The organism is Mesorhizobium loti (assembly GCF_003148495.1).
Classification (GTDB): domain Bacteria; phylum Pseudomonadota; class Alphaproteobacteria; order Rhizobiales; family Rhizobiaceae; genus Mesorhizobium; species Mesorhizobium loti.
The window spans coordinates 1-54755 of record NZ_QGGH01000023.1; the positions used below are offsets into that span (position 1 = coordinate 1).

Annotated in this window: 63 protein-coding genes (1 of these 63 running past the window's edge); 54 read left to right on the forward strand and 9 right to left on the reverse strand. The window is 61.6% G+C overall.

Translation table 11 applies throughout. The features are described from left to right. From C8D77_RS35025 to C8D77_RS35225, 41 genes are all read left to right on the forward strand, one after another. Window positions 1-153: EF-Tu C-terminal domain-related protein (locus C8D77_RS35025; RefSeq protein ID WP_477278374.1), on the forward strand; the 153-nt coding region annotated here is incomplete at its 5' end. 69 nt (window positions 154-222) lie between these two features. After that, window positions 223-531 carry a 30S ribosomal protein S10 gene (gene rpsJ, locus C8D77_RS35030; RefSeq protein WP_010909272.1) on the forward strand — a complete coding sequence of 103 codons (309 nt, stop codon included), beginning with the start codon at window positions 223-225 and terminating at the stop codon, window positions 529-531. Window positions 532-592: 61 nt separating this feature from the next. Beyond that, entirely contained in the window at window positions 593-1321 is a 729-nt protein-coding gene (gene rplC, locus C8D77_RS35035) for a 50S ribosomal protein L3 (RefSeq protein ID WP_013531422.1), read from the forward strand. After that, entirely contained in the window at window positions 1321-1941 is a 621-nt protein-coding gene (rplD, locus tag C8D77_RS35040) for a 50S ribosomal protein L4 (RefSeq protein ID WP_056588603.1), read from the forward strand. Before rplC ends, rplD begins: the two co-directional genes overlap by 1 nt. Continuing rightward, window positions 1938-2231 (forward strand): 50S ribosomal protein L23, encoded by a 294-nt coding sequence (locus C8D77_RS35045; RefSeq protein WP_023757976.1) that lies wholly within the window; start codon window positions 1938-1940, stop codon window positions 2229-2231. The genes rplD and C8D77_RS35045 overlap by 4 nt, the downstream gene beginning before the upstream one ends. Before the next feature lie 22 nt (window positions 2232-2253). Continuing rightward, the gene (gene rplB, locus C8D77_RS35050; RefSeq protein WP_024505067.1) at window positions 2254-3087 is read left to right on the forward strand and encodes a 50S ribosomal protein L2; all 834 of its coding nucleotides are present in this window, start codon (window positions 2254-2256) and stop codon (window positions 3085-3087) included. Between the two features lie 16 nt (window positions 3088-3103). Beyond that, window positions 3104-3382, forward strand: a complete 279-nt coding sequence (gene rpsS, locus C8D77_RS35055; RefSeq protein ID WP_006205463.1) for a 30S ribosomal protein S19 — start codon at window positions 3104-3106, stop codon at window positions 3380-3382. A gap of 2 nt (window positions 3383-3384) precedes the next feature. After that, the gene (gene rplV / locus C8D77_RS35060; RefSeq protein WP_006205462.1) at window positions 3385-3774 is read left to right on the forward strand and encodes a 50S ribosomal protein L22; all 390 of its coding nucleotides are present in this window, start codon (window positions 3385-3387) and stop codon (window positions 3772-3774) included. Then, window positions 3774-4499: a 30S ribosomal protein S3 gene (rpsC, locus tag C8D77_RS35065; RefSeq protein WP_013531426.1), complete on the forward strand. Its 726-nt coding sequence runs from the start codon at window positions 3774-3776 to the stop codon at window positions 4497-4499. Before rplV ends, rpsC begins: the two co-directional genes overlap by 1 nt. Before the next feature lie 27 nt (window positions 4500-4526). Next, entirely contained in the window at window positions 4527-4940 is a 414-nt protein-coding gene (gene rplP / locus C8D77_RS35070) for a 50S ribosomal protein L16 (RefSeq protein ID WP_013531427.1), read from the forward strand. Window positions 4941-4952: 12 nt separating this feature from the next. Further along, window positions 4953-5153: a 50S ribosomal protein L29 gene (gene rpmC, locus C8D77_RS35075; protein ID WP_006205459.1), complete on the forward strand. Its 201-nt coding sequence runs from the start codon at window positions 4953-4955 to the stop codon at window positions 5151-5153. 11 nt (window positions 5154-5164) lie between these two features. Further along, a complete protein-coding gene (gene rpsQ, locus C8D77_RS35080; protein ID WP_010909280.1) occupies window positions 5165-5404 on the forward strand; it encodes a 30S ribosomal protein S17 in 240 nt (79 codons plus the stop codon). Window positions 5405-5475: 71 nt separating this feature from the next. After that, the gene (gene rplN, locus C8D77_RS35085) at window positions 5476-5844 is read left to right on the forward strand and encodes a 50S ribosomal protein L14 (RefSeq protein ID WP_006205457.1); all 369 of its coding nucleotides are present in this window, start codon (window positions 5476-5478) and stop codon (window positions 5842-5844) included. A 12-nt stretch (window positions 5845-5856) separates the two neighbouring features. Then, window positions 5857-6171: a 50S ribosomal protein L24 gene (rplX, locus tag C8D77_RS35090; protein WP_013531428.1), complete on the forward strand. Its 315-nt coding sequence runs from the start codon at window positions 5857-5859 to the stop codon at window positions 6169-6171. Continuing rightward, window positions 6164-6763 (forward strand): 50S ribosomal protein L5, encoded by a 600-nt coding sequence (rplE, locus tag C8D77_RS35095; RefSeq protein ID WP_013531429.1) that lies wholly within the window; start codon window positions 6164-6166, stop codon window positions 6761-6763. The genes rplX and rplE overlap by 8 nt, the downstream gene beginning before the upstream one ends. A gap of 27 nt (window positions 6764-6790) precedes the next feature. Further along, on the forward strand, window positions 6791-7096 hold the full coding sequence (rpsN, locus tag C8D77_RS35100; RefSeq protein ID WP_013895695.1) for a 30S ribosomal protein S14: 306 nt from the start codon (window positions 6791-6793) through the stop codon (window positions 7094-7096). A 12-nt stretch (window positions 7097-7108) separates the two neighbouring features. Then, a complete protein-coding gene (gene rpsH / locus C8D77_RS35105; protein ID WP_013531431.1) occupies window positions 7109-7507 on the forward strand; it encodes a 30S ribosomal protein S8 in 399 nt (132 codons plus the stop codon). Between the two features lie 89 nt (window positions 7508-7596). Then, window positions 7597-8130, forward strand: coding sequence for a 50S ribosomal protein L6 (rplF, locus tag C8D77_RS35110; protein ID WP_013531432.1), 534 nt, complete (start codon window positions 7597-7599; stop codon window positions 8128-8130). A 138-nt stretch (window positions 8131-8268) separates the two neighbouring features. Further along, window positions 8269-8628 carry a 50S ribosomal protein L18 gene (gene rplR, locus C8D77_RS35115; protein ID WP_032925343.1) on the forward strand — a complete coding sequence of 120 codons (360 nt, stop codon included), beginning with the start codon at window positions 8269-8271 and terminating at the stop codon, window positions 8626-8628. 131 nt (window positions 8629-8759) lie between these two features. Next, window positions 8760-9323: a 30S ribosomal protein S5 gene (rpsE, locus tag C8D77_RS35120; protein ID WP_006333394.1), complete on the forward strand. Its 564-nt coding sequence runs from the start codon at window positions 8760-8762 to the stop codon at window positions 9321-9323. 24 nt (window positions 9324-9347) lie between these two features. Beyond that, a complete protein-coding gene (gene rpmD, locus C8D77_RS35125; RefSeq protein WP_006205449.1) occupies window positions 9348-9545 on the forward strand; it encodes a 50S ribosomal protein L30 in 198 nt (65 codons plus the stop codon). Between the two features lie 22 nt (window positions 9546-9567). Continuing rightward, entirely contained in the window at window positions 9568-10044 is a 477-nt protein-coding gene (rplO, locus tag C8D77_RS35130) for a 50S ribosomal protein L15 (protein ID WP_013531434.1), read from the forward strand. A gap of 193 nt (window positions 10045-10237) precedes the next feature. Then, window positions 10238-11578, forward strand: coding sequence for a preprotein translocase subunit SecY (gene secY, locus C8D77_RS35135; RefSeq protein WP_109672237.1), 1341 nt, complete (start codon window positions 10238-10240; stop codon window positions 11576-11578). After that, entirely contained in the window at window positions 11575-12171 is a 597-nt protein-coding gene (locus tag C8D77_RS35140; protein WP_056588612.1) for an adenylate kinase, read from the forward strand. The genes secY and C8D77_RS35140 overlap by 4 nt, the downstream gene beginning before the upstream one ends. Before the next feature lie 210 nt (window positions 12172-12381). Next, window positions 12382-12750 carry a 30S ribosomal protein S13 gene (gene rpsM / locus C8D77_RS35145; RefSeq protein WP_006205445.1) on the forward strand — a complete coding sequence of 123 codons (369 nt, stop codon included), beginning with the start codon at window positions 12382-12384 and terminating at the stop codon, window positions 12748-12750. 139 nt (window positions 12751-12889) lie between these two features. Beyond that, entirely contained in the window at window positions 12890-13279 is a 390-nt protein-coding gene (gene rpsK / locus C8D77_RS35150; protein ID WP_006205444.1) for a 30S ribosomal protein S11, read from the forward strand. Window positions 13280-13383: 104 nt separating this feature from the next. Then, window positions 13384-14394, forward strand: a complete 1011-nt coding sequence (locus C8D77_RS35155; RefSeq protein ID WP_013531438.1) for a DNA-directed RNA polymerase subunit alpha — start codon at window positions 13384-13386, stop codon at window positions 14392-14394. A 104-nt stretch (window positions 14395-14498) separates the two neighbouring features. Then, window positions 14499-14930, forward strand: coding sequence for a 50S ribosomal protein L17 (gene rplQ, locus C8D77_RS35160; protein ID WP_027057011.1), 432 nt, complete (start codon window positions 14499-14501; stop codon window positions 14928-14930). 200 nt (window positions 14931-15130) lie between these two features. Next, window positions 15131-16618 (forward strand): DegQ family serine endoprotease, encoded by a 1488-nt coding sequence (locus C8D77_RS35165; RefSeq protein ID WP_109672240.1) that lies wholly within the window; start codon window positions 15131-15133, stop codon window positions 16616-16618. A 47-nt stretch (window positions 16619-16665) separates the two neighbouring features. Next, entirely contained in the window at window positions 16666-17973 is a 1308-nt protein-coding gene (locus C8D77_RS35170; RefSeq protein ID WP_109672243.1) for a replication-associated recombination protein A, read from the forward strand. Window positions 17974-17978: 5 nt separating this feature from the next. Next, window positions 17979-18656, forward strand: coding sequence for a DUF930 domain-containing protein (locus tag C8D77_RS38630; RefSeq protein WP_245462850.1), 678 nt, complete (start codon window positions 17979-17981; stop codon window positions 18654-18656). Window positions 18657-18816: 160 nt separating this feature from the next. After that, window positions 18817-19647, forward strand: a complete 831-nt coding sequence (locus tag C8D77_RS35180; RefSeq protein ID WP_109672246.1) for an aspartyl/asparaginyl beta-hydroxylase domain-containing protein — start codon at window positions 18817-18819, stop codon at window positions 19645-19647. A 169-nt stretch (window positions 19648-19816) separates the two neighbouring features. Beyond that, window positions 19817-21475: a hypothetical protein gene (locus C8D77_RS35185; RefSeq protein WP_109672249.1), complete on the forward strand. Its 1659-nt coding sequence runs from the start codon at window positions 19817-19819 to the stop codon at window positions 21473-21475. A 167-nt stretch (window positions 21476-21642) separates the two neighbouring features. Further along, window positions 21643-22614: a helix-turn-helix domain-containing protein gene (locus C8D77_RS35190; protein ID WP_109672252.1), complete on the forward strand. Its 972-nt coding sequence runs from the start codon at window positions 21643-21645 to the stop codon at window positions 22612-22614. Between the two features lie 142 nt (window positions 22615-22756). Next, complete coding sequence (gene adh / locus C8D77_RS35195; protein ID WP_109672255.1) at window positions 22757-24274, forward strand: aldehyde dehydrogenase; 1518 nt, start codon at window positions 22757-22759, stop codon at window positions 24272-24274. Window positions 24275-24396: 122 nt separating this feature from the next. Next, window positions 24397-24768 (forward strand): DUF779 domain-containing protein, encoded by a 372-nt coding sequence (locus C8D77_RS35200; RefSeq protein ID WP_109672355.1) that lies wholly within the window; start codon window positions 24397-24399, stop codon window positions 24766-24768. A gap of 31 nt (window positions 24769-24799) precedes the next feature. After that, complete coding sequence (crcB, locus tag C8D77_RS35205) at window positions 24800-25174, forward strand: fluoride efflux transporter CrcB (RefSeq protein ID WP_109672258.1); 375 nt, start codon at window positions 24800-24802, stop codon at window positions 25172-25174. A 60-nt stretch (window positions 25175-25234) separates the two neighbouring features. Next, entirely contained in the window at window positions 25235-26215 is a 981-nt protein-coding gene (locus C8D77_RS35210) for an RluA family pseudouridine synthase (RefSeq protein WP_109672261.1), read from the forward strand. 2 nt (window positions 26216-26217) lie between these two features. Next, window positions 26218-27135: a DMT family transporter gene (locus C8D77_RS35215; RefSeq protein WP_109672264.1), complete on the forward strand. Its 918-nt coding sequence runs from the start codon at window positions 26218-26220 to the stop codon at window positions 27133-27135. An 11-nt stretch (window positions 27136-27146) separates the two neighbouring features. Continuing rightward, window positions 27147-27938 (forward strand): ATP12 family chaperone protein, encoded by a 792-nt coding sequence (locus tag C8D77_RS35220; protein ID WP_109672266.1) that lies wholly within the window; start codon window positions 27147-27149, stop codon window positions 27936-27938. 194 nt (window positions 27939-28132) lie between these two features. Beyond that, the gene (locus tag C8D77_RS35225) at window positions 28133-30019 is read left to right on the forward strand and encodes an MFS transporter (protein WP_109672268.1); all 1887 of its coding nucleotides are present in this window, start codon (window positions 28133-28135) and stop codon (window positions 30017-30019) included. Between the two features lie 85 nt (window positions 30020-30104). Here C8D77_RS35225 and C8D77_RS35230 read toward each other — a convergent pair whose 3' ends face one another. Next, the gene (locus C8D77_RS35230; protein WP_109672270.1) at window positions 30105-30302 is read right to left on the reverse strand and encodes a DUF2735 domain-containing protein; all 198 of its coding nucleotides are present in this window, start codon (window positions 30300-30302) and stop codon (window positions 30105-30107) included. A 318-nt stretch (window positions 30303-30620) separates the two neighbouring features. Between C8D77_RS35230 and C8D77_RS35235 the strand changes: the two genes are divergently transcribed. Beyond that, window positions 30621-31661 (forward strand): glutamine synthetase beta-grasp domain-containing protein, encoded by a 1041-nt coding sequence (locus tag C8D77_RS35235; RefSeq protein WP_109672273.1) that lies wholly within the window; start codon window positions 30621-30623, stop codon window positions 31659-31661. Window positions 31662-31783: 122 nt separating this feature from the next. On the opposite strand, the gene C8D77_RS35240 is transcribed toward C8D77_RS35235, so the two are convergent. After that, window positions 31784-33289, reverse strand: coding sequence for a tetratricopeptide repeat protein (locus C8D77_RS35240; RefSeq protein ID WP_109672276.1), 1506 nt, complete (start codon window positions 33287-33289; stop codon window positions 31784-31786). 507 nt (window positions 33290-33796) lie between these two features. On the opposite strand from C8D77_RS35240, the gene C8D77_RS37930 reads away from it, so the two are divergent. Beyond that, entirely contained in the window at window positions 33797-34573 is a 777-nt protein-coding gene (locus C8D77_RS37930; RefSeq protein ID WP_170136913.1) for an APC family permease, read from the forward strand. 310 nt (window positions 34574-34883) lie between these two features. Here C8D77_RS37930 and glnA read toward each other — a convergent pair whose 3' ends face one another. Both glnA and C8D77_RS35255 read right to left on the reverse strand, forming a co-directional pair. Continuing rightward, window positions 34884-36293, reverse strand: coding sequence for a type I glutamate--ammonia ligase (glnA, locus tag C8D77_RS35250; protein ID WP_056588641.1), 1410 nt, complete (start codon window positions 36291-36293; stop codon window positions 34884-34886). 65 nt (window positions 36294-36358) lie between these two features. After that, window positions 36359-36697 carry a P-II family nitrogen regulator gene (locus C8D77_RS35255; RefSeq protein WP_006205430.1) on the reverse strand — a complete coding sequence of 113 codons (339 nt, stop codon included), beginning with the start codon at window positions 36695-36697 and terminating at the stop codon, window positions 36359-36361. A gap of 359 nt (window positions 36698-37056) precedes the next feature. Here C8D77_RS35255 and C8D77_RS35260 point away from each other — a divergent pair, with 359 nt between their 5' ends. Together C8D77_RS35260 and C8D77_RS35265 are read left to right on the forward strand one after the other, a co-directional pair. Then, a complete protein-coding gene (locus tag C8D77_RS35260) occupies window positions 37057-38601 on the forward strand; it encodes an NAD(P)H-hydrate dehydratase (protein WP_109672279.1) in 1545 nt (514 codons plus the stop codon). Further along, on the forward strand, window positions 38598-40601 hold the full coding sequence (locus tag C8D77_RS35265; RefSeq protein ID WP_109672282.1) for a hypothetical protein: 2004 nt from the start codon (window positions 38598-38600) through the stop codon (window positions 40599-40601). The genes C8D77_RS35260 and C8D77_RS35265 overlap by 4 nt, the downstream gene beginning before the upstream one ends. Window positions 40602-40613: 12 nt before the next feature. On the opposite strand, the gene C8D77_RS35270 is transcribed toward C8D77_RS35265, so the two are convergent. Beyond that, entirely contained in the window at window positions 40614-42146 is a 1533-nt protein-coding gene (locus C8D77_RS35270) for an acyl-CoA carboxylase subunit beta (RefSeq protein ID WP_109672285.1), read from the reverse strand. Window positions 42147-42556: 410 nt separating this feature from the next. On the opposite strand from C8D77_RS35270, the gene C8D77_RS35280 reads away from it, so the two are divergent. Next, window positions 42557-43981, forward strand: coding sequence for a DEAD/DEAH box helicase (locus tag C8D77_RS35280; protein ID WP_109672290.1), 1425 nt, complete (start codon window positions 42557-42559; stop codon window positions 43979-43981). Window positions 43982-44083: 102 nt separating this feature from the next. On the opposite strand, the gene C8D77_RS35285 is transcribed toward C8D77_RS35280, so the two are convergent. Both C8D77_RS35285 and C8D77_RS35290 read right to left on the reverse strand, forming a co-directional pair. Next, window positions 44084-45058 carry an alpha/beta hydrolase gene (locus tag C8D77_RS35285; protein ID WP_109672293.1) on the reverse strand — a complete coding sequence of 325 codons (975 nt, stop codon included), beginning with the start codon at window positions 45056-45058 and terminating at the stop codon, window positions 44084-44086. 96 nt (window positions 45059-45154) lie between these two features. Continuing rightward, on the reverse strand, window positions 45155-45976 hold the full coding sequence (locus C8D77_RS35290; RefSeq protein ID WP_109672296.1) for an SDR family oxidoreductase: 822 nt from the start codon (window positions 45974-45976) through the stop codon (window positions 45155-45157). Window positions 45977-46202: 226 nt separating this feature from the next. Here C8D77_RS35290 and C8D77_RS35295 point away from each other — a divergent pair, with 226 nt between their 5' ends. The 6 genes from C8D77_RS35295 to C8D77_RS35320 all read left to right on the forward strand — a co-directional run bounded on the left by C8D77_RS35295 (window position 46203) and on the right by C8D77_RS35320 (window position 50772). Continuing rightward, window positions 46203-47237, forward strand: a complete 1035-nt coding sequence (locus C8D77_RS35295) for a cysteine synthase A (protein ID WP_109672299.1) — start codon at window positions 46203-46205, stop codon at window positions 47235-47237. Beyond that, the gene (locus tag C8D77_RS35300) at window positions 47237-47980 is read left to right on the forward strand and encodes an alanyl-tRNA editing protein (RefSeq protein WP_109672302.1); all 744 of its coding nucleotides are present in this window, start codon (window positions 47237-47239) and stop codon (window positions 47978-47980) included. The genes C8D77_RS35295 and C8D77_RS35300 overlap by 1 nt, the downstream gene beginning before the upstream one ends. 39 nt (window positions 47981-48019) lie before the next feature. After that, window positions 48020-48871, forward strand: a complete 852-nt coding sequence (gene sseA / locus C8D77_RS35305) for a 3-mercaptopyruvate sulfurtransferase (RefSeq protein WP_109672304.1) — start codon at window positions 48020-48022, stop codon at window positions 48869-48871. A gap of 5 nt (window positions 48872-48876) precedes the next feature. After that, the gene (locus C8D77_RS35310; RefSeq protein ID WP_109672357.1) at window positions 48877-49440 is read left to right on the forward strand and encodes a GNAT family N-acetyltransferase; all 564 of its coding nucleotides are present in this window, start codon (window positions 48877-48879) and stop codon (window positions 49438-49440) included. A 117-nt stretch (window positions 49441-49557) separates the two neighbouring features. After that, window positions 49558-50115, forward strand: coding sequence for an OmpA family protein (locus tag C8D77_RS35315; RefSeq protein WP_109672308.1), 558 nt, complete (start codon window positions 49558-49560; stop codon window positions 50113-50115). A 189-nt stretch (window positions 50116-50304) separates the two neighbouring features. Next, a complete protein-coding gene (locus C8D77_RS35320) occupies window positions 50305-50772 on the forward strand; it encodes a DUF1203 domain-containing protein (RefSeq protein ID WP_109672311.1) in 468 nt (155 codons plus the stop codon). Between the two features lie 227 nt (window positions 50773-50999). Here C8D77_RS35320 and ald read toward each other — a convergent pair whose 3' ends face one another. Next, entirely contained in the window at window positions 51000-52115 is a 1116-nt protein-coding gene (gene ald / locus C8D77_RS35325; protein WP_109672313.1) for an alanine dehydrogenase, read from the reverse strand. Window positions 52116-52271: 156 nt separating this feature from the next. Between ald and C8D77_RS35330 the strand changes: the two genes are divergently transcribed. After that, the gene (locus tag C8D77_RS35330) at window positions 52272-52745 is read left to right on the forward strand and encodes an Lrp/AsnC family transcriptional regulator (RefSeq protein WP_010909317.1); all 474 of its coding nucleotides are present in this window, start codon (window positions 52272-52274) and stop codon (window positions 52743-52745) included. Here C8D77_RS35330 and C8D77_RS35335 read toward each other — a convergent pair. Further along, the gene (locus C8D77_RS35335) at window positions 52742-53392 is read right to left on the reverse strand and encodes a 5-formyltetrahydrofolate cyclo-ligase (RefSeq protein WP_109672316.1); all 651 of its coding nucleotides are present in this window, start codon (window positions 53390-53392) and stop codon (window positions 52742-52744) included. The genes C8D77_RS35330 and C8D77_RS35335 overlap by 4 nt on opposite strands. A gap of 166 nt (window positions 53393-53558) precedes the next feature. Here C8D77_RS35335 and C8D77_RS35340 point away from each other — a divergent pair, with 166 nt between their 5' ends. After that, window positions 53559-54755: the 5' portion of an NAD(P)/FAD-dependent oxidoreductase gene (locus C8D77_RS35340; RefSeq protein WP_109672319.1), read on the forward strand. It continues 69 nt past the right edge of the window; 1197 of the gene's 1266 nt are visible here — the first part of the coding sequence; its start codon is at window positions 53559-53561; its stop codon lies off the right edge, out of view.

The window sequence follows — 54755 nt, forward strand, 5'->3', positions numbered from 1 at the left end:
CCGGAAGGCACCGAGATGGTGATGCCGGGCGACAACATCACGGTCGATGTCGAGCTGATCGTGCCGATCGCCATGGAAGAGAAGCTGCGCTTCGCCATCCGTGAAGGCGGCCGCACCGTCGGTGCCGGCATCGTCGTCACTATCAAAGAGTAATTTGGACTTAAACCGATCTGTCGCGGGCGCGGGAGTTGCCCGCGCCGCGCCAGAACAAGGAAGTGACGCATGAACGGACAGAATATCCGCATCCGCCTGAAGGCGTTTGACCACCGCGTGCTCGACGCCTCGACGAAGGAAATCGTGTCGACGGCCAAGCGTACCGGCGCAAACGTCCGCGGCCCCATTCCGCTGCCGACGCGGATCGAAAAGTTCACGGTCAACCGGTCGCCTCACGTCGACAAGAAGAGCCGCGAGCAGTTCGAGATGCGCACGCACAAGCGTCTGCTCGACATCGTCGATCCGACCCCGCAGACGGTCGATGCTTTGATGAAGCTCGATCTGGCCGCCGGCGTCGACGTCGAGATCAAGCTCTAAGGGAATGAGAGCGCGGTAAGGGGCGGTGCCCCTGGCCCGGAACTCTAAAGGAATTGAACCGATGCGTTCAGGTGTGATTGCAAAGAAGGTGGGAATGACCCGCATCTACAACGATGCCGGGGAACATGTTCCCGTCACCGTTCTCCTGATGGAGAACTGCCAGGTCGTGGCCCAGCGCACGCAAGAGAAGAATGGCTACACCGCCGTTCAGCTCGGCGTTGGCCTTGCCAAGGTGAAGAACACGTCGAAGGCGATGCGCGGCCATTTCGCGACCGCTTCCGTCGAGCCGAAGGCGAAGGTCGCCGAGTTCCGCGTCTCCGCCGACAACATGATCGATGTCGGCGCCGAGATCACCGTCGAGCATTTCGTCGCCGGCCAGAAGGTCGATGTGACGGGCACGACGATCGGCAAGGGTTTTCAGGGCGTCATCAAGCGCCACCACATGGGCGGTGGCCGTGCAACGCACGGTAACTCGGTTTCGCACCGTACGCACGGTTCGACCGGTCAGCGCCAGGACCCGGGTAAGGTGTTCAAGGGCAAGCATATGGCTGGCCACATGGGCGACACCCGCGTCACCACGCAGAATGTCGAGATCGTATCGACCGACGCCGACCGCGGCCTGATCCTGATCCGCGGTGCGGTTCCCGGATCGAAGGGCGCCTGGATCCTGGTCCGCGATGCGGCCAAGGTGGCGCTGCCGGCCAATGCGCCGAAGCCTGCCGCGATCCGCGCCGTCGCTGCCGAAAGTGGCGCCAAGAACGAGGCTCCGGCCACAGAGGGAGCGGAATAATGGATCTCAAGATCACAACGCTGGGCGGCAAGGACGCCGGCAAGGTGGAACTCTCCGACGAGATTTTCGGCCTTGATCCGCGCGAAGACATCCTGCAGCGCGTCGTGCGCTGGCAGCTTGCCAAGAAGCAGCAGGGCACGCACAAGGCCAAGGGCCGCGCCGAGATCGCGCGCACCGGTGCCAAGATGTACAAGCAGAAGGGTACGGGCCGCGCCCGTCACCATTCGGCACGCGCTCCGCAGTTCCGCGGCGGCGGCAAGGCCCACGGCCCGGTCGTTCGCAGCCATGAGCACGAACTGCCGAAGAAGGTTCGCGCGCTCGGCCTCAAGCATGCTCTCTCGGCCAAGGCCAAGAGCGCGTCGATCATCATCATCGACGAGCTGAAGCTGACCGAGGCCAAGACGAAGGCGCTGATCGCGAATTTCGCGACGCTGGGCCTGACCAACGCTTTGCTGATCGGCGGCGCCGAGCTTGACAAGAACTTCAAGCTGGCGGCGACGAACATCCCCAACATCGACGTGCTGCCCATTCAGGGCATCAACGTCTACGACATTCTGCGCCGCGGCACGCTGGTCCTTTCGAAGGCCGCCGTCGAGGCTCTCGAGGAGCGCTTTAAATGACCGACCTTCGTCATTACGACGTGATCGTCTCGCCGGCGATCACCGAAAAGTCGACCATGGCCTCCGAGCAGAACCAGGTCGTCTTCAACGTCGCCAAGAAGGCGTCGAAGCCGGAAATCAAGGCCGCCGTCGAAGCGCTGTTCGGCGTCAAGGTGATGGCCGTGAACACGCTTGTCCGCAAGGGCAAGATCAAGCGCTTCCGTGGCACGGTTGGCCGCCAGAGCGACGTCAAGAAGGCGATTGTGACGCTGGCCGATGGCCAGTCGATCGACGTCGCGACGGGTCTCTGAGCAAGGCCGCGAGGACAGAAACATGGCACTGAAAAAATTCAACCCGGTAACGCCCAGCACCCGTCAGCTGGTCATCGTCGACCGCTCGGGCCTCTACAAGGGCAAGCCCGTCAAGGGTCTGACCGAAGGCCTGACCAAGTCGGGCGGCCGCAACAACCACGGCCGCATCACCGCCCGCTTCATCGGCGGTGGTCACAAGCGTTCGTACCGCATCATCGACTTCAAGCGCCGCAAGTTCGACGTCGTCGGCACGGTCGAGCGCATTGAATACGATCCGAACCGCACTGCCTTCATCGCGCTGATCAAGTACGACGATGGCGAGCTGTCCTACATCATCGCTCCGCAGCGTCTGGCTCCCGGCGACAAGATCGTGTCCGGTGAATCGGTCGACGTGAAGCCGGGCAATGCGATGCCGCTGGCTTCGATGCCGGTCGGCACCATCGTCCACAACATCGAGCTGAAGCCGGGCAAGGGCGCTCAGGTCGCCCGTTCGGCAGGTGGTTACGGTCAGCTGGTCGGTCGTGACCAGGGCATGGCGATCCTGCGCCTCAATTCGGGCGAGCAGCGTGTCGTTCACGGCTCCTGCATGGCCACTGTCGGCGCTGTGTCCAATCCGGACCACGGCAACATCAACGACGGCAAGGCCGGTCGCACGGTTTGGCGTGGCAAGCGCCCGCACAATCGCGGCGTGACCATGAACCCGGTCGACCATCCGCACGGCGGCGGCGAAGGCCGCACCTCGGGTGGCCGCCATCCGGTTTCGCCCTGGGGCAAGCCGACCAAGGGCAAGAAGACGCGGTCCAACAAGGCGACCGACAAGTTCATCCTGCGCTCGCGCCATCAGCGCAAGAGCTAAGAAGAGGTAACGCCAAGTGACTCGTTCGATTTGGAAAGGCCCCTTCATTGACGGCTACCTTCTCAAGAAGGTGGACAAGGTTCGTGAAGGTGGTCGCAATGAGGTGATCAAGATGTGGAGCCGTCGCTCCACGATCCTGCCGCAGTTCGTCGGCTTCACCTTCGGTGTCTACAACGGCCAGAAGCATGTTCCCGTCTCGGTGAACGAGGACATGGTCGGTCACAAGTTCGGTGAATTCGCTCCGACCCGGACCTATTACGGTCACGGCGCGGATAAGAAGGCGAAGAGGAAATAATCATGGGCAAGGCCAAAGCTCCGCGCAGGCTTGCTGATAACGAAGCGCGCGCCGTATTGCGCACGATCCGTATCAGCCCGCAGAAGCTGAACCTCGTTGCCGCGCTGATCCGCGGCAAGAAGGTCGCGACAGCGCTTTCCGATCTCGAATTCTCGGCCAAGCGGATTTCCGGCACGGTCAAGAAGACGCTGGAATCGGCAATCGCCAACGCGGAAAACAACCACGACCTGGATGTCGATGCACTGATCGTGGCGGAAGCCTATGTCGGCAAGTCGATCGTCATGAAGCGGTTCCATGCCCGTGGCCGTGGTCGCGCCAGCCGTATCGAGAAGCCGTTCTCGCACCTCACGATCGTCGTTCGTGAAGTCGAAGAAAAAGGGGAGGCCGCATAATGGGCCAGAAAGTCAATCCGATCGGTCTTCGCCTCGGCATCAACCGCACCTGGGATTCGCGCTGGTTCGCGAACACCGGCGAGTACGGCAAGCTGCTGCATGAGGACATCAAGATCCGCAAGTATCTCGAGAAGGAGCTCAAGCAGGCTGCCATCTCGAAGGTCGTGATCGAGCGTCCGCACAAGAAGTGCCGCGTCACCATTCACGCCGCGCGCCCAGGTCTGATCATCGGCAAGAAGGGCGCCGACATCGAGAAGCTTCGCAAGAAGCTGATGGAGATGACGAAGTCCGAGACGCACCTCAACATCGTTGAAGTGCGTAAGCCGGAAATCGACGCGACCCTGGTCGCTCAGTCGATTGCCCAGCAGCTCGAGCGTCGTATTGCGTTCCGCCGCGCCATGAAGCGTGCCGTTCAGTCGGCGATGCGCCTCGGTGCCGAAGGCATCCGCATCAACTGCGCCGGCCGTCTCGGCGGCGCCGAGATCGCGCGCATGGAATGGTATCGCGAAGGCCGCGTGCCGCTGCATACGCTGCGTGCGGACGTCGACTACGGCACGGCCGAAGCGCACACCGCTTACGGCATCTGCGGCGTCAAGGTCTGGGTGTTCAAGGGCGAGATCCTTGAGCATGACCCGATGGCTTCGGAGCGTCGGGCCAGCGAAAGCGATGCAGCGCATGGCGGTGGTGGTGATCGCGAACGCGGTCGTCGTCGCGAAAACGCCTGAGACATTTAGGAATTTGGAGTTAGAACGATGCTGCAGCCAAAGCGCACAAAGTTCCGCAAGCAGTTCAAGGGCCGTATCCATGGCACCGCAAAGGGCGGCACCAACCTGGATTTCGGTGGTTTCGGGCTGAAGGCGCTTGAGCCGAACCGCGTCACCGCACGTGAGATTGAGGCGGCCCGCCGCGCGATCACTCGTGAAATGAAGCGCGCTGGTCGCGTCTGGATCCGTATTTTCCCGGACGTGCCGGTCACTTCGAAGCCGACCGAAGTCCGCATGGGTAAGGGCAAGGGCGCGGTCGATTATTGGGCGGCGCGCGTCAAGCCGGGCCGCATCATGTTCGAGATCGACGGCGTCAACGAAGAAACCGCCCGTGAGGCACTGCGTCTCGGCGCGGCCAAGCTCTCGGTCAAGACGCGCTTCGTGCAGCGCATCGCAGAATAAGGACGGGCTGATATGAAAGCCGAAGACATCCGGACCAAGACCCAGGACCAGCTGACCGACGACTTGGCCAGCCTGAAGAAGGAGCAGTTCAATCTGCGCTTCCAGAAGGCCACCGGCCAGCTCGAGAAGACCGCGCGCGTGAGACAGGTCCGTAAGGACATTGCGCGTATCAAGACCATCGCTGCGGAAAAGTCCGCGGCTAAGAAGGCTTAAGGACGAAAACCATGCCAAAGCGCATTCTGCAGGGCACCGTCGTCAGCGACAAGAACGAGAAGACGGTTGTCGTCAAGGTCGAACGGCGCTTCACGCATCCCGTGATGAAGAAGACCGTGCGCATGACCAAGAAGTACAAGGCGCACGACGAGAACAACGCCCACAAGGTAGGCGATCAGGTGTTCATCCAGGAATCGAAGCCGATTTCCAAGGATAAGCGCTGGATCGTCGTGTCTTCGGACCAGGCGTAAACAACGAATTTTGGACAGACCGGGGAGGGGCTTTGAGCCCATCCCGTTAGAAAAGAAGAAGGCGGCCAGTCATGATTCAGATGCAAACAAACCTCGACGTCGCGGATAATTCCGGCGCCCGTCGTGTCATGTGCATCAAGGTGCTGGGCGGCTCGAAGCGGAAATACGCTTCTGTGGGCGACATCATCGTGGTGTCGATCAAGGAAGCCATTCCGCGCGGCCGCGTAAAGAAGGGCGATGTGATGAAGGCGGTCGTGGTTCGCACGGCCAAGGACATCCGCCGCCCGGACGGCAGCGTGATCCGTTTCGACAAGAACGCGGCCGTTCTCGTCGACAACAAGAAAGAGCCGATCGGCACGCGTATCTTCGGACCGGTTCCGCGCGAACTCCGCGCCAAGAACCACATGAAGATCATCTCGCTCGCGCCTGAAGTGCTGTAAGGAGCCGGACCAATGCAAAAGATTAGAAAAGGCGACAAGGTCGTCGTGCTGGCCGGCAAGGACAAGGGCCGTTCGGGCGAAGTCCTCTCGGTACAGCCGAAGGAAGACACCGCGCTGGTGCGCGGCGTCAACATGATCCGTCGTCACCAGAAGCAGTCCCAGTCCCAAGAGGGCGGGATCATCACCAAGGAAGCGCCGATCCAGCTGTCGAACATCGCGCTGGCCGACCCCAAGGATGGCAAGCCGACCCGCGTCGGTTTCATCTTCCAGAAGGACGGCAAGAAGGTGCGCGTCGCCAAGCGCTCGGGAGAAGTCATCAATGGCTAAGGCTCAAACCACGAAGCCCAAGGCTGAAAGCAAACAGTCCAAGGCTCAGAACACGCCGCGCCTCAAGCAGGTCTACAATGAGACCATCCGCAAGGCGCTGCAGGAACAGTTCGGCTACGACAACGAGATGCAGGTTCCACGCATCGACAAGATCGTGCTGAACATGGGCGTTGGCGAAGCGACCGCCGATTCGAAGAAGCCTTCGATCGCGGCCGAAGACCTGGCCATGATCGCCGGCCAGAAGGCCGTCGTCACCCGCGCCCGCAACTCGATCGCCGGCTTCAAGGTCCGCGAGAAGATGCCGATCGGCGCCAAGGTCACGCTGCGCAAGGAACGCATGTACGAGTTCCTCGATCGCCTCGTGAACATCGCACTGCCACGCGTCCGCGACTTCCGCGGACTGAATCCGAAGAGCTTCGATGGCCGTGGCAACTATGCCATGGGCATCAAGGAACACATCGTGTTCCCGGAGATCAACTACGACAAGGTTGATCAGATCTGGGGCATGGACGTCATCGTTTGTACGACTGCGAAGACGGACGACGAAGCCAGGGCATTGCTCAAGGCCTTCAACTTCCCCTTCCGCCAGTAACGGCAGCGAGAAAAGGAAAAATCTGAAATGGCAAAGACCAGCTCAGTCGAGAAGAACAACAGGCGCCGCAAGCTTGCCGACCAGTACGGTCCCAAGCGGGCTGCCCTGAAGGCGATCATCATGGATCAGTCCAAGCCGATGGAAGAGCGCTTCCGCGCTCAGCTCAAGCTTGCTGCCATGCCGCGCAACTCGGCCAAGATCCGCATCCGCAACCGCTGCGAAGTCACCGGCCGTCCGCGCGCCTACTATCGCAAGCTCAAAGTATCGCGCATCGCGCTTCGTGATCTCGGCAATAACGGCCAGATCCCGGGCCTGGTCAAGTCGAGCTGGTAAGGAGGACATAACATGTCATTGAGCGATCCTCTCGGCGATATGCTGACCCGCATCCGCAACGCGTATGGCCGCAAGAAGTCGAGCGTTTCGACGCCGGCTTCGCGTCTGCGCACCCGCGTCCTCGACGTGCTGAAGGCTGAAGGCTATATCCGTGATTACAGCCAGACCGACTTCGACAACGGCAAGTCCGAAATCGAGATCGAGTTGAAGTATTTCGACGGCGCGCCGGTCGTGCGCGAAATCGCCCGTGTCTCGAAGCCAGGCCGCCGCGTCTATGTTTCGGCCAAGTCGATTCCGCAGGTTGCCAACGGCCTCGGCATCGCCATCCTTTCGACACCGAAAGGCGTGATGGCCGACCACGAAGCACGTGAACAGAATGTCGGCGGTGAAATCCTCTGCCAGATCTTCTGATCTGGCAGTTGACCGCAAAGTGGAATCCGGTCTTCGGATCGTTCCCGAAGACAGAGACCTGAAACAAGAGAAGTGACGAGGACAACAAAATGTCTCGTATTGGAAAGAAACCCGTTTCGCTGCCGCAGGGCGTGACCGCGACCGTCAACGGCCAGACCGTGACGGCGAAGGGCCCCAAGGGTGAGCTGAAGTTCGTGGTGAACGACGAAGTCCTGGTCAAGATGGAAGGCAGCGAGATCGCTGTCCAGCCGCGCGACCAGACCAAGACCGCCCGCTCCAAGTGGGGCATGTCGCGCACGCAGATCGTCAACATCCTGCAGGGCGTCAAGGACGGTTTCGAAAAGAAGCTCGAGATCACCGGCGTCGGCTATCGCGCGGCACTTCAGGGCAAGAACCTGCAGCTGGCACTTGGCTTCAGCCATGACGTCGTCTACGAGACGCCGCAGGGCATCACCATCACGGTGCCGAAGCCGACTGAAATCACCGTGGCCGGCATCGACAAGCAGCAGGTCGGCCAGGTTGCGGCCGAGATCCGCGAGTATCGTGGTCCCGAGCCCTACAAGGGCAAGGGCGTCCGCTATGCTGGCGAGAAGATCGTCCGCAAGGAAGGCAAGAAGAAGTAGTGGGCTTGGCCCCGAAAGGTCGAAGACTTTTCGAAAAAGACCAAGCTAAGGAAGTGCAACGCCGCGGGGAGCGGTCGCGGGAGGCGCATTCGCCTACCGCACATGGCGGCCCCCGTTTTTTGAAGGCAAGGAACTATCATGGCTACCAAGGAATCCATCCAGCGCCGCGCGCAGCGCGTCCGCCGTCAGATCAAGAAGGTCGCTGGTGAGCGCCCGCGTCTGTCGGTCCACCGCACGTCGAAGAACATCTACGTGCAGGTCATCGACGACGCCAAGGGCCACACCATTGCCGCCGCTTCGACGCTCGAGAAGGACCTCAAGGGTTCGCTCAAGACCGGTGCCGACACCGCCGCTGCCGCCGCGATCGGCAAGCTGATCGCCGAGCGCGCCACCAAGGCCGGCGTCAAGGAAGTCGTCTTCGACCGTGGCGCCTACATCTATCACGGCCGCGTCAAGGCGCTCGCCGAGGCTGCCCGCGAAGGCGGTCTTAGCTTCTAAGCATGATCCCGAAAAGTTTCAGACTTTTCGGATAAAGATTATGCGAAGGAAATGATTTCGCCCCCGGTGACCCACAGAGGCGCCGGATCTTATCAGCAACCGTGCTTCCGGAAAAAAACAAGGAACAGGATATGGCACAGGAACGTAGGGATGGCGGCCGCGGCCGCGATCGTGAAGAACGCGATGACGGCATGGTGGACAAGCTCGTCCACATCAACCGCGTCGCCAAGGTCGTCAAGGGCGGCCGTCGCTTCGGTTTTGCAGCACTCGTCGTCGTCGGCGACCAGAAGGGCCGCGTCGGCTTTGGTCACGGCAAGGCGCGCGAAGTGCCGGAAGCTATCCGCAAGGCCACTGAATCGGCCAAGCGCGACATGATCTTCGTGCCGCTGCGCTCGGGTCGTACGCTGCATCATGACGTCGAAGGACGCTGGGGCGCGGGACGCGTGCTGCTGCGCGCTGCCAAGCAAGGTACCGGCATCATCGCCGGTGGCCCGATGCGCGCTGTCTTCGAGACGCTCGGCATGCATGACGTGGTCGCCAAGTCGATGGGTTCGTCGAACCCCTACAACATGGTTCGCGCCACCTTCGACGCGCTGAAGAGCCAGATGCATCCCAAGGATGTGGCTGCTGCTCGCGGCATCAAGTATTCGACCCTTCAGGCCCGCCGCGGCACCGCCGTTGCGGCTGAAGAATAGTCGATCTGACCAGGGATTTTGACCATGGCCAAGAAAGCAACCAAGACCATCACCGTTGAGCAGATCGGTTCGCCGATCCGCCGTCCGAAGGAACAGCGCGCGACGCTGGTCGGCCTCGGCCTCAACAAGATGCACAAGCAGCGCACACTGGAAGATACGCCCTCCGTGCGCGGCATGATCGCTGCCGTCCAGCATCTCGTCCGCGTCGTGGACGAGGGCTGAGCCAGAGCGCAGGAGAACTCAGATGAAACTCAACGATCTGCGTGACAAGGACGGCGCGACGCACTCCAAGAAGCGTCTCGGCCGTGGTATCGGCTCCGGCTCCGGCAAGACCGGCGGCCGCGGCGTCAAGGGCCAGAAGGCACGCTCCGGCGTCGCCATCAACGGCTTCGAGGGTGGCCAGATGCCGCTCTACCGGCGCCTGCCGAAGCGTGGCTTCAACAACATCTTCGCCAAGAGCTTCACTGTCGTGTCGCTGGCCCGCATCCAGGTGGCCATCGACGCCAAGAAGCTCGACGCCAAGGCAACCGTGACGGCTGAATCGCTGGTTGCCGCCGGCGTCATCCGCCGCGTCAAGGACGGTGTGCGCATCCTCTCGGACGGCGAGATCAAGGCGAAGCTGGCCTTTGACGTTGCCGGCGCCTCCAAGGCCGCGATCGAGAAGATCGAAAAGGCCGGCGGTTCGGTCAAGCTGCCGCAGGAAAAGGCAGCTGCTGAGTAACGGCAATTTGAAGCGCGATCGGCCGGAGCGGGATCCGTTCTTGCTCACGATTGCGCTTTGATCTGCTCGATTAGGCGGCCGCGTCAACGCGGCCGCTTGCATGTTTAGAGCCCGGAGCTTATCTCGTGAGCTTCGGTGAAACGCACCGCCTGACCTCAAGGGCCATCAAGCGTTACCAAGCGGAGAATCAGGCATGGCTTCGGCTGCTGAACAATTAGCCTCGAATCTGAATTTCTCGGCCTTCGCCAAAGCGGAGGACCTGAAGAAACGCATCTGGTTCACGATCGGCGCGCTGCTCGTCTACCGCCTCGGCACTTACATCCCGCTTCCCGGAATCAATCCCGACGCCTTCGCCCAAGCCTTCTCCTCGCAGAGCAAGGGCGTGCTTGGCATGTTCAACATGTTCGCCGGCGGCGCCGTGCAGCGCATGGCGATCTTTGCGCTCGGCATCATGCCTTACATCTCCGCCTCCATCATCATGCAGCTGATGACCTCGGTCATCCCGTCGCTGGAAGCGCTGAAGAAGGAAGGCGAACAGGGCCGCAAGGTCATCAACCAGTACACACGCTACGGCACCGTGCTTTTGGCGCTGGTTCAGGCCTATGGTATTTCGGTGGGCCTGGAAGGCGGTCACGGCATCGTCAACGATCCAGGCATGTTCTTCCGCCTCTCGACCGTCGTCACGCTGGTCGGCGGCACCATGTTCCTGATGTGGCTGGGCGAACAGATCACCGCACGCGGCATCGGCAACGGCATTTCGCTGATCATCTTCTCCGGCATCGTCGCCGGTTTGCCGCGCGCCATTTCCGGCACGCTGGAGCTTGGCCGCACGGGCGCCTTGTCGACCGGCCTGATCCTGGCGATCATCGTGCTCGCCATCGTCGTCATCGCCTTGATCGTGTTCTTCGAGCGCGCCCAGCGCCGCTTGCTGATCCAGTATCCGAAGCGTCAGGTCGGCAACCGCATGTTCCAGGGCGATACCTCGCATCTGCCGCTGAAGCTCAACACATCGGGCGTCATCCCGCCGATCTTCGCCTCGTCGCTGCTGTTGCTGCCGGCAACCGTCGCCGGCTTCTCGCAGACGACCAACATGCCGGCCTGGGCAAGCACCGTGCTCGCCTCGCTCGGCCACGGCCAGCCGCTCTACATGCTGTTTTATGCGGCGATGATCGTGTTCTTCGCCTTCTTCTACACTGCGATTGTCTTCAACCCGAAGGACACCGCCGACCAGCTCAAGAAGCATTCGGGCTTCATCCCCGGCTATCGTCCGGGCGAGCGCACTGCCGATTATATCGATTACGTTCTCACCCGCATCACCGTCGTCGGCGCCATCTATCTGGTGCTGGTGTGCTTGCTGCCGGAGTTCCTGATCTCGGCGACTGGCGTACCATTCTACCTTGGTGGCACATCGCTTCTGATCGTGGTCAGTGTCACGCTCGATACGGTTGCGCAGATTCAGGGTCACCTGATTGCGCACCAGTATGAAGGCCTGATCAAGAAATCGAAGCTGCGCGGGGGGAAGAAAGCCAGATGAGGTTGATATTGCTTGGGCCGCCAGGAGCGGGCAAGGGGACGCAAGCACAAAGACTGGTAGAAAAACACGGCATACCCCAGCTTTCGACGGGCGACATGCTGCGTGCTGCCGTCCAGGCAGGCACCGAAGTCGGCAAGCGCGCCAAGGCGGTGATGGATGCCGGTGAGCTGGTCTCCGACGCCATCGTCAACGCGATCGTCGCCGAGCGTATCGATCAGGCAGATTGTGCCAAGGGGTTCATCCTCGACGGATATCCGCGGACCCTGGTGCAGGCGGACGCGGTCGAGCAGATGCTTTCGGATCGCTCCCAGGGCCTCGACGCCGTCGTTGAACTCGTCGTCGACGACAAGGCGCTGGTTGGGCGTATAGTCAAGCGCGCCAACGAGGCACAGGCCGCCGGTCTGCCCGTTCGCAAGGACGACAATCCGACCGTGTTCGAAGAGCGTCTGAGGGAATACTACAAGAAGACGTCGCCGCTGATTGGCTACTACTACGCCAAGGGCAAGCTCCGGAGCGTCGACGGCATGGCCGATATCGATGCCGTGACGGAACAGATCGAAGCGGTGCTCAAGGACGCAACGCGGGGAAATTAACGATTGCACTTGACGGAAGCGGTTCGCTGCGGTATGGCGGCCCGTCTTCCTATCAGGCATGAGCTTTGCTTGTCCGCAAGGGCAAGGCAGCTGCTTTGAACTGGAAACTCCCGCATGGGCCGGCCTCCACCGGACGCGGGGCAACTTAAGATAGCGCCGGGCCTGCCTTGTTTTTGAGGATTGGCCGGCCCACATGGAGAAGGGAAGAACATGGCTCGTATAGCCGGCGTCAATATTCCGACCAACAAGCGCGTTGTCATTGCGCTTCAGTACATTCACGGCATTGGCAAGAAGTTCGCCCAGGAGATCGTCGACAAGGTCGGCATCCCGGCCGAGCGTCGCGTCAACCAGCTGACCGACGCGGAAGTGCTGCAGATCCGCGAAACCATCGACCGCGACTACCAGGTCGAAGGCGACCTGCGCCGCGAAGTCTCGATGAACATCAAGCGGCTCATGGACCTCGGCTGCTACCGCGGCCTGCGTCACCGCCGCTCGCTGCCGGTCCGCGGCCAGCGCACGCATACCAATGCGCGCACCCGCAAGGGCCCGGCCAAGTCGATCGCCGGCAAGAAGAAGTAATTTAGGGCAGTAAGGGAGTAGGGCGGTAAGGCAATAGGATCGGCAGACATACTGCCTACTGCCATATTCCCCTGCTGCCTTTCTCCTAGGTGGAGCCGCTGGCATTACGGCGGTGTAGAGATCAACTGAAAGGACTGTCATGGCCAAGGAAGCCGCTCGTGTTCGCCGTCGCGAACGCAAGAACATCTCGTCGGGCGTTGCCCACGTCAATTCGACCTTCAACAACACGATGATCACCATCACCGACGCGCAGGGCAATTCGATTGCCTGGTCGTCGGCCGGTGCCCAGGGCTTCAAGGGGTCGCGCAAGTCGACCCCGTTCGCTGCTCAGATGGCTGCCGAGGATGTTGCCAAGAAGGCCCAGGAACACGGCATGCGCATGCTCGAAGTCGAGGTCTGCGGACCTGGCTCCGGTCGTGAGTCGGCACTGCGCGCCCTGCAGGCGGCAGGCTTCACCATCACCTCGATCCGTGATGTGACGCCGATCCCGCACAATGGCTGCCGCCCGCGCAAGAAGCGTCGCGTCTAAGCAATTTACCGAACGTCGCGCGAGCGCCCCTTGGGCGCTCCTCCACGGCATTCCAGGTCGCCCGCCACGATTGGATGGTGGCGGGTCAACGGAAGGAAAGCATCATGATCCAGAAAAATTGGCAGGAACTGATCAAGCCGAACAAGATCGAGTTCTCGTCGAAGAAGAAGACGCTGACCACGCTGGTCGCCGAGCCGCTCGAGCGTGGCTTTGGCCTGACGCTGGGCAACGCGCTGCGCCGCGTGCTTCTGTCTTCGCTGCGCGGTGCGGCTGTCACCGCCGTGCAGATCGACGGCGTTCTGCATGAATTCTCGTCCATCGCCGGTGTGCGCGAGGACGTGACCGACATCGTCCTCAACATCAAGGAAATCGCCATCCGCATGGAAGGCGATGGCCCCAAGCGCATGGTCGTTCGCAAGCAGGGACCGGGTGCGGTTCTTGCCGGCGACATCCAGACGGTTGGCGACGTCGAGATCCTCAACCCCGACCACGTCATCTGCACGCTGGACGAAGGCGCTGAAATCCGCATGGAATTCACCGTCGACACCGGCAAGGGTTACGTGCCGGCCGACCGCAACCGCGCCGAAGACGCGCCGATCGGCCTGATCCCGGTCGACAGCCTCTATTCGCCGGTCAAGAAGGTCTCCTACAAGGTCGAGAACACCCGCGAGGGCCAGGTTCTCGACTATGACAAGCTGACCATGACCATCGAGACCGACGGTTCGATCACCGGCGAGGACGCGGTGGCTTTCGCCGCCCGCATCCTGCAGGACCAGCTCGGCCTGTTCGTCAACTTCGACGAGCCGCAGAAGGAAGTCGCCGCCGAGGCCGTCACCGAGCTCGCCTTCAACCCGGCGCTGCTCAAGAAGGTCGACGAACTCGAGCTTTCGGTGCGTTCGGCCAACTGCCTGAAGAACGACAACATCGTCTATATCGGCGACCTGATCCAGAAGACCGAAGCCGAGATGCTGCGCACCCCGAACTTCGGCCGCAAGTCGCTGAACGAGATCAAGGAAGTCCTGGCGGCGATGGGCCTGCACCTCGGCATGGAAGTGCCGGACTGGCCGCCGGAAAACATCGAAGACCTCGCCAAGCGTTACGAAGACCAATATTGAGCATGAATTCCAAGGATCGGCGGCGTGGGCCGCTCGATCCGACGGTCATGCGGAAAACCATCAGAGGCCTCGGCCTCTTGAACAACTGAAGAAGGAAAAGAGCCATGCGCCACGGTTTCAAAGGCCGTCGCTTCGCCCGAAGCATTAGCCATCGCAAGTCGATGTTCGCCAACCTCGCCGTGTCGCTGCTCGAGCATGAGCAGATCGTCACCACCCTGCCGAAGGCGAAGGATTTGCGTCCGATCGTCGAGAAGCTGGTGACGCTCGGTAAGCGCGGCGACCTGCACGCCCGCCGCCAGGTGATCGCGCAGATCGGTAACGAAGGCGTCGTCAAGCGCCTGTTCGACACCATCGCTCCGCGCTATGCCAACCGCAACGGCGGCTATCTGCGCATCATGAAGGCCGGCTTCCGCCACGGTGACAACGCCGCGATGGCCGTCATCGAGTTCGTCGATCGCGACACCTCGGCCAAGGGCGCCGGCGACCGCGCTCGTATCGAAGCCGAAGGCACCGACGCGGACGCCGCAGCCGCATAAGGCTCGGTTCTCCGGATTGAATTCAAAGGGGCCTGCGGGCCCCTTTTTTGTTTTCTGGAAGCAGTAGATTGCGGCCAAAGCCGATCTTTTGGCCAGAACCAAGGGTGTTTGCCCAAAATAATCGGATTTCAGCGGCTTAGCCTTTCATTTTGCACAATCGTCGGGACAATGCCCCCGAACTTGCCTTGGAGGATTCGCGAATGCGCGCCAACCGACTGTCCCTTGTTCTGCTCTTCGCCATGATGGCGTTTGCGGCCGCGCCGGTGGTCAGGCAGGCGTTGGCCGAGGAGACCAAGACCGATCCCGGTCTGTCCGATGTGCTGACCGATCTGCTGCATGGCGTCGAAGGCGAGAACGCCACGTCTGGTCCCGACAAGCGTGTGCCGTTCGGCCGCGAGGAGGTGCAGCTGTCGTTTGCGCCGCTGGTCAAGCAGACGGCGCCGGCCGTGGTCAATGTCTATGCCTCGCAGACCGCCAAGGTGACATCGCCTTTCGACGGCGATCCCTTCTTCGAGGAATTCTTCGGTCGTTCGCAGCCGCGGGCGCAGTCTTCCCTGGGTTCCGGCGTGCTGGTCGACCCGACCGGCGTCGTGGTCACCAATTACCACGTCATCAAGGATGCCGATCAGGTCAAGGTGGCGACCGCGGACGGGCGCGAGTTCGACAGCAAAGTGCTGCTCAAGGACGAGACGCTCGACCTTGCCGTGCTCAAGATCACCTCGGACAAGCCGTTTCCGGTCATTGCCATCGGCGATTCCGATGCGCTCGAGGTCGGCGATCTGCTGCTGGCCATCGGCAACCCCTTTGGCGTCGGTCAGACCACCACCAGCGGTATCGTCTCGGCACTTGCCCGCAGCCATATCGGTGTTTCCGACTCAAGCTTCTTCATCCAGACCGACGCCGCAATCAATCCGGGCAATTCCGGCGGTGCGCTGATCAACATGGGCGGCCAGCTGGTCGGCATCAACACGGCCATCTACAGCCGCAGCGGCGGCTCAATCGGCATTGGCTTTGCCATTCCCTCGAACATGGTTCGCGCCTTTGCCGACGCGGCCAAGGCCGGGCTCGACTTCTTCGAGCGGCCCTATATCGGCGCCGAGTTCGAAGCGGTGACGCCGCAGATCGCCGAATCGCTCGGCATGGAGAAGCCGACCGGTGCACTGGTCTCGTCCGTCGAGGCGACCGGACCGGCCGCCAAGGCAGGGCTCAAGCCCGGTGACGTCGTGCTGCAGCTCAACGGCAAGCCGGTCGAAAGCATCGAAGCTCTGGACTACCGGATGGCGACGCTGTCGATAGGCACCACCGCGAATTTCGCGGTTCTGACCAAAGGCCAGCAAGCGGCGATGGACATCGCGCTGGAGCGCGCTCCGGAAGGCATGAAGGCTGCCGAAGTGACGCTGCACGGCCGCAGCCCGTTCTCAGGTGCCAAGGTCGCGGAACTATCGCCTCGGCTCGCCCAGAAGCTTGGCCTGCGCACCGACATCAAGGGCGTCACCGTGGTCGACATCAACCGTGATTCGCCGGCCGCCGATTTCGGTTTCCAGCCGGGCGACATCGTGCGCGAAGTGAACGGCACCACCATCGATACCGCCGCGACCCTGGAGCAGGCGGCCAAGACGGATACGCGCTGGTGGCGCTTTACCGTAGAGCGTGGCGGGCAGATACTGCGTCAGGTGTTGCGTTATTAGAGCACGACCCATGAATTCGGGCTCATGCTCCAACGAAAAAGAAGTGCATGGCCGATCTGTTCAGCGTCGATGAACCGGAAAAGGTGCCGCTTGGGCGGCCGCTGGCCGACAGGCTGCGGCCGAAGAATCTTGGCGAGGTCGTCGGCCAGGAACATCTGACCGGCCCTGACGGCGCGCTGACCCGGCTGATCGGTTCGGGTTCGCTCGGTTCGATGATCTTCTGGGGGCCGCCCGGCACCGGCAAGACCACCGTGGCGCGCTTGCTTGCCGGTGAAACCAGCCTTGCCTTCGAGCAGATATCGGCTGTCTTTTCCGGCGTCGCCGATCTGAAGAAGGTGTTTGAGGCAGCCAAGCTGCGCCGCACCAATGGCCGCCAGACCTTGCTGTTCGTCGACGAGATCCATCGCTTCAACCGCGCCCAGCAGGACAGTTTCCTCCCTGTCATGGAAGACGGAACCGTCGTGCTGGTTGGCGCCACGACCGAAAACCCGTCCTTCGAACTGAATGCCGCTCTGCTGTCGCGCGCGCGCGTTCTGGTCTTCCATTCGCTGGGCGAGGAGAGCATCGCCAAGCTGATGACGCGGGCCGAGGAAACCGAGGGCAGGGCGCTGCCGCTCGACGACGAGGCGCGCGCCATGCTGATCCGCATGAGCGATGGCGACGGCCGTGCCTCCCTTACCCTGGCAGAGGAAGTCTGGCGGGCAGCAAAGCCTGGCGAGGTCTTCGATCCTGAGGGATTGCAGCGCATCGTGCAGCGCCGCGCGCCGATCTACGACAAGGGCCAGGACGGCCATTACAATCTGATCTCGGCGCTGCACAAATCGGTGCGTGGTTCGGATCCCGACGCGGCTCTCTACTATCTTGCGCGTATGTTCGATGCCGGCGAGGATCCGCTCTATCTTGGCCGCCGGCTGGTGCGCATGGCGATGGAGGACATCGGCCTTGCCGACCCGCAGGCGCTTGTCGTCGCCAACGCCGCTAAGGATGCCTACGACTATCTCGGCTCGCCCGAGGGCGAACTCGCCTTTGCCGAGGCCACCGTCTATCTCGCCACCGCACCCAAATCCAACGCCGTCTACAACGCTTTCAAAGCGGCCACGCGGGCCGCGAAGGAACATGGCTCGCTGCTGCCGCCCAAGCACATCCTCAACGCGCCGACCAAGCTGATGAAAGAGGAGGATTACGGCGCCGGCTATCGTTACGACCATGACGAGCCGGATGCCTTTTCGGGGCAGGATTACTTTCCCGAGAAGATGGGCCGCCAGACCTTCTATGATCCGCCCGAGCGCGGCTTCGAGCGCGACATCAGGAAGCGGCTCGATTATTGGGCGAAGCTGCGCAAAGAGCGGGAATAGCGGGTTTGCGTGACCCGGTCGTCGTCACGCTTCGAAACGAGGCTTCGCCTTGGGGCATTTCCGCCGCGGTCGCTCTCCACGCGCTTCTCGCTGCGATGCTGGCCGTGATGCCGTTGCCGAAGCCGCCGAAACGGCTGGAGGAAGAGCGGGTGTCGGTCGACATCCTGACGCCGCAGCAGTTCGAGGCCTCAACCAGGCCGCCGCCTGCTCCCGTCCCGCCGACAGTGCCCGAAGTGCGGGCAGCGGTGCCGCCGCCCGCTGCGAGCCCGCCCATACCCCAACCGCCCACCGCGCCGGCCATGATCCGGCCGACCGAAATGCTGTCGGCCAAGACGCTGGCCGATCCGCGCAGCCGGCAGGCGCGCGCCGATCTCGCCACCTTCGCGTCCGACGAGCGCATGGTGCAGTTGTGCAATCTCGAAGCCATGGATCAGATCCGCCGATGGCGCACGGATTATCAGCCGGAGCGGGTGGTGCCTTACGCAACGGCGGAGGAAAAAATCACTGGAACCACGATCGCCGCGAATGGTGCGGCTTTCCGCAGTCGCAGAAACTGGTATGGTCTGAAGTTCAGGTGCCAACTGGCTGGGGACGGTGAAAGCGTCGTCGGCTTCGAATTCCTGGTTGGCGATCTGGTTCCCAGGGAAAAATGGGACGAGCTTGGCCTGCCGGCGGTGCATTGACCTGATACCGGCAGGCTTCATCAGGCAGCCAGCCGGCCGCGATACCGCGGCCGTTGTGTGGTGACCCAAAAAACCTTATCAAGGCGCACGGCCGGGCGGTGGTCGTTGCCGTGATTTGGGCACCTCATTCGCAACAGGATCGCGCTTCGCGCGTGGAAAAATGACAAAAAACCTTCGCAAATCCCTTCGCAAATTCGCCATTGCCATCCCGCTTCTTGCCCTTGGCTTCTATTTCATCCCCATCCTGACGACGATCTTCATCGTTTGCGGCCTGATCGACGTGCTGCGCAACGACAGGAAGGATTTGTCACTGTTCAGCGGTTATTTCCTAGGCAACGGCCTGTTCACCTGGCTGCTTTCGCCTTTCAATCTGCTGGTCGACTTGCTGTGCTACAGAAATCCTGGCGTCTGGAAGCTGGAGCAGTTTCCCGCCGACTATCAGCGCGAGGTCAATGAGGTCCTGGACATCTTCAAGGCGCGCAAGGACGAGATCATCGCCGACATCGACGCCAATTTCGGCACCGGCCGGCGCGGCATGTATGTCTACCAGTGGTACGGTAAGCACAAGATCGACAACGTTGCCGAGTTCAACAAGGATTTCAAATACATCAAGACCATCGCCGTTTCCGTGTTCAGCAAGCGCGAATCAACGTCCTGGCACTTCGGCCCGCTGCGGCTGAGCCTGCGCATTCTCTACAATCTGATCCCGGTGAAATCGGAGATTTTCGTCGAGTGCGGCAACGTCAAGAACTACTGGTACGACAATCCGCTGTTCATCTTCGACGACACGCTGCTGCATCGCTCGGTCAACGAGTATGACGGCCGTCGTTACTGCGTGTTCATGGACATCATCCGTCCGTCCCCGGTTCCGGGGCTGATCGCGGGCATGCTCGCAATCGTCTCGGTAAGCGTCGAGCGCATCAATTCCATGTTCTACAAGAACTGGAAGATGATCGGTTCGACCAAGCCGAAGAAAGCCGGGACGACCTGAGCTTTAAACTCAGAGCAGTCGGTTCTGCCGGCAGCATTTGGGTGCTCTGAATGTATGAGACTTGGCCATCCTTGTCGGCCGCTCATGCGCCGGAACGGCTCCTGGCTGCATAAACGGTGTCTTGGGTTGGCTTTGACAGTCCTACTTCTTCTCCTTCTGGCGGCCGCAAGTGACGAAGAATAAATCTCTCGGATTTTGGACAGGAACGTATCTATGCACCGTCTTGCTGGGAGTTGCTCTTGCAGTCATTTACGTAAGCCTTGAAGAGCCTGTCTATTATTGGGACTTCGCTGCCTATTTCGACACGTTCAATCGGCAAGGCACGCTCTTGGTCCAGAGTCCTCTCGAGTGGCTCAGCCACTTGAGGGCCTCAATCGCAACGGATGACTACAGTGCGGCAATCCTGGTGCCGCTGATGCCGTTTCACATCGTCTTTGGCGATTCGAGGTTTTCATACATCGCCGGAATAGTCGCTATTTACCTGGTCCCGACCGCCCTTTTCATCGGCAGAATGAGCTATCTGGAGGCGGCGACCGAGACATCTTCATCCCGAAGCTGGCTCGCGGTATGGATTGCGGCCTTTCTCTACACGCCGTTCTGGGCGGCGACGCTTCGTGGATTGCCTGATGTTGCCGGCTGCCTCGCGCTCTCCGCGGCAACCTATTTTCTTTGGAAATCGAGGTTCCTGACCCATGAACCGGTGATCAGCGGAGTACGCGTCGGCATATGTCTGTGGTTGGCGTTCGTGCTGCGCCGCTGGTATGCCTATCCTGTCGTCGGGGTCGGAATTTCCGCAGCCTTGTTCTGTCTTCTGCAGGTCGCAAAAGACCGGGACTTTCCGGCACTCCGGAATGCCGCCGTCGGAGGTTTGTGTGCGGTTCTCGTTGTCGTCGGAGCCGCATTGACCTTCCAGCAACCCTTGATCCTCAAGATCCTGGGAACCAGCTATGGCGACCTTTACAGCGGATACAAGACGAGCTTCGTTTCGCAGGTTGACCAGATAGGATCCCGGCTCAGCTATGTGAACTGGCTGTTGATCGTAGTTGGCCTTTACATCTCCGTCATACGCCGAAACAGATTTTCCCTGTTCTGTGCCGTTGCCTCGGCTCTCACCTTTTTCCTCTTCACCCGGATGCAGGATCCGGACCGTCATCATTCAATGCCGATGTTTCTTTGGCTCTTTCCTGCCTATGCCCAGGCAATCGTTGCGATCGTTTCGATGCCGGCGCTGAGATCGCGATGGTCGACTGCCGCGATATCGGTAGCCACTGGACTTGCTTTTTTTGGCACCTTTTTTCCGCTTGGCCGCCAGATGCTATCGCCGATCAGCGACGTCTTTGCCAGGGAAGCCACGCTCCCTCTTCACCTCGACAATCTCTCTGAATACAGACGCCTCATCGATGATCTTGTTGGAAGAATGCGACCCGAGGACCGTTTTTCGGTATTTGCCTCCGGCTCGATCATGAGCGACTCGTTGTTGTATGAAATGGATAAAGATCTTTACCCCCGTATCGAGTGGACCTGTCAGGTCGATAGTCGCGATCAATTCAGGCCGGGAGTGCTGAAATCCAGATATATCGTCGTAACCGACCCGCCCGTCACCCATTTGCAGTCGGGCGCGCAGCTCTGTGTCACGATACCGGACCAATATATTGTCGAAGGCAAAGGCATCGGCGCAGCCTATAGGCGCGTCGCGGCTTATCAGTTGTCCGGCGACGTCATGGGCTACCTCTATGAACAGGTGCGCCCGGTCAGCAAAACGGAAATAGATGCCCTCTACGCCGACCTCAGGAAGAAGTACCCAGGCTGGACAACACCTGAGTGGTGATGACAGCGTTTGGGCAGGGCTCCAAGTCACTCTTCGCGGCTGTTATTACACCATCGTCTTATAGCGCCGGCGAGCCTCGTTCCTCTACAACTTGATGCAGCGGATATATCAGGGAGGATATAACGCTGCTGTTGAGTTGGAAGCGACAGTCGCCTTGGGAGGATAAGGTGAACGGACGGCAGCCGACGGGTCATCATTCGGATTTTATCCAGGCCTCAATCGCCAGCAACGATGCGGCGCGCTCGGCGTTGGTTGCTTCTTGGCGGCGTTCGCTCACATTGCACGGTCTCGATCCAGCCGAGCGACAGGCGCCACGACGCTTGACCGAAGGCGAACTGAGGCAAGCCAGGCAGCGTATGGAACCGTTGCGCCGTGCCGCCGATGCCAGCCTTGACCGGCTATACATGGCTGTCGGCGGGGTTGGTTGCTGCGTGCTACTTGCCGACAGTGAAGGCATCCCGGTCGACCGCCGCGGCGCTGTTGCCGACGACGACACGTTCGACGAGTGGGGCCTGTGGACGGGCACCGTCTGGAGTGAGGACTCCGAAGGCACCAACGGCATCGGCACATGCCTTGCCGATCAGCGCGCCCTCACCATTCATCGCGACCAGCATTTCTTCGCGCGCAACACACTGCTCAGTTGCACCACCGCGCCGATCTTCGATCATGAAGGCAATCTGGCGGCGGCACTCGATGTCTCGTCATGCCGGTCGGACCTGACCGAAGGCTTTGTCAACCTGATCGCCATTGCGGTTGGCGATGCCGCGCGCCGCATCGAGGCCGAGAATTTCCGCCTGGCGTTTTCCAATGCACGCATCTTGCTGGCGCCGGTCGCCGAGCGCAGTGCCGGTGCGCTGATTGCTGTCGATGCCGACGATCTGGTGGTGGGCGCGACGCGCTCGGCGCGCCTGGCTCTCGGCATCACCCAACAGACCTTGGTCAAGGGGTTGCCGGCCGCCGACATCCTTGGCGGCTCGGCCGGGGCCGCGGAAGACCTGGGCGAAGCAGAGCGCGGCGTGGTGCAGCGCGCCATCGCGCGCGCCGAAGGCAATGTTTCGGCCGCCGCCAACAATCTTGGAATTTCACGCGCCACCTTGCATCGCAAGCTCGCCCGCTTCGGCATCCGCCGCCCGCACTGAGCTTTGAGGGGCAGAGCTGTCGCATATCTGCGACACTCGGCACCGGTCGAATGCTGGGCATGGGCTGACAAGTCCGAGCCCATCCGCAACTCTTCCCAGTGACACGTCACATCCCGTGGCGCTGCATATTGGGAGGAAGACAATGAATAAGGTGGAATTTTCCCGCACGGCCAAGGTTCCCTTCGCCAAGCGCTATGACAACTTTATCGGCGGCAAATGGGTGGCACCGCTGTCCGGAAAGTATTTCGAGAACATCTCGCCGGTGAACGGCCGGCCGCTGGGCGAGGTCGCTCGGTCCGACGCCAGGGACATCGAGGCAGCGCTCGACGCCGCGCATAGGGCCAAGGATGCCTGGGGCAGGACAAGCGCCGCCGCCCGCGCGCTGATCCTCAACCGCATCGCCGACCGCATGGAGGACAATCTCGACCTGCTGGCCCTCGCCGAGACCTGGGACAATGGCAAGCCGATCCGCGAGACGACCGCCGCCGATCTGCCGCTGGCCATCGATCATTTCCGGTATTTCGCCAGCGCCGTGCGCAGCCAGGAAGGCGGCATCTCCGAGATCGATCACGACACCGTCGCCTATCATTTCCACGAGCCGCTTGGCGTCGTCGGTCAGATCATTCCCTGGAACTTCCCGCTGCTGATGGCGGTGTGGAAGCTGGCGCCCGCACTTGCCGCCGGCAATTGCGTCGTGCTGAAGCCGGCCGAACAGACGCCCGCCACCATCATGCTGTGGGCTGACCTTGTCGGCGACCTCTTGCCCGATGGCGTGCTCAACATCGTCAACGGCTTTGGCCTCGAGGCCGGCAAGCCGCTCGCTTCGTCGAACCGCATCGCCAAGATCGCCTTCACCGGCGAGACGACGACCGGCCGGCTGATCTCGCAATATGCGAGCCAGAATCTCATCCCGGTGACGCTCGAGCTCGGCGGCAAGTCGCCCAACATCTTCTTCCAGGACGTGACATCGGAGGACGACGACTTCTTCGACAAGGCGATCGAAGGCTTCGTCATGTTCGCGCTCAATCAGGGCGAGGTCTGCACCTGTCCGAGCCGGGCGCTGGTGCATGAGAAGATCTACGACAAGTTCATGGAAAAGGCTCTGAAGCGGGTCGAGGCAATCGTCCAGGGCGATCCGCTCGATCCGGCAACGATGATCGGCGCGCAGGCGTCGAGCGAACAGCTGGAAAAGATCCTGAGCTATTTCGACATCGGCCGGCAGGAAGGTGCCGAAGTGCTGATCGGTGGCGAACAGAACCATCTGCCGGGCGATCTGGCGGGCGGCTATTACGTCAAGCCCACCGTGTTCAGGGGTCACAACAAGATGCGCGTCTTCCAGGAGGAGATCTTTGGGCCGGTGGTTTCTGTCACCACTTTCAAGGATGATGACGAAGCGCTGTCGATCGCCAATGACACGCTCTACGGCCTCGGCGCCGGCATCTGGAGCCGCGACGCGAATCGCTGTTACCGTTTCGGCCGTGCCATCCAGGCCGGACGCGTCTGGACCAACTGCTACCATGCCTATCCTGCGCACGCCGCGTTCGGCGGTTACAAGCAGTCCGGTATCGGCCGCGAGAACCACAAGATGATGCTCGATCACTATCAGCAGACCAAGAACATGCTGGTCAGCTACAGCCCGAAGAAACTCGGCTTCTTCTGATCGCCTCCCGAAGCGGCGCATGATCCTTTTCCGAACGATCATGCACGATCTGTGCAAGAGGCGCGGCTGACCGGCCGCGCCTCGGTGTCTTCTTGAAGAAGGCGCTCCTGATGGAGGACGGCATGCTCGACAAGGTTTCCCTGGGAAAAGTCTCAGTCACGCCGGCAGCCAGAACCTTTCTAGCTGAAATCATCGCTGACCATGGTCCGGTGTTGTTTCACCAGTCGGGCGGTTGTTGTGATGGCTCCTCGCCCATGTGCTATCCCCAGGGGGATTTCATCGTCGGTGACAATGATGTGCTGCTCGGCGAGATCGACAAGACGCCGGTCTATATCAGCGCTTCACAATATGAGGTGTGGAAGCACACCGATCTCATCATCGACGTCGTGCCGGGCAGGGGTGGCATGTTCTCGCTCGACAATGGGCGCGAGCGGCGGTTCCTGACGCGTTCAACTGTTTGCGCGGTGCCTGCGCCTACGCAAACAGGGGATTGACCTCGCCGTCCCGTCAGGGGCAGTAACGGTCATGTTCAATCTGCTTCTCGTTGTGGTCGGTGGCGGCATCGGCGCCGGTATTCGTCATCTCACCAGCATGGGCGCGCTGCGCCTTGTCGGCCCCAACTATCCCTGGGGCACGATGGCCATCAACATCGCCGGCTCGTTCGCCATGGGCCTGTTCATCGCCATCTTGGCGCGCCGCGGCGGATCGAACGAGCTCAGGCTGTTCATTGCCACCGGCATCCTCGGCGGCTTCACCACTTTTTCCGCGTTCTCGCTCGATTTCGCGACGCTTTGGGAGCGGGGAGCCACGTTGCCGGCGTTCGGATATGCCCTTGCCAGTGTCATTGGCGCCATTATCGCCCTGTTTCTGGGACTTTGGCTCGCAAGAACCGTTTCATAATGCTATTGCCGCGCCGAGAGTAGGCCGAGCCCTGCTTGGGAAACGGATAAGCGAAAAGATATGGCAGGCGTTGAACAGATTACGGTGGAGGCCGGCGAGGCGGGCATGCGGCTCGATCGCTGGTTCAAGACCCACTTCCCGGGCCTTGGTTTTGGCCACCTGCAAAAGCTGCTGCGCTCCGGCCAGATCCGCGTCGACGGCGGCCGCGTCAAGGCCGACACCCGTGTCGAGCCCGGCCAGATGGTGCGCGTGCCGCCGCTTGAGGTGGACAAGAAGGGCGAGAGCGCGCTGACCGGTCACTCGATCCGCAACCAGGGCGATGCCGATGTTCTCGCCAAGATGCTGATCCATGAAGATCCCAAGGTCTTTGTCTTCAACAAGCCGGCGGGCCTTGCCGTGCAAGGCGGCTCGGGCGTCACCCGCAATGTCGACGACATGCTGGAGGCCTGGCGCAACCAGAAGGGCGAGAAGCCGCGGCTCGTGCACCGGCTCGATCGCGACACCTCGGGCGTGCTGGTCGTCGCCCGCACCCGGCTTGCCGCCATGAAGCTCTCGGAAGCGTTTCGCGCCCGCGAGACCAAGAAGACCTATTGGGCACTGGTCAAGGGCGTGCCGCCCAAGCGCGAGGACAAGATCTCGACCTGGCTGATCAAGGAGCCGACGCCGGACGGTGACCGTGTCCGTGTCGCCGCGCATGGCGAAAAGGGCGCCGACCACGCCGTCTCCTATTACCGCATCATCGAACAGGCGGCGCAGACGATGACCTGGCTGGAAATGGAGCCCTACACGGGCCGCACCCACCAGCTTCGTGTCCATGCCGCTTACATCGGCTGCCCGATCCTGGGCGATCCGAAATATTTCGAGGCCGACACCAACTGGGATTTTCCCGGCGGTATTCAAAACCGCCTGCATCTGCACGCCCGCCGCATCATCATTCCGCATCCGGACAAGGGTGTCATCGATGTCACCGCGCCAATGCCGCCGCATATGCGCCAGAGCTGGAACCTGATCGGCTTCGACGACGCCAGCGCGGAGGACTGATCTTGAGCGGCGCCACCGACACGCTCGACCGGCGCGACACGGTCGACCTGGCCGCCGCCGCCATCATGGTCGGTCTGACATTTTCCTGGGGGCTGAACTACGTCGCCGCCAAGGTCTCCTACGCCGGCTACGACCCCGTCTTCCTGTCGATTGCGCGCTCGATCATCGGCGGTCTTTGCGTCTTCGCCTGGTGCCGGTGGCGCGGCATAGCGCTTTTCACGCATGATGGGACATTGCTCGCCGGCATCACAGTGGGCGTGCTTTTCGGCATCGAGTTCCTTTGCCTTTATGTTGGTCTGGAGCACACCACCGTTGCCCGCAACACGCTGCTGGTCAACACAATGCCGTTCTGGATGCTGCTCGGCGGCCATTTCCTGCTCGGCGAACAGATCACCCTGCGCAAGTTCCTTGGCCTGCTGCTGGCGTTTGCCGGCCTTGCCGCGGTTTTTTCCGACAAGCTTGGCGGTAGCGGAGACATGTTGTTCGGCGATCTCCTGAGTCTTGGCTCCGGATTTTTCTGGGCCTTGACCAACATTCTCATCAAGCGTTCGAAGCTGGTGGAGGCGAGTGCTGAAAAGCTTCTGCTCTATCAGCTCGCCGGTGCTGCAATCGTCGGCATATTGGTGCTGCCTCTCGCCGGTCCGCCTGTTCGCGACCCGACCGTGCTGCCGACTTTGGCTCTGCTTTTCCAGGCGGTCTACATCGTCGCCTTTACCTATGTGCTGTGGTTCTGGCTGCTGCGGCGCTATCCGGCGTCAGGCCTGTCCAGTTTCACCTTCCTGTCGCCGGTTTTCGGCGTTTTGTGCGGCGCCATGTTCTTGAATGAGCCGCTGACCATGCGCATTTTTCTGGCACTTGGCCTCATTGCCGCCGGCCTGATCATCGTCAACCGGCCGGTGCGCAAGCTGACGCCGGTGTGAGAGAGACTTCTATGCGTGATATCCTCAACGACCTCGAGGCGGGCAAATATCTCTCCGATCCCGATCCTGTGCGTCGCGCCCAGATCCAGATGAAAACGCATCTGCCGAAGCGCTTCTACAAGACCGTCTCGGTCGCGCCGGTGGAAGACGGCTTTGCCGTGCATCTCGACGGCAAGCCAGTGCGCACGCCGGGCAAGGCACTGCTGGCCCTGCCGACCGAGGCAGCAGCAGCGCTCGTCGCCGACGAATTCGCCGCACAGGGCGAGACCATTGATCCGGTGACCATGCCGGTGATGCGGCTTGTGAACACCGCTATCGATGGCGTCGCCAGCGATCCGCAGGCGGTGCTGGAAGACATTCTCCGCTTCGCCTCATCCGATCTGCTCTGTTACCGCGCCGACGCGCCGCAGGGGCTGGTGGAGCGGCAGAACCAGCATTGGGACCCGGTGATCGATTGGGCGAGGGCGACGCTTGGGGCTCGCTTCAATCTCGCTGAGGGGATCATCCATGTCGAGCAGCCACGCGAAAGCATCGCCGTGCTGGGCGGCCATCTTGCCCAGCGCGCCGAACCGCTGCGGCTGGCCGCCATCCACGTGATGACGTCGCTGACCGGTTCGGCGCTGCTGGCACTGGCTGTCGATTTCGGCGAGCTCGACGCTGAGGCTGCCTGGGCTGCCGGCCATGTCGACGAGGACTGGCAAATCGAGCAATGGGGGCAGGACGCCGAAGCGGTCGCGCGCCGCGCGGCCCGCAAGCGCGACATGATGGCCGCTATCGGCCTGCTCGAAGCGCTCAAGGGCTGACGGGTTTCGCCGCTCGCTCCGCTTCATCCCGCAGCGCACCTAATACCAAAGTCATAATCCCAAAGACGCGCTGCCTTTGGCGGCTGCTTTCTGTCATTTTTTCCGTGATGGCTGTGCTTGAGTCCGCGTTCGGAGGAGAACACGGACATTGTCGCGCAGTATCGAGGACAAGGGTCTCACGGGAGGATAACTCAATGGCAATGGCATCAACCGCCGGCGGAGCAAGCCGCGGCATGACGCGAGAGGAGAAGAAAGTCATCTTCGCTTCCTCGCTCGGCACCGTTTTCGAATGGTATGATTTCTATCTCTACGGCTCGCTGGCGGCCTTTATCGGCGCCACGTTCTTCAGCCAGTATCCCGAAGCGACACGCAACATCTTCGCCCTGTTGGCTTTCGCTGCCGGCTTCCTGGTGCGCCCATTCGGCGCGCTGGTGTTCGGCCGTATCGGCGATCTCGTAGGCCGCAAATATACGTTTCTTGTGACCATCCTGATCATGGGCAGTTCGACGTTCCTGGTCGGCCTGCTTCCAGGTTCCGCGAGCTGGGGCATCGCAGCCCCCATCATCCTGGTCGCGCTGCGAATGCTGCAGGGCTTGGCGCTTGGGGGCGAATATGGCGGTGCGGCAACCTATGTCGCCGAACACGCCCCCGACGACCGCCGTGGGTTCTACACCTCGTGGATCCAGACGACGGCAACACTCGGCCTGTTCCTGTCGCTGATCATCATCCTCGGCGTTCAAGCAATGTTGAGCAAGGAAGACTTCGCCGCCTGGGGCTGGCGCATTCCGTTCCTCGTCTCGGTCATCCTGCTTGGCGTATCGGTCTGGATTCGCCTAACGCTCAGTGAGTCGCCAACCTTCCAGCGGATGAAGGACGAGGGCAAGGGCTCCAAGGCTCCGCTGACGGAAGCCTTCGGTCAGTGGAAGAATGCCAAGATCGCGATCCTGGCCCTTCTCGGCCTCACCGCCGGCCAGGCTGTGGTCTGGTACTCCGGCCAGTTCTACGCTCTGTTCTTCCTGCAGAACGTGCTCAAGGTCGACCTGCAGACGGTCAACATCCTGATCGCAATCGCCTTGGCGTTGGGTTCCATCTTCTTTGTCGTGTTCGGTTGGCTCTCCGACAAGATCGGCCGCAAGCCGATTATCATGGCGGGGCTGGCTCTGGCGATCTTCACCTACTTTCCGCTGTTCAAGGCATTGACCTGGGCAGCCAATCCGACGCTGGCCGCCGCTCAGCAGAACACGCGTGCGACGGTTACCGTGGCGCCCGGCGACTGCAAGTTCCAGTTCAACCCGGTCGGCACGGCAAAATTCACCACGTCGTGCGACATCGCCACGTCGTTCCTTGCCAAGAGTTCGGTGCCGTATGACATCGTCACCAGCGCGGCGCCTGGGACCTCGGCAACGGTGAAGGTCGGCGGTGAAACGGTCGAATCTTACGACGCCATCGCTGCCGGCGATCAGGCCAAGACCAAGGATGCTGCCTTCACCAAGGCGGTCAACATGGCACTCAAGGATGGCGGCTATCCGCTGAAGCGTGCCGCCTCCAAGGTCGCCGACCAGAAGCTTGACGCCTTCGTCGCGGCCAATCCTGAACTGAAGCTCGATGCCGTCGCTATTCGCGCAGGCGAGAAGGCAACAGTTCCGGTCGCCCAGGCGGTCAAGGACAAGGTGCTGACGGCCGATGAAGCCGCCGGCGCCACCGCCGATGTGACCGTCTACAGCATTCCAGCGTCCGGCGCGTTCGCGATGTTTGCCGACCCCGCGCAGGTCAACTGGACAAAGGTCATCGGCATCCTGTTCATCCTGATCCTCTACGTGACCATGGTTTACGGACCGATCGCCGCGATTCTGGTCGAGATGTTCCCGACCCGCATCCGTTACACCGGCATGTCGCTGCCCTATCACATCGGCAATGGCTGGTTCGGCGGCTTGCTCCCGGCGACAGTTTTCGCCTTGAGCGCGGCCAAGGGCGACATCTATTATGGTCTCTGGTACCCGATCGTGATCGCGGCGATGACGCTGATCATCGGTATGATCTTCGTCAAGGATACGCTGGGAACCGACCTGCACGCCAAGTAGCCGACGGCCCATCATACAAAGAAAAGCCCGGCGCGAGCGATCGCGCTGGGCTTTTCAATTGATCAGAAGCGATGTGCACGCAGCGCTAGATCTTGTGGCCCTGAGCCTCTTCCTCGATGGCCGCATCGTGATACCAGCCGTCGCCGAAATCCGTCCGTACACCGCGCAGCGAGGCAAGCTCTGCCGCAAACTTAGCCTTGCCGCTCAAATTTGAGGCAGTAGCGCGCGCTGCCGCCGGGAACATCAGAATTTTGGCCGACGGTCGCGTGGAAATGATTTCCATTGTCGGGATCCTTTCTTCTGCCGAACCTTGTCGATTCAACTTGATCCGAAGATAAGGTCTGCAATCAAGTTAGGCAATATGCCTACCAAAAGATCAGTGTTTGCCTATTATTTGTGCGTATTGCGGCTGTGATTGATCTGGACGCATTGCTTAGGCGGCTTGCCAACTTCAATGGAATGCCGCGTCAATTTTGCCGCACCCTCCAGGCGAAGAATGGCACACGAATTGCATTTTAAGGATCCGGCAGGGCCGGCTGCTGAAGGCAGACGCATGTCGACGCCGTTTCAGTGTTCGGTGATCAAGCAACGAGAGGCTAGAATGACGAAATATAAGCTCGAGTACATTTGGCTCGATGGATACACCCCGGTCCCCAACCTTCGCGGCAAGACGCAGATCAAGGAATTCGCCGAATTCCCGACGCTTGAGCAGCTGCCGCTGTGGGGCTTCGATGGTTCATCGACCCAGCAGGCCGAGGGCCACAGCTCCGACTGCGTGCTGAAGCCGGTTGCCATCTATCCGGATCCAGCCCGCACCAACGGCGTGCTGGTCATGTGCGAAGTCATGATGCCCGATGGTGTCACGCCGCATGCCTCCAACAAGCGCGCCACCATTCTCGATGACGAGGGCGCCTGGTTCGGCTTCGAGCAGGAATACTTCTTCTACAAGGACGGCCGCCCGCTCGGCTTCCCCGAGAGCGGCTATCCCGCACCGCAGGGCCCGTACTATACTGGCGTCGGCTATTCCAATGTCGGCTCCGTCGCGCGCCAGATTGTCGAGGAGCATCTCGACCTCTGTCTCGCCGCCGGCATCAACCACGAAGGCATCAACGCCGAAGTGGCCAAGGGCCAGTGGGAATTCCAGATTTTCGGCAAGGGCTCCAAGAAAGCCGCCGACCAGATGTGGATGGCCCGCTACCTGATGCAGCGCCTGACCGAGAAATACTGCATCGACATCGAATACCACTGCAAGCCGCTCGGCGACACCGACTGGAACGGTTCGGGCATGCACGCCAACTTCTCGACCGCCTATATGCGCGAAGTCGGCGGCAAGGCCTATTTCGAAGCGCTGATGGCGGCCTTCGACAAGAACCTGATGGACCACATCGCCGTCTACGGTCCCGACAACGACAAGCGCTTGACCGGCAAGCACGAGACCGCGCCATGGAACCGGTTCAGCTATGGCATCGCCGACCGCGGTGCCTCGATCCGCGTGCCGCATTCCTTCATCAAGAGCGACTACAAGGGCTATCTGGAAGATCGTCGTCCGAACTCGCAAGGCGACCCCTACCAGATCGCCTCGCAGATCCTGAAGACGATCGCTTCGGTGCCGGCAAGCGCCCAGGTTTCGGCTGCGGCTTGAGCCTTCGTCACGGCGGAAACCTGCCGTGGCCGTCTCAGGTCCATCCTATGGTCTTCCCAAGCAAGAACCCCGGCGAAAGCTGGGGTTCCTTTTTGTAATGGAACCTTGGCGCGCCGCTCGCTCTACTGAAATGCCTGAAGCGCGGCCTTCACATCGTCACAGAAATCGAAGCACCATTTTCTGGCGTAGTCCGGATCTATTCCCACCAGGCTGGCTTGCTCGAACGTGTTCCTCGCCTCAGGCAGATTTCCGCTGCGGACGTAGCGGCCCGACTTCAGAAGCAAGGCAAGCGAGAGAGTTTGGCGGGCGTTCTCATAAGGCATCAGCGCCATTGCCTTTCCCGCATATTCGATGGCGCCATCGGCATCCGCAAAGCGCGTCAGCAGAAAACTTGCATAGTTCCCGTTAAGGTTTGGAGCGGTCGGCAACATTTCCAATTGACGCAAATAGTAACGCTTGGCGAATTCCACGCTGCCGCCACGTTCATTGGCCCTTGCAAGCAAATTGTCATCCGGCAGGCCTGCTTCCTTGTAGAGCGCGATCAACTCTTTGAATTTCTTTTGGGCGTAGAGGAGAACGCCTTTGTTGTGCGCAATCGTCTGCACCGAGTAATTTTTCTTCTCGCCGTCCGCAATCAGCTGTTGCATTTGGGGCAAATCATCATTGCTCGCGGCAATGGCGAAACGCAGGTTCCAGGCCATTTGGGCGACGTCCGGTGCATCCTGGATCTTGTCCAACGTATCGAGCGCGGCCTTCGCGTAGTCCTGCTGATACCGGGCAGCCCCAGCCTCCTCATACATATATCCCGCCGACAGGTACCAGCGTGCGATCTGAAGCTGAAATTTGGGGGTTGGCGCCGACGCACTCGAAACGCGCTGCGCAAGCTGCGCGAGAGTCTGCAGGAGCCCCGGCTGAAAGCTGTACCGATCCAAGGTCTCCGAGATGACGGTTGTTAAAGTCGAGGCGTTTCCCTCGATTCGGTAAATCTGGTCCGCGAGCATTTCAGCGGATTTGTCGTCCGGGACGCCGCCATTTCTTGCGATTATCACGATTGCCTTGGCCATTGCCAGGGGTTGTCCTGCCGCTTTGGCGAGACTGGCCCTGGCCGACGTCGCAGCCTTGTTTCGCTCGCCGGCGCGATCGAACAGCAGAGCCCAGGTCAGATCGGCCCAGGGGGCGTTGCCATCGAGTTCAGCTGCCTTGGCGAGCTGCGGTCTGGCGCTTGCCAAGTCGCCAGAAAAAATGAAGGCCCGGGCACCCAGGATGTAGGATCTGGCATAGGTCGGATCGCGCTTTTGCAGCTCTACAATAATGGGAGTGAATGACTTGCTTCCAATGATCGTGCCGAGCCCGTCCGAAACGTACAACGATTTCGCGTAGGCTGCCTCGACCTGAATGGGGACAAAATCGGGATGGCTGGCGCTGAAATTCTTGATATCCGCTTGAACCTTCGCGACCTGGGCGGGATCGCTCTGCCAATTGTCGACGGCGCTGACGATGGCGTCGAATGCCGCTCTGTCGCTTGGGCTGAGTTGTTGGAGTTGGAAGCTGCCGCCGAATGCCAGGGAAGGCTGCGCCGAGACGATCAGGGCGGCCAATAGCGCTGAAACAACTTGCTTCGGGATCATCTGGCAACACTCCATCTTCGTTGCCTAGAGATAGATGGATAGATTTATGGCCGGGTGAATCCGATCATGAAAATTGGAGAGATGACTGAAAAACGAAGGCCTGGATGTCGATAACCTCAGCTCTGGTGTGAGCCGTTGTGCTCGCTGACTGAGTCCAGCAGTATTGCTAGCCAAGAGGTCTGTCGTCGGAGGAACGGGTTACTGCCGCCGTCCAGGATACAGCGTGCCAGGGGTCAACCGATGATGACACCACGCGCTTTCAGCGCGGCCACAACCTTGTCATGCGGCAGGGCAGGCATGCGGTTGCCGTCGCGGCCAATCATCTCCTGGTTGGCGACCAGGGCATTCAGCACGGCCTCCTCGGCGCCTGCACAACAGCGGCGTAGAAGGCGTCCATGCGCCCCCACGGAATGAAGTCCATATGGCCGTAGCCTGGTTCGGTCCGATCAACGCCGCCGTCGCCTCGGTCCACGCAGCTACGCCTCGCCCTGGATCGCCACCATCGTTGTGGCGGTGCTGGCGGCCGTCGCCTGCTTCATCGACATCAACCTGCTGCTGGTCGTCAGTGGCGCGTCGCTGGTGGTCGTCTATGCCTTGCTGTGCGTGGCGGCGTTTGTCGGTCGTCGCAGCGGCACCTACGATGGCGGGCACTATCGCATGCCGCTCTTCCCTGTCCCGGCCGTCCTCGCCTTCGTAGCGCTGATCTACGTCGCCTACCAGAACTACCTGGACGTCGCCTTCGGCCGTCCGAGCCTGATCGCGACGGGGCTGATCATGGTCGTGGCCGCTGTCTACTACCTGTTGGTCCTGGCCAGGCGAACGGACCGGAACCTGCACGGTCCCGACGAGCTTGCAGGTAGATCCACGTCCCTCCGACGGTCTGCTTTTTGCAAGAACCCCGGCCCAGGCCGGGGTTCTTTTTGGCCGCTACCGGGCAGATCGCATCTCGAGCCAAAAGCACCCAGAAAAAGTCAGGCAATTCCGACGGTCGAGAATGCCACTGGAATCCGGCCGTCGCCGTGTCCATTTCCAGTGATGGTTTGTCAGAAAGCCCGGAAAACCGCCTTTTCCAGCATTTATCTGTGGCAAAGACCCTTCCATAAGCATCTGTTCATGCAACGAAATTGGCCATCCACAGCCCGGTTGGTGGCGTTGACAGATCGCAGTGCAGCATGCGTATTCGCAGGCCTTGGGGTTACGTCACGCAATGCTGTTCGGACGGGCGGGGTTTTCTTGAACGGCGGCATTGGCGGGGGCGCCGGACGAGCGGTCACTGTAGCCTGAGACAGTGCTCCGCTCGCTCCTGGCTTCATGTTCGCAATCAAATTGTGATCCGCTTTCCATTCATCGGACTTTGCTGAGCCTGGGACTGACGTCACCGAATCGACGTATCGTGCGTGCCGATAGACCGCGCGCCTAAGCATGCGCACGATCGTCGAAAACTCAACGCAGATACGCTGCTTATGTCGAGTCGGCCCGTTTTCGCACGCCGATCAGCAGGCACCCCCTATCGGAGCGCAGCGAAAAGCCCTTGAAAGAGAGAAATCTTTCAAGGGCTTGAATATAATATTGAATCTTAGTCCGAGATTGAATCTCAGACGGAATAGTACATGTCGTACTCGACCGGATGCGGTGTCATTTCGAAGCGCATCACCTCGGCCATCTTCAGCTCGATGTAGCTGTCGATCTGGTCGTCGTCGAAGACGCCGCCGGCTTTCAGGAAGCCGCGATCCTTGTCGAGACTCTGCAGTGCTTCACGCAGCGAGCCGCAGACGGTCGGGATCTTCTTCAGTTCCTTGGGCGGCAGGTCGTAAAGATCCTTGTCCATCGGCTGGCCGGGATGGATCTTGTTCTTGATACCGTCGAGACCAGCCATCAGCAGCGCCGCGAAGCCGAGATAGGGGTTCGCGCCCGGATCGGGGAAGCGGATCTCGACGCGCTTGGCCTTCGGTGACGAGCCGAACGGGATACGGCAGGACGCCGAGCGGTTGCGCGCCGAATAGGCGAGCAGCACCGGCGCTTCGTAACCCGGCACCAGACGCTTGTAGGAGTTGGTCAGCGGATTGGTGAAGGCGTTGATCGCCTTGGCGTGCTTGATGATGCCGCCGATGTAGAACAGGCAGCTCTCCGACAGGCCGGCATATTCATTGCCGGCGAAGGTCGGCTTGCCGTTCTTCCAGATCGACATGTGGACGTGCATGCCCGAGCCGTTGTCGCCGAAGATCGGCTTCGGCATGAAGGTCGCCGTCTTGCCGTAGGCATTGGCGACCTGGTGCACGACGTACTTGTAGATCAGCATCTTGTCGGCGTTGCGCACCAGCGCGTCGAACTTGATGCCAAGTTCATGCTGGGCAGCCGCCACCTCGTGATGGTGCTTTTCGACGCGCACGCCCATTTCGGCGAGCACGGTCAGCATTTCCGAGCGCATGTCCTGTGCGCTGTCGATCGGCGGTACCGGGAAGTAGCCGCCCTTGACGCGCGGGCGGTGGCCGAGATTGCCGGTCTCATAGTCGGTGTCGTCGTTCGACGGCAGTTCTGTGGAGTCGAGCTTGAAGCCCGTGTTGTAGGGGTCAGCCTTGTATTTCACGTCGTCGAAGACGAAGAATTCGGCTTCCGGGCCGACAAAGATGGTGTCGCCGATGCCTTCCGCCTTCATGTAGGCCTCGGCCTTCTTGGCCGTACCGCGCGGATCGCGATTGTAGGATTCACCCGAAACCGGATCGAGGATATCGCACAGGATGACCATGGTCGACTGCGCGAAGAACGGGTCCATGTGGACCGTTTCCGGATCGGGCATCAGCACCATGTCGGACTCGTTGATGGCCTTCCAGCCGGCAATCGACGAGCCGTCGAACATCACGCCATCGGCGAACATGTCTTCCTCGACCTCGATGACATCCATCGTCACGTGCTGCAGCTTGCCCTTCGGGTCTGTGAAGCGCAGGTCGACGAATTTCACGTCGTTGTCCTTGATCTGCTTCATGATGTCTTTGGCTGTCGTCATGTCATGTATCCCTGTGTGATGACGTTTTTTGATGATGACGTTTTCAGGAGGATGGCCGGGTCGGGTCAGACCGCGTCCATGCCCGTTTCGCCGGTGCGGATTCGCACGACTTCCTCGATATTGGAAACGAAGATCTTGCCGTCGCCAATACGGCCGGTCTGGGCCGCCTTGCGGATGGCCTCGATCGCGCCTTCGACCGCATCGTCGCCAAGCACGACTTCGATCTTCACCTTGGGCAGGAAGTCGACGACATATTCGGCGCCGCGGTAGAGTTCGGTATGGCCCTTCTGACGACCGAAGCCTTTTGCCTCGGTGACAGTGATGCCTTGCAGTCCGGCCTCCTGAAGCGCTTCCTTCACTTCGTCCAGCTTGAATGGCTTGATGATCGCTTCGATCTTTTTCATGTAAAAAGTGGCCTCCACTGCCAAAAAAACGGGTTGTGACCCCCCGCTTGCGCCTCCATCAAGCACGAACTGTGCCAGTTGGACGGATTCGAAGCGGTCTCATACGATTTCAAAGCCGCGCCGCGCCGGGATGCAAATTCGCGTCATTCGGTGCACCGGAAGCGGCTTGGGCTGCTGGAGCCTACACAGCGCCGGCACCTGCGTCCGCACAAAAATTGGGCATATCGCCTATCCCTCAGGCAATTTCGTGCCTGCAATGCCCTCATGCCGACGATATGGCTGCAAATCTCGGCAACTCCCCTTTGTTTGCGTCGGATCGAAAATTGGACAATGCTTGATCGCATGCGGATCGGCAATCCATGAGCAACGAACTTCTTATCTCCGCCGAAATGAGCGAGGCCGATCGGCTGACGATTGCCGCCGGTCCAGCCGACGGCATCGGCCTGATGCGGCGCGCGGGTGAAGCCGTCGCGGCTGAGATTCTCAAGCGTTATCCCGCGGCGGCGCACGTCCATGTGCTGTGCGGCCCCGGCAACAATGGCGGTGACGGCTATGTCGTCGCCCGCATCCTGGCCGACAGCGGCGTTAGCACGACGATCTGGGCATCCGGAGCGCCGAGGCCGGAAAGCGATGCGGCGTTCGCCGCCGCGGAATGCCCGATCAAGCCCCGGCCGCTGTCTGGTTTCGCCGCCGAGCCTGGTTCGATCGTGGTCGATGCGCTCTATGGGGCAGGGCTGTCCAAGCCGCTGTCCGGCGATGCCGCGAAAGCCGTCGACACCGCAACAGCCCTGCGTCTGCCCGTGGTCGCGGTCGACCTGCCGTCGGGCGTCTCGGGAACCAGCGGCGATATATTGGGCAGGGCGTTTCGCGCCGAGGTCACCGTCACCTTCGCACGGAAGAAACCTGGCCACCTGCTGCTGCCGGGGCGCGGGCAATGCGGTGAAATCGTGCTCGCCGACATCGGTATCGGCGACGGCATCATCGCCCAGCTCGCTGTGTCGACCTTCGAGAATGTGCCGGACCTGTGGTTGCGGGAATTTCCCGTGCCGGCGGTGGACGCGCACAAATACAAGCGTGGCCATGTCGGCGTCTTTTCCGGCGGCCCCAGCGCGACGGGCGCGGCGCGGCTGTCGGCGATGGCCGCCGCGAGAAGCGGGGCAGGGGCGGTCACCGTGCTGTCGCCGCCCAATGCCATGCAGGTGAACGCGACACACCTGACCGCGATCATGCTGCGCGAGGCGGGTTCGCTCGAAGAGGTGCAGGAATTTCTGACGGCGCGCCGTCCCGAGGCGCTGGTGTTCGGACCGGGGCTCGGGCCAGAGCCCAAGGTCGGCAATTTTGCCCTGCAACTGATCAAGGCTTTGGCGGATGGTGCACGCGACGAGGCGACCGCAAGCCACGCCAGTGCGATCGTTCTTGATGCCGATGCCATCACCTCTCTGGCCCATCAACCCCAGGCGCTGTTCGAAGCCGCCCGTGAGCCAAGCGCTCCAGTGTTGGTGATAACGCCGCATGAGGGTGAATTCGGCCGACTGTTCCCCGATATCGCTGGCGACAAGACCCTGTCGAAATTGGCCAAGGCGCGTGCGGCCGCCGTGCGGGCCAATGCCGTCATCGTCTACAAGGGCGCCGACACGGTGATCGCTGCTCCCGATGGCAAGGCGGCGATCAATTCCAATGGCGCGGCATGGCTGGCCACAGCCGGGTCAGGTGACGTGCTGTCGGGCATCATTGCCGGTCTGCTCGCACAAGGCATGCCGCTCTTCGAGGGCACCTGCGCGGCGGTGTGGCTGCATGCCGAAGCCGGCAGCCGGTTCGGACCCGGCCTGATCGCCGAGGATCTGCCGCTGGCGCTGGTGCCGGTGTTGCGCGAACTCTTCGACGCGCGCACGGCTGCTCAATGAACCGCACCCTGGCTCTGGTGCTCGCCACTCTCTTTGGCGCCTTCGTGGCGTCGACGGCGCGCGCCGAAGGCCCTGTGACCATCGTCGACGATCCATCGGTGCTCGCCGCTCTCGATGCCAGGGGTTTCGGCTTCGCAGACGTGTTCGGGGTCGACGGCGAGGACGGTCTGAAGACGCTCTACGACGAGGCGCCAGCCTATCACGCCATCGTCGAAACGGTTGCCTCCGATGTTGCGGCACTGCGCGCCGAGATGAAGGCCGGCGGGCGGCCGCTCTACGAGGTCACCGACGGCAATGTCGGCCGCATCATGGACATGCGCTGGCTGAAGACCGATGCCGCGCGCTTTCGGCTGGTCGGCGTCGTCAACCGGCTCGACCGTCGCGACTTCGCCGTGCTGCAGGGCGACAAGAGCTGCGGTGAGGTGCGCTTCATCTATCGCCTGGCCTACAGTTTTCGCAAAAACGGCAAGCTGCTGGCGTCGCGCCTGCCGTTCAATTTCAATGCCGTCTACAGCGCCGCGCCCGATGCCGATGGCGGCTGCGTCGGTGTTGCCGGGCGCTGGACGCCACAGCTTGACGAGAGCGTCGATGCCGGCTGGTTGACCGGCGGGCCGCTGGAGAGGGCCGGGCTGACCTTCAAGCAGCTGGAGCTCAACGCACAGGTGGTGCGCTTTCCCTCCGGCCAGGAAACCGAGTTCGGCGGTCAGGCCGCCTATCTCATGCGGATATTCGGCATCGATGGCGCTGATATCAGCCAGAAGCCGCTGGAGAACACGCCCGACACCGCAGGGCTCTCGCAGAACGCGGCGCTGAAAGCACGGCTCGCGGCCTATGTCGGCGCCAATCTGCCGGCGGTCGATGAAGGCGTCTATGAAATTCCCGACGAGTTCCTGGCCAGGAAAATCATCTCATGGTCGACTTTCGGCAGTGCGCGGCAGGCCAATCATCCGTATACGCAATTATTCCAGCCCAAGGAATTTGCAGCGCTCGATTATTCCGCGCTGAAACTGGTGCGCACGCCGGAGGCGCTGGTCGAGCGGCTGGACAATGGCGCCTGCCAGGGGTGCCATCAGGCCGGTTCAACCGCCGGGTTCCATTTCATCGGCCTCGACGACAAGACGACGTCGCCGCTCAATCGCATCGAGGTTGGTATTTCACCGCATCTTCATGCCGAGATTCCGCGCCGCCAAGCCTGGCTCAGCGCCACGGCCGAAGCCAAGCAGCCGAACCGCTTCCGTCCACTCTCCTTTGCGCCGCCTGCGGTCTGGACGGATGCTGGCGCGGTCGACTATGCGCCGGCCGAAATGGCTATGCCGTGCCTGATGCCGGAAGATGCGGCCCGCTTCGGCGCGACTTGGCAGTGCGGCGGCGGCACCGTCTGTACGCCACTGGCCGCCGCTTCAGGTGTGCGCACCAAACTGGCGCAGTGCCTGCTGCCCAAGGACAGCTCGGAGATGTTTTCCGGGCATCCTTGTCTGACCGGCTCGATCGCCAGCAACGCGGCGCAGCCTTTCAACGACCGCTACAGCATATCGGGCCAGTTCGCGGCCTTCGCGCCTGACGTTTCGCGCACCGCCTACACCTGCCGCCCGCCGAAAATCGGCGTGCCTGGCGGGATCGCCTATCGCGGCTGCGACGACAAGGACCGCTCTTTCGCGGCATTCAAAGCCGGAAAGCCGATGCCGAACGAGATTTGCGGGCTGGTCGGTGGCAAGAAGTTCGACATCTGCGTGGCCACCAACAATTTCGACCAGTGCCTTGGCGGCGCCGTCAATCGTGGCAACCGGCCGGCCTGTTCGGCCGATCATTTCTGCCGCGAGGACTATATGTGCCAGTCGCTGCCACCGGACACGCCTGGCATCGGCAAAGTCAAAGGCATCGGCTTCTGCTCGCCGACCTACTTCATCTTCCAGATGCGTATCGACAATCACGCGACGCCTTGGGGCAGCCCTGTCCGCGCCACCATGGGGGCGGGGTTCGGCGCGGCTGAAGAGGAGTAAGCTGCCAGCGCCTCAAAGTGGGATGTTGTCGTGCTTCTTCCAGGGGTTCTGCATGTCCTTGTTGCGCAGCATGCGCAGTGCCCGGGCAAGGCGGCGGCGGGTCGAGTGCGGCATGATCACCTCGTCGACATAGCCGCGTTCGGCGGCGACGAAAGGCGACAGGAAGCGATCCTCGTAAGCCTTTGTATGGGCTGCGATCTTTTCAGCGTCGCCGATGTCCTTGCGGTAGATGATTTCGACCGCGCCCCTAGCGCCCATCACCGCGATCTGCGCCGTCGGCCAGGCATAATTCATGTCGCCGCGCAGATGTTTCGAGGCCATCACGTCATAGGCGCCGCCATAGGCTTTTCTGGTGATGACGGTGATCTTCGGCACGGTGGCTTCGGCATAGGCGAACAGGAGTTTCGCGCCATGCTTGATCAGGCCGCCATATTCCTGCGCCGTGCCGGGCAGGAAGCCTGGGACGTCGACGAAGGTGACGATCGGGATCGAAAAACAATCGCAGAAGCGCACAAACCGCGCTGCCTTGCGGCTGGCGTCGGAATCGAGCACGCCGGCCAGCACCATCGGCTGGTTGGCGACGAAGCCGACGGTGCGGCCCTCGACCCGCCCGAAGCCGGTGACGATGTTCTTGGCGAAATTCTGCTGGATCTCGAAGAAATCGCCTTCATCGGCGACCTTCATGATCAGTTCCTTGATGTCGTAGGGCTTGTTGGCGTTGTCGGGGATCAGCCGGTCGAGCGACAAATCATGGTCGGTGACCGACTGGTAGCATTCGATCTCGGGAAGCTCCGATGTGTTGGAGGCCGGTAGCAGATCGACCAGCCGGCGCATCTGCAACAGTGCCTCGACATCATTGTCATAGGCGCCGTCGGCGATCGACGATTTGGTCGTGTGGACGGAAGCGCCGCCGAGGCTCTCGGCGGTCACCGTTTCGTTGGTCACGGTCTTCACCACATCCGGCCCGGTGACGAACATGTAGGAGGTGTCGCGCACCATGAAGATGAAGTCGGTCATGGCAGGCGAATAGACGTCGCCGCCGGCGCAAGGCCCCATGATCACCGAAATCTGTGGAATCACGCCGGAGGCGAGCACGTTGCGCTGAAAGATCTCGGCATAGCCGCCAAGCGCCGCCACGCCCTCCTGGATGCGCGCGCCGCCGGCATCATAAAGCCCGATGATCGGTGCACGGTTGCGCAGCGCCATCTCCTGCACCTTGATGACCTTCTCGGCATGGGCTTCCGACAGCGAGCCGCCGAACACGGTGAAGTCCTTGGCGAAGAGGTAGACCGGGCGGCCATTGACGGTGCCCCAGCCGGTGACGACGCCGTCGCCGGCGATCTTGGTCTTCTCCATGCCGAAATCGGTCGAACGATGCTCGACAAACATGTCGAATTCCTCGAACGAGCCCTCGTCGAGAAACACCTCGATGCGTTCGCGCGCGGTGAGCTTGCCCTTCTTGTGCTGGGCGTCGATGCGAGCCTGGCCGCCACCCATGCGGGCGATCTCGCGGCGGCGCTCGAGTTCCTTCAGCACGTCTTTCATCGATTACCTCCCAAGCCAGCGGCATTTCGTGGTAATCGTGCCGGCAAGCGAGCGCAAGCGCCGCTTGCGCCATGCGTTTTGCTGCGCTGCAACATGAAGCCCCTTGCAATTGGGGGCGAACTCAGCCATATGCAGCCCATAGGCGCTTGGGCCGGGAACGAATCCGGCCTTCTCGACGAATGAGACTGGTTGCGTCTGTTTTCCCTCTTTCCGGTATATCGGCCCCTCTTTCCGGTACATCACAAAGCGGCGAAAAAGCCCCGTGGCATGATGCCTGCGGGCACGACAGCGCAGCCGAGTGGACGTTACCGTCCGCCCGCCTTGTCGTTTCATATCAATTTTTTCGACGGCAGGTTGCGCCCTGCCGCCATCGATGTTTGCGGCCAGAAGCCGCGTGAAAGAAGATTATTTTGACCAACGAAAACACTTTGCCCGGTAGCAACACTGCGGAACTCACCGGTTTCGCGGCACTGGGTATTACGGGCGCGCTGCTCAAGGCCACCCACAACGCCGGCTTCACCGAGCCGAAGCCGATCCAGGCGCAGGCGATCCCGCCGCAGATGGAAGGCCGTGACATTTTCGGCATCGCCCAGACCGGCTCTGGCAAGACCGCGGCCTTCGCGCTGCCGATCCTGTCGAAGATCATCGCCCTCGGCACCAAGCGCCGGCCGAAGACGGCGCGTGCGCTGATTCTGGCGCCGACGCGCGAACTCGCCGTGCAGATCGAAGACACCATCAAGATCCTCGCCAAGGGCGCGCATGTCTCGACCGCGCTCGTGCTTGGCGGTGTCTCCCGCTTCAGCCAGGTGAAGAAGGTTGCTCCCGGCGTCGACATCCTGATCGCAACGCCCGGTCGGTTGACCGATCTGGTGCGTGAAGGCGACCTCGTGCTTGCCGACACCAAATGGCTGGTGCTGGACGAAGGCGACCGCATGCTCGACATGGGCTTCATCAATGACGTCAAGCGCATCGCCAAGGCGACCGCGCCCGATCGTCAGACGGTGCTGTTCTCGGCGACCATGCCCAATGAAATCGCCGAACTGGCCAAGGGCCTCTTGAAGAACCCGATCCGCGTCGAAGTCGCGCCGCAAAGCACGGCAGCGGCCGAAATCGTGCAAGGCGTCGTCTTTGCCCGCACCAAGCAGAAGCGCCAGGTGCTGTCGACGATGCTCGCCGATGAGGCGATGAAGTCCGTCATCATTTTTTCGCGCACCAAGCATGGTGCCGACAGGGTGACCAAGGACCTCGAGCGCGACGGCTTCAAGGCCGCGGTCATCCATGGCAACAAGTCGCAGAATGCACGTCAGAAGGCGCTCAACGATTTCCGCGAGGGCTCGGTGCGCATTCTGGTGGCGACCGACATTGCGGCGCGCGGCATCGACGTGCCCGGCATCAGCCATGTCGTGAATTTCGATCTGCCTGACGAAGCGGAGAGCTATGTCCACCGTATCGGCCGCACCGGCCGCAACGGCATGGACGGCATCGCTATCACGCTTTGCGATCCTTCCGAGAACAGCAAGCTGCGCCAGGTCGAGCGCATCATCCGCACCAAGCTGCCGATCGTTGCCGACCATCTCGGCAGCCCGGATCCGGTACGCAATCCGGCTGAAAAGAACGAACGCTTCGAGCCGGCCAATGACCGCAACGACCGCAATGGTCGTCGCGACGGCAGGCGGCCCGGTGGCGAGAACAAAGGCAACGGCTTTGGCAAGAAGCGCTTTGGCGACAAGCCAGCTTTCGCTGGCGAGCGCAAGCCGGAAGGCGCCAAGCCGGCCTTCAAGGGCAATAACAAGCGCCGCTTCGGCGGCAAGCGCCCGGCTGCGCGGGCTGCGTAAGCCAGACCGCGTTGTAATCAGTTAGGCTTGGCCTGGCTGATTGCCGAGACCGACTAGGAAAGGGCGGCTGAAGCGATGCTTCTGTCGCCCTTTCTTCATCTGCTACTTCACCACTGCCTCGACCCAGACGGCGATCCTCTGCGCGAGAAAGGTCGTGGTCGATGGCGACAGCGCGTCGCCGGCGATGACATGGTTGTCCGGATCGCCCGTGTCGTCGACCGGAACCAGTTCATGCGGCGCGCCCCAGCGCCCGGCAATTTCGCGGGTGCGATCGGGCCGCACCACTTTGTCCGAATCCGAGAAGATGAACAAAGCAGGGATGGTCGCCTTCTCCACCGGCGCGCCATAGGCAAGCTCGGTCAGCGCCTGCATCGGCAAGGTCGCTTCGATCGGATAGCGGGTGGTCCAGAATCTTTCATTCAGCGCGTTGCGCGGCACGAAGCTGTGTTCCTTGCCGGCGACGAGTTTTGCAATCTGTTTGCCCCACGGCATGGTCAGGATTTCGGCGCCCGAAGCCTTCACGCCGAAATTCGGCGAGATGAACGCGATCGCGGCGACGCCGTCCGAAGCGCCCGGCTGCGTCGCCGCCCATACCGCCAGCGAGCCGCCGGTCGACGTGCAGATGACGATCACCTTGTCGCCGATCGCCCGGCCGATGGCGAGCGCCTCCTCATAGTCGTTGACCCAGGCATTGATGCTGCCTTGCGTCATCGCCGCGCCGTCCTGCCCATGACCGGTGAGGCGGGTGTAGAAGAGGTTGGCGTCGAGCTGGTCGGCCACGTCGTCGGGCAGTGGGCGGACCTCGCCCTTCGATGCGGAAAAGCCGTGTATGTAGACGATCGACAGCGGCGTCTTGGCATGCACCATCGGATTGGCCCAGACGATCTCCTTCTCCAGCCCGTCGCGGATTCCGGGTACCGCAGCTTCCACCTTTGCCACATAGGCCTGCGGATCGTCGCCGATGACCGAGGGATCGAAACGGATCGTGGTGTCGACGGGAACGCGTGGGCCGAGCACGAAGGCCAGTGCGAGGATGGCGACAAGGCCCAGCACAGCAAGCACGATCCGTCGCCCCATCGCAGACTCCACGCAATACGATCTCAACCTATGGCAGCGGCCACCAACAGGCAAACGCGGCCCGAAGCAGCGCGCCTGCCAACTTCGTCAGCGGATCTATTCGATTGGCGGCTTGCGGTCGTAGTGCAGCGGCCGCGCCTTCCAGCTGGTCGTCAGGCTGATCACCCCTCTGCACAGCGGCCTCGGCAGCAGGCCGAGCAGTTTCAGAGGCCAGCTTGTCCGGCGCGGGAAGGTGACTTCGAAGCCGCCGGACTTGATGCCCCGCGCCATGCGGCGCGATGCGCGGCTGACCGGCATCAGTCCCGGCATCGGCAGCATGTTCTTCTCGGTCAGCGGAGTGTCGATGAAGCCAGGATTGAACACCTGGATGCGTACGTTCATTTTGTCGAAATCATACTTCAGCGACTCGGCCAGGATGTTGATTGCCGCCTTGGTGCCGCCATAGGCGGCCGTTGTCGGCCAGCCGAAATAGGACGTGACGGAGCCGACCAGCACGACATGGCCGCGTGCCCGCACACGCATGCGTTCGATGACGGGCACCAGGCCGTTGATGATGCCGAAATAGTTGACCTCGAAGGTCCGGCGAAAGTCGTTGACGACAAGATTTTCACCCGGCGTCGAAATGTAGTTTCCAGCATTGAAGATGGCGAGCACGATGGGGCCGAGCTCCTTCTCGATCGCGGCGACGGTTCTTGCCATGCGCGGCTCGTCGGTGACGTCGCAGGGAAAGGCCGTGACGCTGCCCGGCATCTGTGCGGTCTCGACGACAAGCGTGTCGATCGGATCGTCGTCGAGCGCCGTCACCGCCACGGCATAGCCCTGGGACGCAAGATCCCTGGCCAGCGCTCTGCCGATACCGCTTGAGCCGCCCGTGATCCAGGCGACGCCGTGCTTCGGGTTGGCCCGATAGAGTGTCATGCTGCGCCCTGTCGACTTGTTGGTGCTTTGCTCTAGCCGTGAAGAAATCGAATGAAAAGCTGCTTTTCAACGTCAGCCGGAAATGAACAGTGGCGCAAGAGGTCGGTCTCGGGAAGCGTTGACGCAACTACAGTACCGCAAATGCGACTGGACCAGACAAATTCTTGCCTTGAAACCGAAGCGTCGGGTTTCTAGGGTTTCGGCGCATGCACACAAGGAATCCTGAATGCCCCGTTCTGTGATCGACGCGATCGGCAACACGCCTCTGATCCGCCTCAACAAAGCTTCCGAGCAAACCGGCTGCGAGATCCTGGGCAAGGCCGAATTCATGAATCCGGGCCAGTCGGTCAAGGATCGCGCGGGCCTGTTCATCATCCGCGACGCCGAGCAGCGTGGGCTGCTGAAGCCAGGCGGCGTCATCGTCGAAGGGACGGCCGGCAACACCGGCATCGGGTTGACGCTGGTCGCCAAGGCGCTCGGCTACCGCACCGTCATCGTCATTCCGGACACACAGAGCCAGGAGAAGAAGGACACGATCAAACTGCTCGGCGCCGAGCTGATCGAGGTGCCTGCGGTGCCATACAAGAACCCCAACAATTACGTGAAACTGTCGGGGCGGCTGGCCGAGCAACTGGCAAGGACCGAGCCGAACGGCGCCATCTGGGCCAATCAGTTCGACAATGTCGCCAACCGTGACGGCCATATTCGCACCACGGCGGAAGAAATCTGGAACCAGACAGGCGGCAAGGTCGATGGCTTTGTCTCGGCGGTCGGTTCGGGCGGAACGCTGGCCGGCGTCGCCTTCGGGCTAAAGGCGAAAAGCAAGGATGTGAAGATCGCGCTCGCCGATCCGCTAGGGGCTGCGCTCTACTCCTTCTATACCAGCGGCGAGCTGAAGTCCGAAGGCAGCTCGATCACCGAAGGCATCGGGCAGGGGCGCATCACCGCCAATCTCGAAGGGTTCACGCCGGATTTTTCATTCCAGATCCCCGATGAGGAGGCGCTGCCGATCGTCTTCGACCTGATCCAGGAAGAGGGCCTTTGCGTCGGCGGCTCGACCGGCATCAACATTGCCGGCGCGATCCGCCTGGCCAGGGAATTGGGGCCCGGCCACACCATCGTGACCATTCTTTGCGACTATGGCTCACGCTATCAGTCAAAGCTGTTCAACCCGGAATTCCTGCGCGAGAAGCAGCTGCCGGTGCCGGGCTGGATGGAACTGAAGAGCAAGATCTCGGTGCCGTTCGAGAAAGTCGCCTGATGGCGCACAAGACGGAAGCGCTGTTTCGCGACGATGCTTATCTGAAGACGGCTGAGGCAACGGTCGCCGCCATCAACGATCGCGGCGGCATCATTCTCGACCGGACGATCTTCTACGCCACTTCGGGCGGCCAACCGGGCGATACCGGATATTTCGAGCGCGGCGACGGCAGCCGCATCGCCATCGCCGCCACCATTACCGGCGAGACCAAGGACGAGATCATCCATGTGCCGGCGCCGGAGCAAGCGGTTCCGCAGGTCGGCGAGAAGGTGAGGCTGGCGATCGACTGGGAGCGGCGGCATCTCTTGATGCGCATGCATGCTGCCTGCCATCTGCTCACCGTCGTCTGCCCATTCCCGATCACGGGTGCTTCGGTTTCAGAAGACGACAGCCGTGTCGATTTCGATGCTCCCGATGCCGGCTTCACCAAGGAGGACGTCACCGCAGGGCTGATGGAGCTGGTGCGGGCCGACCACCCGATCTTTGTCAGGCTGATCAGCGACGAGGAATTGGCCGCCAACCCCGGCCTGGTGAAATCCAAGAACGTCCGGCCGCCGGTCAGCACCGGCAAGATCCGCCTTGTCTGCATCGGTGACAACGCCTCCGTCGACAGCCAGCCCTGCGGCGGCACCCATGTCAAAAGCACCGGCGAAGTCGGCGAAATCCACATCGGCAAGATCGAGAAGAAGGGCCGCGAAAACAGGCGCTTCCGCATCCGCTTCGGCCCGATGCCGGCGGTCTAAACAGACAGTGATCGCCAAAAGGCGAGCAGGAGAACAAGAATGGCCCAAGACAGTCCTTTCACCATCGACGCAGACTGGCTGCAGCAGCGTCTCGGCGAGCCGGGCCTGACGATTGTCGACGCGTCCTGGTATCTTCCGGCGCAAAAGCGCGATGCGCGCGGTGAATATGAGGCGGCGCACATTCCGGGCGCACGGTTCCTGGATCAGGATACTGTTTCTGACCCGGATTCGTCCCTGCCGCATACGTTGCCGTCGCCGCAGCATTTCGCCCAGTATGTGGGCGCCATGGGCGTCTCGGCCGATGACACCATCGCCGTCTATGACGGTCCGGGTTTCTTCTCCGCACCTCGGGCATGGTGGATGTTCCGGGTGATGGGCGTCTTCCAGACCTATATTCTAGACGGCGGCTTCGATGGCTGGAAAGCCGCCGGCCGGCCGGTAACGGCCGAACCGACGAAGATCGCGCCAGGCGTGTTTCATGCCGATTTCGACGCCGGGCGCGTTGCCAGCCTCGCTGACATGCGCAGGATCGTCGACACCAGGGCGAGCCAGATCGCCGATGCCCGTGGGCCGGGCCGCTTTACCGGCACCGAGCCTGAACCGCGCGCGGGTATCCGCTCCGGCCATATGCCTAGCGCGCGCAGTCTGCCCTATTCGGCGCTGTCGGAAAATGGCGAGCTGTTGTCGAAGGACCGCCTGCGCAAGGTGATCGAGGACGCCGGCATCGATCTGTCGAAACCCGTCGTCACCTCATGTGGTTCCGGCATTACAGCCGCGGTGGTGACGCTGGCGCTGGAAACGCTTGGCCATACCGACAACAGGCTTTACGACGGCTCATGGACGGAGTGGGGTGGGCTTTCCGACACGCCTGTCGTGACTGGCAAGGAATGAAGACGATGGAAAACGGCGTGCTGGAAGACATCGAAGTCACGGTGACGTTCCTCGAGATGCATGTGCCGCCGGCCTATTCGCCGCCTGTGCCTTACAACCGTCAGGTCGCGCTGCTGAAGACCAAGGATATTCCGCTGCATTTCTATCGGTATCTGATGGACCGGGTGGGGCGCAAATGGCACTGGGTCAATGTGCTGCGGCTGGATGATGACGAGCTTTCCGCCGGCATCCACCGCGAAGACCGCGACATCAGGGTGCTCTACCTCGACGGCGCACCGGCCGGCTTCTTCGATCTCAAGCCGCATCTGCCGGAAGAAGTCGAACTCGCCTATTTCGGCATGATGGAACATGCGACCGGGCAAGGCATCGGCCGCTGGTTCCTGGGCTCTGCCATCGCCGCCGCATGGTCGTACGGACCGAAGCGGGTGACGGTGCAGACCTGCACGCTCGATCATCCCGCGGCTTTGCCACTCTACCAGAAGCTTGGTTTTGCACCGGTGGCGCAAAAGAAGGAGACCGTGCATCCGCTGCCGTTCGCCGAACGCTCGGCCAGCGTCATGCGGCCGTGACACCAGCCGGAATCTGACATCAGCTGGAATCTGAACTCGCCGTTCATCGGCGCTTCAGGCTGCCTTCGGCATGTTGCCCGCACCATCAATGCGGCCAAGGCCGAAGGAGACGAAAATATGCTGACCCGCCGTACACTTGCCGCCGCGCTGATCGCGGCCATTGCCATGCCGAGCCTTGCCGCCGCCCAGGCGACCACGCCTTCGGCCGCGACGATCGAGCGGAAGCTTGAGGCAGCACCCCGGGTGAAGTTGCGGCCAAACGAGCGCGTCACCATCCGCGAATTCAAGCGGCGCCCGGATTTGCGCCGCATGGCCCGCTCGATCGATATCCAGTCGATCAACTTCGCCTTCAGTTCGGCGGCCATTTCCAACTCGCAATACGACAAGATCGAAAACATCGCCGATGCGCTGCGGCGCATCCTGCGCCGCGATCCGGGCGCCCGCGTGCTGATCGAGGGCCATACCGACGCCGTCGGTTCTTTCCAGTCGAACCAGGCCCTGTCCGAACAGCGCGCCGCTTCGCTCAAACGCACGCTGGTGCGCGAATTCGGTGTGCCCGGCTATGCACTGGAAACCGTTGGTTACGGTGAGGAGTTCCTGCTGGTGCAGACGCAGAACGAGAATTGGCAGAATCGCCGGGTGACGTTGCGCCGCTTCGACGATTTCATACGCTGACCTCACGAAGGACGACATGAATTGTTTATCTGGCTAATCATGCCGGATTGAAGGGACAACTGATGTGAACAGATCTGGTCCGGGAGCGATCGCAGAAAGTCGATCGGTCCTTCGACATTTGGCGGGAATCGGGTGGGAAGCGTGGATCTGAGGGCATAATTTCCGGTCAACGACACCGGAGATTTCACCATGACAATCCAGTTCAAGGCATTGCCGACCGAAGATGTCAGAGCTCTGCAGCGCGGCGGCTCCGACGCTTATGGCCAGACGCCCGAGCGCAGAATTTCCGACGGTGACGGCATGCCTTGCCGGCATTGCCTGAGAAACATCGCCGCCGGTGACGCTTACCTCATTCTGGCCTACCGGCCATTCCCGGAGCTTCAGCCCTATGCCGAGACCGGGCCGATCTTCCTGCATGCCGAGGAATGCGACCGTGCCGCCGGGAGCGAAGCACTTCCCGAGATTCTCGAAAGCCCCAACTATATCGTGCGCGGCTATGGCAGCGATGATCGTATCGTCTATGGCAGTGGCGGTGTCATCCCAACCGGAGACATCACCGCGCGGGCCGCCACCTTGTTGGAACGGGACGATATCGCCTACGTCCATGTCCGCTCGGCGCGCAACAATTGCTACCAGTGCCGCATCGAGCGCGCATGAGGCGCCGGGATTGCCGACGGGAGACGCTGTCGTACTCCCGTCGCACAATCGCGATAGAAAGCGATTGTCGATCGATTTGCCGACCGCGGAATGAACCGGCGGCAAATCTCGATATCGAGGAAGCGGGGCTTTGGCTCCGCTTTTTTGTTGCCCGCTCCTACCCCAAAGAAAAACCCGCCGGCATGGAACCGGCGGGTGAGACGGGAGGAAGCTGTCTTTTCGTGAAATCAGGCAGCGAGAACCGCTTTCGGCTCGACCAGTTCGTAGCCGAGTGCTTCGGCGACCGCCCGGTTGGTGATCTTGCCCTTGTGGACATTGAGGCCGTTGCGCAAATGATGGTCGTCGACCAGCGCCTTCAGGCCCTTGTCGGCAAGCTGCAGGCCGTAGTGAAGCGTCGCGTTGTTGAGCGCATGGGCTGACGTGACCGGCACGGCGCCCGGCATATTGGCGACGCAATAGTGGATGACGCCGTCCACCTCGTAGGTCGGATCGGCGTGAGTGGTGGCATGCGAGGTCTCGAAGCAGCCGCCCTGGTCGATGGCGACGTCGACCAGCACCGAGCCCTTCTTCATGCCCGAGAGCATTTCGCGCGAAACCAGCTTGGGCGCCGCAGCGCCCGGGATCAGCACCGCGCCGACGACGATGTCGGCCGAAAAGCACTCTTCTTCCAGCGCTTCGACAGTCGAGTAGCGGGTATGGACGCGACCGGTGAAGAGGTCGTCGAGCTGGCGCAATCTCGGGATCGAACGATCGATGATGGTGACATCGGCTCCAAGCCCGACCGCCATCCTGGCAGCGTGCAGGCCGACAACGCCGCCGCCGAGCACGGTGACCTTGCCGGGCAGCACGCCGGGCACGCCGCCCAGCAGCACGCCGCGGCCGCCATTGGCCTTCTGCAGCGCCGTGGCGCCGGCCTGGATCGACAGACGTCCGGCGACTTCCGACATCGGTGCCAGCAGCGGCAGGCCGCCACGATCGTCGGTCACGGTCTCGTAGGCGATTGCCGTCACGCCGGAAGCAAGCAGGCCTTTGGTCTGTTCCGGGTCCGGGGCAAGATGAAGATAGGTGTACAGGATCTGGCCTTCGCGCAGCTGCGCCCATTCGTTGGGCTGCGGCTCCTTGACCTTGACGATCATGTCCGACTTGGCGAACACGTCGGCGGCCGTCTTGGCAATCGTGGCGCCGGCGGCGCGGTAGGCGTTGTCATCGGCGCCGATGCCGGCCCCGGCGCCGGTCTCGACCAGCACTTCGTGGCCGTGGGCGACATATTCGCGGACCGAGCCGGGGGTGAGGCCGACGCGATATTCGTGGTTCTTGATTTCCTTGGGGCAGCCGACGCGCATTTTCTTCTCCTGATCCGGCCCTTTTGGGCTCGTTCCCTGTATGGATGGAGTGAACCACGAATCGGTGTGCAGGTGTTTGCGAATGCGCTTGCGCGGATGGGCGCGTTTCGATAATTGTTGCGCAAAATAGCAGGATATTCGCAGGATTCACGAAAAATGCCGCTCGACAGGATTGATATCGCCATTCTCGAGACTCTGCAGAAGGATGGCAGGATACCCAATGCAGCACTTGCCGAGAAGGTTGGCCTGTCGCAGTCGGCCTGTTCGCGCCGGCTCGACAATCTGGAGAAATCCGGAACCATCCGCGGCTACCACGCCCGGCTTTCCAATGCAGCACTTGGCCACCAGATGACGGCGATCGTGCACATATCGCTGTCGGGGCAGTTCGAGAAGACGCTGTCGGATTTCGAGGCGGCGATCAAGCGCTGCCCGAACGTGCTGTCGTGCCATCTGATGTCGGGCGAATACGACTACATCCTGCGCATCGCGGCAAAGGATCTCGTCGACTATGAGCGCATCCACAAGGAATGGCTGTCGGCGATGCCGCATGTGACCAAGATCAATTCGTCCTTTGCCTTGCGCGAAATCGTCGACCGGACCGCCATGGGCATGAAGCCGGAAATGGCCTAGGTCACCGTTACGATCCGATCCATCGGGATATCGTGCGGTTGCGGATAGATGGTCGCGATACGCTGCAGCTCATAGCCGACGCCGATGACCAGCGGCTTGAATGGCATGGCGGCCAGTGTGCGGTCGAAGAAGCCGCCACCATAGCCCAGGCGATAGTTTGACGGATCGATGCCGACGATCGGCGAGATGACGATGTCGGGCAGCACCGGATCGCCCTCGGCGGGGATCGGGATGTTCCAGATGCCTTTTTCCAGCCGATCTCCGGATTTGTAGGTACGGAAGATCAGCGGTTGCCCTTTCTCCACGACGATAGGCAGCGCTGTGCGGCCACCGCGTTCATTGATGGACGCCATCCATGGCCGTAGATCCGGCTCGCCGCGAAACGGCCAGTAAAGGCTGACCATGCGGCCGGCGATCTCGCCGATGATCGCGTCGAGGCCTTCGGCGATGCGTTGCGACATGACGGTTCGCGCGTCGGCCGAAACGGCAAGACGCGCGGCGATCAGGCGTTCGCGCTCGGCCTTGCGCCAGCGCCTAACATCGGTCCAGTCGCTTAGAGGCGCACGGAATTCCGGATCGAGTTCATGCATGAAACAGGGCGGCGAAGAATATTGCGCCGGAGCCTCATCGTCATGATCGTCGGCCATGCCTCACCTCATCGCGTGTTCGATGACGCTATACCTCGCGATACGATACAACATGTGCATTCACGACATGGAACGACGAGTCTCAGGCACCGGCGGTCTGTTGCTGCGTTGCACAAAAGTACCTACATTTGGGGCAGGCAATATTGCCCGTCAGGGGTGAATTGAGATGAACCAGGCCAGCCTTCGTATCGTCGTTGTCGGCGCGGGTTTCGGTGGTCTCGAATTCACGCGAGCGCTTGGTGGCGCACCGGTGCGCATCACCATGATCGACAAGCGCAACCATCACCTTTTCCAGCCACTGCTCTACCAGGTGGCGACCACGGCGCTGGCGACGTCCGAGATCGCTTGGCCGGTCCGCCACCTCCTGCGCAAGCGCAAGGATGTGACGACGCTGCTTGCCAATGTTGTCGGCATCGATCGTGCCGGCAAAAAAGTCCTGCTCGATGACGGTAGCGCGGTCGCTTACGACACGCTGCTGCTCGCCACCGGTGCCCGCCACGCCTATTTCGGCCATGACGAATGGGAGTCTTTCGCGCCCGGCCTGAAGACGCTGGAGGACGCCACCACGGTTCGGCGGCGCATTCTTTTGGCCTTCGAGCAGGCCGAGCGAGAAACCGATCCCGCCAAACGCCAGGCGCTGCTGACCATTGCAATCGTCGGCGGCGGGCCGACCGGCGTTGAGCTGGCCGGCACCATCGTCGAGCTCGCGCACGACACGCTGCACGGCGAGTTTCGCAACATCGACACGCGGCAAACGCGCGTGGTGCTGATCGAAGCCGGTGACCGCATCCTTGCCAATTTCGCACCGAAACTTTCCGACTATGCCGGCAAAGCGCTCGAGCGGCTGGGCGTAACGATCGAACTCGGCCGGGCTGTTACGCGTTGCGACGCCGAGGGCGTCGTCTTCGGCGACAAGCAATTGGCGGCGAAGACGATCCTGTGGGCGGCGGGCGTTGCCGCTTCACCAGCCGCCGAATGGCTCGGCGCGGCCGCGGACCGGGCGGGCAGGGTGCTGGTCGAGCCTGATCTGAGCGTGCCTGGCAGCCCGGAGATTTTCGTCATCGGCGATGCCGCTCATGTCCTGCGGCCTGACGGGCGGCCCGTTCCCGGCGTAGCACCAGCCGCCAAGCAGCAGGGCCGGCATGTTGCCACCACCTTGAAGGCGCGGCTTGCCGGCGACACCGTCGCGCGGCCGTTCCGCTACCGGCATGACGGCGATCTCGCCACGATCGGCAAGCGCGCCGCGGTGATCGATTTCGGCTGGATCAAGCTGACCGGCTGGGCGGCCTGGTGGCTGTGGGGGATTGCTCACATCTATTTCCTGATCGGCTTTCGCAACCGGCTTGCGGTTTCGTTGAGCTGG

Excerpts from the sequence above, each read along its gene's own strand:
- rpsJ (WP_010909272.1), top strand. The coding sequence starts at position 223 with ATGAACGGACAGAATATCCGCATCCGCCTGAAGGCGTTTGACCACCGC.
- rplC (WP_013531422.1), top strand. The coding sequence starts at position 593 with ATGCGTTCAGGTGTGATTGCAAAGAAGGTGGGAATGACCCGCATCTAC.
- rplD (WP_056588603.1), top strand. The coding sequence starts at position 1,321 with ATGGATCTCAAGATCACAACGCTGGGCGGCAAGGACGCCGGCAAGGTG.
- C8D77_RS35045 (WP_023757976.1), top strand. The coding sequence starts at position 1,938 with ATGACCGACCTTCGTCATTACGACGTGATCGTCTCGCCGGCGATCACC.
- rplB (WP_024505067.1), top strand. The coding sequence starts at position 2,254 with ATGGCACTGAAAAAATTCAACCCGGTAACGCCCAGCACCCGTCAGCTG.
- rplV (WP_006205462.1), top strand. The coding sequence starts at position 3,385 with ATGGGCAAGGCCAAAGCTCCGCGCAGGCTTGCTGATAACGAAGCGCGC.
- rpsC (WP_013531426.1), top strand. The coding sequence starts at position 3,774 with ATGGGCCAGAAAGTCAATCCGATCGGTCTTCGCCTCGGCATCAACCGC.
- rplP (WP_013531427.1), top strand. The coding sequence starts at position 4,527 with ATGCTGCAGCCAAAGCGCACAAAGTTCCGCAAGCAGTTCAAGGGCCGT.
- rpmC (WP_006205459.1), top strand. The coding sequence starts at position 4,953 with ATGAAAGCCGAAGACATCCGGACCAAGACCCAGGACCAGCTGACCGAC.
- rpsQ (WP_010909280.1), top strand. The coding sequence starts at position 5,165 with ATGCCAAAGCGCATTCTGCAGGGCACCGTCGTCAGCGACAAGAACGAG.
- rplN (WP_006205457.1), top strand. The coding sequence starts at position 5,476 with ATGATTCAGATGCAAACAAACCTCGACGTCGCGGATAATTCCGGCGCC.
- rplX (WP_013531428.1), top strand. The coding sequence starts at position 5,857 with ATGCAAAAGATTAGAAAAGGCGACAAGGTCGTCGTGCTGGCCGGCAAG.
- rplE (WP_013531429.1), top strand. The coding sequence starts at position 6,164 with ATGGCTAAGGCTCAAACCACGAAGCCCAAGGCTGAAAGCAAACAGTCC.
- rpsN (WP_013895695.1), top strand. The coding sequence starts at position 6,791 with ATGGCAAAGACCAGCTCAGTCGAGAAGAACAACAGGCGCCGCAAGCTT.
- rpsH (WP_013531431.1), top strand. The coding sequence starts at position 7,109 with ATGTCATTGAGCGATCCTCTCGGCGATATGCTGACCCGCATCCGCAAC.
- rplF (WP_013531432.1), top strand. The coding sequence starts at position 7,597 with ATGTCTCGTATTGGAAAGAAACCCGTTTCGCTGCCGCAGGGCGTGACC.
- rplR (WP_032925343.1), top strand. The coding sequence starts at position 8,269 with ATGGCTACCAAGGAATCCATCCAGCGCCGCGCGCAGCGCGTCCGCCGT.
- rpsE (WP_006333394.1), top strand. The coding sequence starts at position 8,760 with ATGGCACAGGAACGTAGGGATGGCGGCCGCGGCCGCGATCGTGAAGAA.
- rpmD (WP_006205449.1), top strand. The coding sequence starts at position 9,348 with ATGGCCAAGAAAGCAACCAAGACCATCACCGTTGAGCAGATCGGTTCG.
- rplO (WP_013531434.1), top strand. The coding sequence starts at position 9,568 with ATGAAACTCAACGATCTGCGTGACAAGGACGGCGCGACGCACTCCAAG.
- secY (WP_109672237.1), top strand. The coding sequence starts at position 10,238 with ATGGCTTCGGCTGCTGAACAATTAGCCTCGAATCTGAATTTCTCGGCC.
- C8D77_RS35140 (WP_056588612.1), top strand. The coding sequence starts at position 11,575 with ATGAGGTTGATATTGCTTGGGCCGCCAGGAGCGGGCAAGGGGACGCAA.
- rpsM (WP_006205445.1), top strand. The coding sequence starts at position 12,382 with ATGGCTCGTATAGCCGGCGTCAATATTCCGACCAACAAGCGCGTTGTC.
- rpsK (WP_006205444.1), top strand. The coding sequence starts at position 12,890 with ATGGCCAAGGAAGCCGCTCGTGTTCGCCGTCGCGAACGCAAGAACATC.
- C8D77_RS35155 (WP_013531438.1), top strand. The coding sequence starts at position 13,384 with ATGATCCAGAAAAATTGGCAGGAACTGATCAAGCCGAACAAGATCGAG.
- rplQ (WP_027057011.1), top strand. The coding sequence starts at position 14,499 with ATGCGCCACGGTTTCAAAGGCCGTCGCTTCGCCCGAAGCATTAGCCAT.
- C8D77_RS35165 (WP_109672240.1), top strand. The coding sequence starts at position 15,131 with ATGCGCGCCAACCGACTGTCCCTTGTTCTGCTCTTCGCCATGATGGCG.
- C8D77_RS35170 (WP_109672243.1), top strand. The coding sequence starts at position 16,666 with ATGGCCGATCTGTTCAGCGTCGATGAACCGGAAAAGGTGCCGCTTGGG.
- C8D77_RS35180 (WP_109672246.1), top strand. The coding sequence starts at position 18,817 with ATGACAAAAAACCTTCGCAAATCCCTTCGCAAATTCGCCATTGCCATC.
- adh (WP_109672255.1), top strand. The coding sequence starts at position 22,757 with ATGAATAAGGTGGAATTTTCCCGCACGGCCAAGGTTCCCTTCGCCAAG.
- C8D77_RS35200 (WP_109672355.1), top strand. The coding sequence starts at position 24,397 with ATGCTCGACAAGGTTTCCCTGGGAAAAGTCTCAGTCACGCCGGCAGCC.
- crcB (WP_109672258.1), top strand. The coding sequence starts at position 24,800 with ATGTTCAATCTGCTTCTCGTTGTGGTCGGTGGCGGCATCGGCGCCGGT.
- C8D77_RS35210 (WP_109672261.1), top strand. The coding sequence starts at position 25,235 with ATGGCAGGCGTTGAACAGATTACGGTGGAGGCCGGCGAGGCGGGCATG.
- C8D77_RS35220 (WP_109672266.1), top strand. The coding sequence starts at position 27,147 with ATGCGTGATATCCTCAACGACCTCGAGGCGGGCAAATATCTCTCCGAT.
- C8D77_RS35225 (WP_109672268.1), top strand. The coding sequence starts at position 28,133 with ATGGCAATGGCATCAACCGCCGGCGGAGCAAGCCGCGGCATGACGCGA.
- C8D77_RS35230 (WP_109672270.1), bottom strand. The coding sequence starts at position 30,302 with ATGGAAATCATTTCCACGCGACCGTCGGCCAAAATTCTGATGTTCCCG.
- C8D77_RS35235 (WP_109672273.1), top strand. The coding sequence starts at position 30,621 with ATGACGAAATATAAGCTCGAGTACATTTGGCTCGATGGATACACCCCG.
- C8D77_RS35240 (WP_109672276.1), bottom strand. The coding sequence starts at position 33,289 with ATGATCCCGAAGCAAGTTGTTTCAGCGCTATTGGCCGCCCTGATCGTC.
- glnA (WP_056588641.1), bottom strand. The coding sequence starts at position 36,293 with ATGACGACAGCCAAAGACATCATGAAGCAGATCAAGGACAACGACGTG.
- C8D77_RS35255 (WP_006205430.1), bottom strand. The coding sequence starts at position 36,697 with ATGAAAAAGATCGAAGCGATCATCAAGCCATTCAAGCTGGACGAAGTG.
- C8D77_RS35260 (WP_109672279.1), top strand. The coding sequence starts at position 37,057 with ATGAGCAACGAACTTCTTATCTCCGCCGAAATGAGCGAGGCCGATCGG.
- C8D77_RS35265 (WP_109672282.1), top strand. The coding sequence starts at position 38,598 with ATGAACCGCACCCTGGCTCTGGTGCTCGCCACTCTCTTTGGCGCCTTC.
- C8D77_RS35270 (WP_109672285.1), bottom strand. The coding sequence starts at position 42,146 with ATGAAAGACGTGCTGAAGGAACTCGAGCGCCGCCGCGAGATCGCCCGC.
- C8D77_RS35285 (WP_109672293.1), bottom strand. The coding sequence starts at position 45,058 with ATGGGGCGACGGATCGTGCTTGCTGTGCTGGGCCTTGTCGCCATCCTC.
- C8D77_RS35290 (WP_109672296.1), bottom strand. The coding sequence starts at position 45,976 with ATGACACTCTATCGGGCCAACCCGAAGCACGGCGTCGCCTGGATCACG.
- C8D77_RS35295 (WP_109672299.1), top strand. The coding sequence starts at position 46,203 with ATGCCCCGTTCTGTGATCGACGCGATCGGCAACACGCCTCTGATCCGC.
- C8D77_RS35300 (WP_109672302.1), top strand. The coding sequence starts at position 47,237 with ATGGCGCACAAGACGGAAGCGCTGTTTCGCGACGATGCTTATCTGAAG.
- sseA (WP_109672304.1), top strand. The coding sequence starts at position 48,020 with ATGGCCCAAGACAGTCCTTTCACCATCGACGCAGACTGGCTGCAGCAG.
- C8D77_RS35310 (WP_109672357.1), top strand. The coding sequence starts at position 48,877 with ATGGAAAACGGCGTGCTGGAAGACATCGAAGTCACGGTGACGTTCCTC.
- C8D77_RS35315 (WP_109672308.1), top strand. The coding sequence starts at position 49,558 with ATGCTGACCCGCCGTACACTTGCCGCCGCGCTGATCGCGGCCATTGCC.
- C8D77_RS35320 (WP_109672311.1), top strand. The coding sequence starts at position 50,305 with ATGACAATCCAGTTCAAGGCATTGCCGACCGAAGATGTCAGAGCTCTG.
- ald (WP_109672313.1), bottom strand. The coding sequence starts at position 52,115 with ATGCGCGTCGGCTGCCCCAAGGAAATCAAGAACCACGAATATCGCGTC.
- C8D77_RS35330 (WP_010909317.1), top strand. The coding sequence starts at position 52,272 with ATGCCGCTCGACAGGATTGATATCGCCATTCTCGAGACTCTGCAGAAG.
- C8D77_RS35335 (WP_109672316.1), bottom strand. The coding sequence starts at position 53,392 with ATGGCCGACGATCATGACGATGAGGCTCCGGCGCAATATTCTTCGCCG.